The organism is Dyella japonica DSM 16301 (assembly GCF_001010355.1).
Classification (GTDB): Bacteria; Pseudomonadota; Gammaproteobacteria; order Xanthomonadales; family Rhodanobacteraceae; genus Dyella; species Dyella japonica.
The window spans coordinates 1-57030 of the sequence record NZ_JPLA01000030.1 but is presented as its reverse complement, the minus strand read 5'-3'; the positions used below and the strand labels follow the sequence as shown (position 1 = coordinate 57030).

Annotated in this window: 52 protein-coding genes (1 of these 52 only partly in view); 19 read left to right on the top strand and 33 right to left on the bottom strand. The window is 65.3% G+C overall.

The genetic code is table 11. The features are described 5' to 3' along the window. The 3 genes in view from Y882_RS12065 to Y882_RS12055 are tightly spaced (each overlapping or abutting the next) and all read left to right on the top strand, a layout consistent with a single transcriptional unit that may run on beyond the window. Positions 1 to 76, top strand: partial view of a YjbF family lipoprotein gene (locus tag Y882_RS12065; RefSeq protein WP_052949957.1) — the final stretch only. Its footprint begins 563 nt before the window's first position; the window shows 76 of its 639 coding nt (coding positions 564-639); its start codon lies beyond the left edge, outside the window; the stop codon is at positions 74 to 76. Continuing rightward, positions 76 to 852 carry a capsule biosynthesis GfcC family protein gene (locus Y882_RS12060; protein ID WP_052949954.1) on the top strand — a complete coding sequence of 259 codons (777 nt, stop codon included), beginning with the start codon at positions 76 to 78 and terminating at the stop codon, positions 850 to 852. The genes Y882_RS12065 and Y882_RS12060 overlap by 1 nt, the downstream gene beginning before the upstream one ends. After that, positions 852 to 3011 (top strand): YjbH domain-containing protein, encoded by a 2160-nt coding sequence (locus tag Y882_RS12055; protein ID WP_082121093.1) that lies wholly within the window; start codon positions 852 to 854, stop codon positions 3009 to 3011. Before Y882_RS12060 ends, Y882_RS12055 begins: the two co-directional genes overlap by 1 nt. Before the next feature lie 58 nt (positions 3012 to 3069). Here Y882_RS12055 and Y882_RS12050 read toward each other — a convergent pair whose 3' ends face one another. After that, a complete protein-coding gene (locus tag Y882_RS12050; RefSeq protein ID WP_046972172.1) occupies positions 3070 to 3414 on the bottom strand; it encodes a Rieske (2Fe-2S) protein in 345 nt (114 codons plus the stop codon). 78 nt (positions 3415 to 3492) lie between these two features. Here Y882_RS12050 and Y882_RS12045 point away from each other — a divergent pair, with 78 nt between their 5' ends. From Y882_RS12045 to Y882_RS12030, 4 genes are all read left to right on the top strand, one after another. Beyond that, complete coding sequence (locus tag Y882_RS12045; protein WP_046972171.1) at positions 3493 to 3765, top strand: hypothetical protein; 273 nt, start codon at positions 3493 to 3495, stop codon at positions 3763 to 3765. Between the two features lie 164 nt (positions 3766 to 3929). Then, on the top strand, positions 3930 to 4808 hold the full coding sequence (locus Y882_RS12040) for a methylated-DNA--[protein]-cysteine S-methyltransferase (protein WP_156171452.1): 879 nt from the start codon (positions 3930 to 3932) through the stop codon (positions 4806 to 4808). 126 nt (positions 4809 to 4934) lie between these two features. Then, positions 4935 to 5849, top strand: a complete 915-nt coding sequence (gene yedA, locus Y882_RS12035; protein ID WP_046972277.1) for a drug/metabolite exporter YedA — start codon at positions 4935 to 4937, stop codon at positions 5847 to 5849. A gap of 78 nt (positions 5850 to 5927) precedes the next feature. Then, a complete protein-coding gene (locus Y882_RS12030) occupies positions 5928 to 7340 on the top strand; it encodes a short-chain fatty acid transporter (RefSeq protein WP_211259171.1) in 1413 nt (470 codons plus the stop codon). A gap of 52 nt (positions 7341 to 7392) precedes the next feature. Here the strand turns inward: Y882_RS12030 and Y882_RS12025 are convergent, their stop codons facing one another. The 4 genes from Y882_RS12025 to Y882_RS12010 all read right to left on the bottom strand — a co-directional run bounded on the left by Y882_RS12025 (position 7393) and on the right by Y882_RS12010 (position 11906). Next, positions 7393 to 8712 (bottom strand): ABC transporter permease, encoded by a 1320-nt coding sequence (locus tag Y882_RS12025; protein WP_046972169.1) that lies wholly within the window; start codon positions 8710 to 8712, stop codon positions 7393 to 7395. Positions 8713 to 8722: 10 nt separating this feature from the next. Continuing rightward, complete coding sequence (locus Y882_RS12020) at positions 8723 to 9889, bottom strand: ABC transporter permease (RefSeq protein WP_046972168.1); 1167 nt, start codon at positions 9887 to 9889, stop codon at positions 8723 to 8725. A 10-nt stretch (positions 9890 to 9899) separates the two neighbouring features. Next, positions 9900 to 10586: an ABC transporter ATP-binding protein gene (locus Y882_RS12015; RefSeq protein WP_046972167.1), complete on the bottom strand. Its 687-nt coding sequence runs from the start codon at positions 10584 to 10586 to the stop codon at positions 9900 to 9902. A 72-nt stretch (positions 10587 to 10658) separates the two neighbouring features. After that, the gene (locus Y882_RS12010) at positions 10659 to 11906 is read right to left on the bottom strand and encodes an efflux RND transporter periplasmic adaptor subunit (protein ID WP_046972166.1); all 1248 of its coding nucleotides are present in this window, start codon (positions 11904 to 11906) and stop codon (positions 10659 to 10661) included. A gap of 226 nt (positions 11907 to 12132) precedes the next feature. Between Y882_RS12010 and Y882_RS12005 the strand changes: the two genes are divergently transcribed. The 3 genes from Y882_RS12005 to Y882_RS11995 all read left to right on the top strand — a co-directional run bounded on the left by Y882_RS12005 (position 12133) and on the right by Y882_RS11995 (position 14896). Then, on the top strand, positions 12133 to 12819 hold the full coding sequence (locus Y882_RS12005; protein ID WP_046972165.1) for a fumarylacetoacetate hydrolase family protein: 687 nt from the start codon (positions 12133 to 12135) through the stop codon (positions 12817 to 12819). A 79-nt stretch (positions 12820 to 12898) separates the two neighbouring features. Next, positions 12899 to 13315 carry a large-conductance mechanosensitive channel protein MscL gene (mscL, locus tag Y882_RS12000; RefSeq protein WP_046972164.1) on the top strand — a complete coding sequence of 139 codons (417 nt, stop codon included), beginning with the start codon at positions 12899 to 12901 and terminating at the stop codon, positions 13313 to 13315. 141 nt (positions 13316 to 13456) lie between these two features. Further along, the gene (locus Y882_RS11995; RefSeq protein WP_046972163.1) at positions 13457 to 14896 is read left to right on the top strand and encodes a M20/M25/M40 family metallo-hydrolase; all 1440 of its coding nucleotides are present in this window, start codon (positions 13457 to 13459) and stop codon (positions 14894 to 14896) included. A 162-nt stretch (positions 14897 to 15058) separates the two neighbouring features. Here Y882_RS11995 and Y882_RS11990 read toward each other — a convergent pair whose 3' ends face one another. From Y882_RS11990 to Y882_RS11980, 3 genes are all read right to left on the bottom strand, one after another. Beyond that, positions 15059 to 18160 (bottom strand): efflux RND transporter permease subunit, encoded by a 3102-nt coding sequence (locus Y882_RS11990; RefSeq protein WP_046972162.1) that lies wholly within the window; start codon positions 18158 to 18160, stop codon positions 15059 to 15061. Positions 18161 to 18168: 8 nt separating this feature from the next. Continuing rightward, positions 18169 to 19299, bottom strand: a complete 1131-nt coding sequence (locus Y882_RS11985; protein ID WP_046972161.1) for an efflux RND transporter periplasmic adaptor subunit — start codon at positions 19297 to 19299, stop codon at positions 18169 to 18171. Between the two features lie 310 nt (positions 19300 to 19609). Next, positions 19610 to 20074, bottom strand: a complete 465-nt coding sequence (locus Y882_RS11980) for a MarR family winged helix-turn-helix transcriptional regulator (protein ID WP_046972160.1) — start codon at positions 20072 to 20074, stop codon at positions 19610 to 19612. A gap of 74 nt (positions 20075 to 20148) precedes the next feature. Here Y882_RS11980 and Y882_RS11975 point away from each other — a divergent pair, with 74 nt between their 5' ends. Then, positions 20149 to 20670 carry an O-acetyl-ADP-ribose deacetylase gene (locus Y882_RS11975; RefSeq protein WP_046972159.1) on the top strand — a complete coding sequence of 174 codons (522 nt, stop codon included), beginning with the start codon at positions 20149 to 20151 and terminating at the stop codon, positions 20668 to 20670. Here the strand turns inward: Y882_RS11975 and Y882_RS11970 are convergent. From Y882_RS11970 to Y882_RS11920, 11 genes are all read right to left on the bottom strand, one after another. Continuing rightward, positions 20654 to 22351, bottom strand: a complete 1698-nt coding sequence (locus tag Y882_RS11970) for a BatD family protein (RefSeq protein ID WP_046972158.1) — start codon at positions 22349 to 22351, stop codon at positions 20654 to 20656. The genes Y882_RS11975 and Y882_RS11970 overlap by 17 nt on opposite strands. Continuing rightward, entirely contained in the window at positions 22348 to 24264 is a 1917-nt protein-coding gene (locus Y882_RS11965; protein ID WP_046972157.1) for a tetratricopeptide repeat protein, read from the bottom strand. The genes Y882_RS11970 and Y882_RS11965 overlap by 4 nt, the downstream gene beginning before the upstream one ends. Next, positions 24261 to 25241, bottom strand: a complete 981-nt coding sequence (locus tag Y882_RS11960; RefSeq protein ID WP_046972156.1) for a VWA domain-containing protein — start codon at positions 25239 to 25241, stop codon at positions 24261 to 24263. Before Y882_RS11960 ends, Y882_RS11965 begins: the two co-directional genes overlap by 4 nt. Continuing rightward, the gene (locus tag Y882_RS11955) at positions 25238 to 25771 is read right to left on the bottom strand and encodes a DUF4381 domain-containing protein (protein WP_046972155.1); all 534 of its coding nucleotides are present in this window, start codon (positions 25769 to 25771) and stop codon (positions 25238 to 25240) included. The genes Y882_RS11960 and Y882_RS11955 overlap by 4 nt, the downstream gene beginning before the upstream one ends. Further along, positions 25768 to 26700 carry a DUF58 domain-containing protein gene (locus Y882_RS11950; protein ID WP_046972154.1) on the bottom strand — a complete coding sequence of 311 codons (933 nt, stop codon included), beginning with the start codon at positions 26698 to 26700 and terminating at the stop codon, positions 25768 to 25770. The genes Y882_RS11955 and Y882_RS11950 overlap by 4 nt, the downstream gene beginning before the upstream one ends. Continuing rightward, positions 26697 to 27692 (bottom strand): AAA family ATPase, encoded by a 996-nt coding sequence (locus tag Y882_RS11945; RefSeq protein ID WP_046972153.1) that lies wholly within the window; start codon positions 27690 to 27692, stop codon positions 26697 to 26699. The genes Y882_RS11950 and Y882_RS11945 overlap by 4 nt, the downstream gene beginning before the upstream one ends. 154 nt (positions 27693 to 27846) lie before the next feature. After that, positions 27847 to 29970, bottom strand: a complete 2124-nt coding sequence (locus Y882_RS11940) for a type IV pilus secretin PilQ (protein ID WP_046972152.1) — start codon at positions 29968 to 29970, stop codon at positions 27847 to 27849. 54 nt (positions 29971 to 30024) lie between these two features. Continuing rightward, a complete protein-coding gene (locus tag Y882_RS11935; protein WP_046972151.1) occupies positions 30025 to 30561 on the bottom strand; it encodes a pilus assembly protein PilP in 537 nt (178 codons plus the stop codon). Continuing rightward, entirely contained in the window at positions 30558 to 31247 is a 690-nt protein-coding gene (locus Y882_RS11930; RefSeq protein WP_046972150.1) for a type IV pilus inner membrane component PilO, read from the bottom strand. Before Y882_RS11930 ends, Y882_RS11935 begins: the two co-directional genes overlap by 4 nt. Beyond that, a complete protein-coding gene (locus tag Y882_RS11925) occupies positions 31247 to 31969 on the bottom strand; it encodes a PilN domain-containing protein (protein ID WP_046972149.1) in 723 nt (240 codons plus the stop codon). The genes Y882_RS11930 and Y882_RS11925 overlap by 1 nt, the downstream gene beginning before the upstream one ends. Then, positions 31969 to 33027, bottom strand: a complete 1059-nt coding sequence (locus tag Y882_RS11920; RefSeq protein ID WP_046972148.1) for a pilus assembly protein PilM — start codon at positions 33025 to 33027, stop codon at positions 31969 to 31971. The genes Y882_RS11925 and Y882_RS11920 overlap by 1 nt, the downstream gene beginning before the upstream one ends. Before the next feature lie 249 nt (positions 33028 to 33276). On the opposite strand from Y882_RS11920, the gene Y882_RS11915 reads away from it, so the two are divergent. Both Y882_RS11915 and Y882_RS11910 read left to right on the top strand, forming a co-directional pair. Beyond that, positions 33277 to 35805 carry a penicillin-binding protein 1A gene (locus tag Y882_RS11915; protein ID WP_046972147.1) on the top strand — a complete coding sequence of 843 codons (2529 nt, stop codon included), beginning with the start codon at positions 33277 to 33279 and terminating at the stop codon, positions 35803 to 35805. Between the two features lie 85 nt (positions 35806 to 35890). After that, complete coding sequence (locus Y882_RS11910; RefSeq protein WP_046972146.1) at positions 35891 to 36565, top strand: hypothetical protein; 675 nt, start codon at positions 35891 to 35893, stop codon at positions 36563 to 36565. 145 nt (positions 36566 to 36710) lie between these two features. Here Y882_RS11910 and Y882_RS11905 read toward each other — a convergent pair whose 3' ends face one another. From Y882_RS11905 to rpoZ, 7 genes are all read right to left on the bottom strand, one after another. Beyond that, complete coding sequence (locus Y882_RS11905; protein ID WP_046972145.1) at positions 36711 to 38006, bottom strand: citrate synthase; 1296 nt, start codon at positions 38004 to 38006, stop codon at positions 36711 to 36713. Between the two features lie 255 nt (positions 38007 to 38261). After that, the gene (locus tag Y882_RS11900; RefSeq protein ID WP_046972144.1) at positions 38262 to 38507 is read right to left on the bottom strand and encodes a type B 50S ribosomal protein L31; all 246 of its coding nucleotides are present in this window, start codon (positions 38505 to 38507) and stop codon (positions 38262 to 38264) included. A gap of 106 nt (positions 38508 to 38613) precedes the next feature. After that, a complete protein-coding gene (locus Y882_RS11895; RefSeq protein WP_046972143.1) occupies positions 38614 to 39540 on the bottom strand; it encodes a nucleoside hydrolase in 927 nt (308 codons plus the stop codon). A 169-nt stretch (positions 39541 to 39709) separates the two neighbouring features. Then, positions 39710 to 41827, bottom strand: a complete 2118-nt coding sequence (recG, locus tag Y882_RS11890; protein WP_046972142.1) for an ATP-dependent DNA helicase RecG — start codon at positions 41825 to 41827, stop codon at positions 39710 to 39712. A gap of 80 nt (positions 41828 to 41907) precedes the next feature. Then, positions 41908 to 42291, bottom strand: coding sequence for a RidA family protein (locus Y882_RS11885; RefSeq protein WP_046972141.1), 384 nt, complete (start codon positions 42289 to 42291; stop codon positions 41908 to 41910). A 209-nt stretch (positions 42292 to 42500) separates the two neighbouring features. Next, positions 42501 to 44663: a RelA/SpoT family protein gene (locus Y882_RS11880; RefSeq protein ID WP_046972140.1), complete on the bottom strand. Its 2163-nt coding sequence runs from the start codon at positions 44661 to 44663 to the stop codon at positions 42501 to 42503. A 130-nt stretch (positions 44664 to 44793) separates the two neighbouring features. Continuing rightward, a complete protein-coding gene (gene rpoZ, locus Y882_RS11875) occupies positions 44794 to 45084 on the bottom strand; it encodes a DNA-directed RNA polymerase subunit omega (protein ID WP_046972139.1) in 291 nt (96 codons plus the stop codon). Between the two features lie 203 nt (positions 45085 to 45287). Between rpoZ and Y882_RS11870 the strand changes: the two genes are divergently transcribed. Next, positions 45288 to 46133 (top strand): MlaA family lipoprotein, encoded by an 846-nt coding sequence (locus tag Y882_RS11870; protein WP_046972138.1) that lies wholly within the window; start codon positions 45288 to 45290, stop codon positions 46131 to 46133. A 76-nt stretch (positions 46134 to 46209) separates the two neighbouring features. On the opposite strand, the gene Y882_RS11865 is transcribed toward Y882_RS11870, so the two are convergent. The 7 genes from Y882_RS11865 to Y882_RS11835 form a co-directional block, all read right to left on the bottom strand. Continuing rightward, positions 46210 to 46509 carry an STAS domain-containing protein gene (locus tag Y882_RS11865; RefSeq protein WP_046972137.1) on the bottom strand — a complete coding sequence of 100 codons (300 nt, stop codon included), beginning with the start codon at positions 46507 to 46509 and terminating at the stop codon, positions 46210 to 46212. Between the two features lie 2 nt (positions 46510 to 46511). Then, positions 46512 to 47198 (bottom strand): MlaC/ttg2D family ABC transporter substrate-binding protein, encoded by a 687-nt coding sequence (locus Y882_RS11860; RefSeq protein WP_046972136.1) that lies wholly within the window; start codon positions 47196 to 47198, stop codon positions 46512 to 46514. A 53-nt stretch (positions 47199 to 47251) separates the two neighbouring features. Next, positions 47252 to 48112, bottom strand: a complete 861-nt coding sequence (mlaD, locus tag Y882_RS11855) for an outer membrane lipid asymmetry maintenance protein MlaD (RefSeq protein ID WP_046972135.1) — start codon at positions 48110 to 48112, stop codon at positions 47252 to 47254. Between the two features lie 58 nt (positions 48113 to 48170). After that, the gene (gene mlaE / locus Y882_RS11850) at positions 48171 to 48941 is read right to left on the bottom strand and encodes a lipid asymmetry maintenance ABC transporter permease subunit MlaE (protein WP_046972134.1); all 771 of its coding nucleotides are present in this window, start codon (positions 48939 to 48941) and stop codon (positions 48171 to 48173) included. Beyond that, positions 48938 to 49774, bottom strand: a complete 837-nt coding sequence (locus Y882_RS11845; protein WP_046972133.1) for an ABC transporter ATP-binding protein — start codon at positions 49772 to 49774, stop codon at positions 48938 to 48940. Before Y882_RS11845 ends, mlaE begins: the two co-directional genes overlap by 4 nt. A 236-nt stretch (positions 49775 to 50010) precedes the next feature. Beyond that, positions 50011 to 50652, bottom strand: coding sequence for a guanylate kinase (gmk, locus tag Y882_RS11840; protein WP_046972132.1), 642 nt, complete (start codon positions 50650 to 50652; stop codon positions 50011 to 50013). Continuing rightward, positions 50649 to 51509 (bottom strand): YicC/YloC family endoribonuclease, encoded by an 861-nt coding sequence (locus Y882_RS11835; protein WP_046972131.1) that lies wholly within the window; start codon positions 51507 to 51509, stop codon positions 50649 to 50651. The genes gmk and Y882_RS11835 overlap by 4 nt, the downstream gene beginning before the upstream one ends. Before the next feature lie 77 nt (positions 51510 to 51586). Between Y882_RS11835 and rph the strand changes: the two genes are divergently transcribed. From rph to Y882_RS11810, 5 genes are all read left to right on the top strand, one after another. Further along, positions 51587 to 52318: a ribonuclease PH gene (gene rph, locus Y882_RS11830; RefSeq protein WP_046972275.1), complete on the top strand. Its 732-nt coding sequence runs from the start codon at positions 51587 to 51589 to the stop codon at positions 52316 to 52318. Between the two features lie 11 nt (positions 52319 to 52329). Beyond that, positions 52330 to 52929, top strand: a complete 600-nt coding sequence (rdgB, locus tag Y882_RS11825) for an RdgB/HAM1 family non-canonical purine NTP pyrophosphatase (RefSeq protein WP_046972130.1) — start codon at positions 52330 to 52332, stop codon at positions 52927 to 52929. A gap of 3 nt (positions 52930 to 52932) precedes the next feature. Beyond that, positions 52933 to 54099 carry a radical SAM family heme chaperone HemW gene (hemW, locus tag Y882_RS11820; protein WP_046972129.1) on the top strand — a complete coding sequence of 389 codons (1167 nt, stop codon included), beginning with the start codon at positions 52933 to 52935 and terminating at the stop codon, positions 54097 to 54099. An 81-nt stretch (positions 54100 to 54180) separates the two neighbouring features. Continuing rightward, positions 54181 to 56463, top strand: a complete 2283-nt coding sequence (locus Y882_RS11815; RefSeq protein ID WP_046972128.1) for a DUF1631 family protein — start codon at positions 54181 to 54183, stop codon at positions 56461 to 56463. Beyond that, entirely contained in the window at positions 56460 to 56819 is a 360-nt protein-coding gene (locus tag Y882_RS11810; protein ID WP_244466333.1) for a PilZ domain-containing protein, read from the top strand. Before Y882_RS11815 ends, Y882_RS11810 begins: the two co-directional genes overlap by 4 nt. The last annotated feature ends 211 nt before the right edge of the window (positions 56820 to 57030 follow it).

Below are 57030 nucleotides of genomic sequence, written 5' to 3'. Positions count from 1 at the left end.
GAGCGAACAGGAAGTCATGCCCGGCATGACCATCAAGCTGGTGCAGTTGCGCCCGTATCGCGGGAGCAAGTCGTGATGCGCCGCCACGCCATCCGCATGCTGCTTGCAGCGATGCTCTTTCCACTCGCCGCGCACGCGGTGAATATCCAGATCATCGGTGCGGTGACCGCACCGGGTTCGAAGCAGCTTAGCGGTCACGCCCGCCTGAGCGATGCCGCCCTCGCCAGCCCATTGAGCGCTGAGGCGTATCCGCTCGGTGCGTCGTGGCAGCGACCGTCGTTGCAGGTCGAGCAGGCACGCCTGAAAGCCGGGCTGCTGTTTGATCTCGATAGCGCGCGACAGCAAGCACTGCGCGATGACCGTACCGCCCTGGCCGACACGCTCGCCTCACTGCACGACTGGTTGCAGCCAATGCCCGTGACGGGGCGCCAAGTGGCCTTGCTCGACCCGCGCTCGGTGGAGGTGAATGCCGCCGAAAATCGACCGATTGGCGAAGGCGACACGCTTTTTTATCCTCGCCGCCCAACCACCATCCAGGTGGTCGGCGCAGTGAACCAGCCCTGCGTACTCCCGCTCGCGCCCTTGCAGAACGCACAGGACTATCTCGACCAATGCAAGCCATCGCCTCAGGCCGATGGCGACTGGATCTTCGTCATCCAGCCCGATGGCCGCGTGTCGAAGCAGGGCGCGGGGCTGTGGAATCGCGGCCCATCGATGTCGCTCGCGCCAGGTGCGGTGATTTATGTGCCGCTGCGTGAAACCGGCTTGCACAGCGTGCCGCCGGAGCTCAACCAGGAACTGGCCGCCTTTCTGGCGACCCAGCCGCTGCACGCGGCGGAAGGCGATCGATAATGCGCAAGCGGACAGGACGTCCCTCGGGGATCACCACCAGGACCCGAGGCCGCACCCAGTGGCGCCGCCGCTGTGGCTGCCTGCTGCCACTGCTCGGCGGTCTGCTGATGAGTACGGCCTATGCCGACAACGCTCCCACGCAAAGCGATTTTGGTGGTGTTGGTTTGTGGCAGACACCCACCGCGCGCATGGCCGACGACGGCGAGGTCGCGCTGACTGCAAGCCACGTACAGCCGTACGATCGCTACAACGTCTCGCTGCAGCCGCTGCCTTGGCTGGAGGGCATCTTCCGTTACACCGCGGTGAGCAATCGCCGGTACGGTCCGGAGTCGCTCAGCGGCAGCCAGAGCTACAAAGACAAGTCCATCGACGTGAAGGTGCGGCTGTGGAGTGAAAGCCATTACCTGCCCGACCTCAGCGTCGGCGCCCGCGATATCGGCGGCACCGGCCTGTTCGCCGGCGAATACGTGGTGATGAACAAACGCTTCGGACCGATCGATGCCAGCCTCGGCATGGGCTGGGGTTACGTCGGGGCACGCGGTGACATCAAGAATCCATTCTCGATCATCAGCGACAAGTTCGACGTGCGTCCCAGCGATAACGACGGCACCGGCAAGTTCTCCAGCAATCGTTATTTCCGCGGCCCGGCAGCGCTGTTTGGCGGCATCAGCTACCAGACGCCGTGGGACTGGCTGGTGTTGAAGGCCGAGTACGACGGCAACAACTATCAGCACGAACCGCAGCACAACAATCAGAAGCAGAGCTCGCCGGTCAACATAGGCGCTGTGTTCCGCCCCGGCCGCAATCTGGACTTGAGCGTGGCGTTTGAGCGCGGCAACACGGTGATGCTGGGCCTGACCCTGCACGCCAATATGGCCGAAGGCACCGGCCCGACCAAGTTGCTGGATCCCGCACCGCCGAAGCGGAACACCGCTGCCGCGACGCAAACACCCGAGCAGGTCGACTGGGCGAGCGTCGCGCGCACGCTGCGCGACAACGCGGGCATCCAGGTGTCGAGCATCACCCGCCGCGGCAGCGAAGTGGTGGTCAAGGGCGAGCAGGAAACCTATTTCTACAACGCCAAGAGCGTGGGCCGTGCGGCGCGCGTGCTCGACAACGAACTGGGCGCCGGCGTCGACTGGTTCACCATCGCCGCGCAGCAGGAAGGGCTCACCACGACCGAGACCAGCGTCAACCGCCAGCGTTTCGATGAGCTGCTGGATCATGACATCACGCTGGGCGAGTTCCGCCAAAGCGTGGAGCACAACGCGCCCACGCCACGCAACGATGACGTGCTGTATCGCGCCCCGCTCAAGCGTTTCGACCAGTCATTTGCGCTGGTCTACGCGCAGAGTCTTGGCGGTCCTGACGCCTTCCTGCTGTACCAGATCGCCGCCATCTACAACCTCGATTTCCACTTCACGCCCAACCTGTGGTGGAGCGGCGTGGCGTCGGTGGATCTGTTCGACAACTACGACAAGTTCAAATACGACGCGCCCAGCGACCTGCCGCGCGTGCGTACCGACGTGCGCAAGTACATCACCAGCTCGACCATCACCATGCCGGTCTTCCAGCTGACCGGTACGCGCCAGCTTGGCCAGGATCTCTACGGCATGGCGTACGCCGGCATGCTGGAAAGCATGTTCGGCGGTGTCGGCGGCGAAGTGCTCTATCGCCCGTTTGGCGAACGCTGGGCGATCGGTTCGGACATCAACTGGGTCAAGCAGCGCGGCTACGACCAGGACTTCTCGTTCCGCGGTTATCACGTGGTCACCGGCCACGTCACCGGCTATTTCGACCTGGGTTACAAGGATGTGCTTGTGGCGATCAGCGCCGGCCGTTATTTAGCCGGCGACTGGGGCGCGACGGTGGACGTATCGCGCGAGTTCCGCAACGGCGTACGCATGGGCGCGTATGCGACCAAGACCAATGTCTCGGCAGCGCAGTTTGGCGAAGGCAGCTTCGACAAGGGCATCTATGTGTCGATTCCGTTCGACCTGATGCTGCCCCGCTCCACGCTGTCGCGTGCGACGTTTGTCTGGGATCCGCTGATCCGCGACGGCGGCGCGAGCCTGGGCAGGCGCTACTCGCTCTACTCGCTCACCAGCGATCGCGACCTGGACAACTTCAACAGCAATCTCGACAAGATCGTCGAGTAAGGATGCAGGCCCGGATACACGCCGGACCGCATCGTCTGCAAGCAACTCGGCGCGCGTCTCAGCCGTCGAGCCACACCTCGCCATCGGTGACGCGCACACCCACGCTGCGCAAGTGTTCGCCGCGGCAGGGGCCGCCGATGCAAAGGCCGTCGACATTCCGAAACGATGCGCCATGCGCCGCGCAGATCAGCAGGTTGTCCTTGATCAGGAACTTGCCCGGCGCCCAGTCCAGCCGGCGTCCGGCGTGTGGGCAAATATTGAGATAGGCATACGCCGCGTCATCGCGACGCAGCACGATCACGCTCTCCTCGCCGTCGCGCAGTACGGCATCAACCGCGATGGCGCCGCCATCGGGAATATCGTCCAGCCGGCAAAGCGCCTGGTCGGGTGTTGCTGTATCCATCGGCACTTGCCTCTTTCGCCCTAAGGCCCCATCGTTACGCACGTAAGTCGTTGATTTTACCACACGGATTTTTAACACATGCGCTTTTCACTGCCCATGCCGCGTCGCTCCCGCCACCCTCTGGTCCGCGCTTTGTCGCTGCTGGTGGGCCTCGCCGTGGTGGGCATCTTGCTGGTGTTTGGTCTCGTGGTAGCGAGCGTGCTGCTCGTTGGCGGCGCGTTGGTCTTCGCGCTCCGCCAATGGTCGCGCAAGCGCAGCGCCGTGTCGCCTACGGTCGCGCGCAGCCACAAGCCCGAAGTCATCGAAGGCGAATTCGTGGTGCTGCAGCGTACGCACCACGCCGCGCATTGATGATCCGGCCTGCGGACCGCCCGGCAAAACGCGAGTCCTGATACGTCGGCACGGCCGACGCTGGTGCTGGGTTACGCGCCTGGGAAACCTGCCGCACAAGATCCGGATGGCTGGCCAGCCAGGGTCGCACTAGGCTGGATACATCGGTTCTTCGGATGTCCACCATGACGACGCGCCACACCAACGAAGCCACCCTCGAACAGGTCCGCCTGCTGCTGGAACGCGCCGATGAAGCGCCCACCCTACAGGATCTTGCCGAGGCCGCCAGCCTGAGCCCCAGCCACCTGCAGCGGGCTTTTCGTCGCCGTTATGGCATGAGTCCGGCGGAGTATCACCGCGCTCGCCGTTTCGGGCAGCTCAAGACGGCGCTGCGCAAGGGCGCGGCGGTCTCCGACGCGGTCTACGACGCCGGCTTCGGCTCCGGCAGCCGCGTCTACGAACACAGCGACCGGCTGCTCGGCATGACACCCGCCAGCTATCGTGCCGGCGGCGCGGGCGCCGCGATCCGTTACACCACCACCGCCACGTCCCTGGGCCGCCTGCTGGTCGCGACCACGTCCCGCGGCATCTGCTCGGTGACGCTGGGCGATACCGATGCGGAACTGGAACAGCGGCTCGCCGACGAATTCCCCCATGCAACACGCGAGCGCGTGGATGCGGGGCGCGAAGAATGGCTGGACGCGGTGATCGCACGCATTGCCGGCGAACTGGGCTGGAGCACGACGGATGCGCCGGATCTGCCGCCGCTCGACGTCGCGGCCACGGCGTTCCAATGGCGTGTGTGGAACGCGCTCACACGCATTCCCGCCGGCACCACCAAGAGCTATGGCGAACTGGCCGCGGAGCTGGGCATGCCCCGTGCCGCCCGCGCCATCGGCAATGCCTGCGGAAACAACCGGCTCGCCTTGATCGTGCCGTGCCATCGCATCGTCCGTGAAGACGGTACGCTGGGCGGCTGGCGCTGGGGCGTGGAGCGCAAGCGCGAGCTGCTTGCCAGCGAACAGCGTGGCGACCATCTGCAGGGCAAACGCTCGGCTGCCTGACTTGAGCGGCGCTCAACGCTGCCTTGCACAAGCCTCGCTTCTGCCGCTGCTGTGCCCGGACTATGTTGGGTCTGCCTGTAAACTATGAGCGGCATCCACCCCGCGATGCTCCCCGCGCAGCCTGCCATGACCGATACCACGACCACTTCCGTCGCCCCGGCGGCGACCGCGCCCTTTGCCGACACCCGCGTGCTGGTGCCGCTGGCGTTGTTCTCGCTGTACATCATCTGGGGGTCGACTTATCTGGGCATCCGCTACGCCCTGGAAAGCTATCCGCCCTTCCTGCTCGCGGGCATACGCTTCCTGGGCGCGGGTATCGCGCTGTTTGCCTTCCTTTGTCTGCGCGGCGTGGCGCTGCCCACGGCGCGCCAGTGGCGCAATGCGGCGATCACCGGCTTCTTGTTGCTCGGTGTCGGCAACGGCCTGGTGTGCTATGCCGAGCAGCGGGTGAGCTCGGGTATTGCAGCGGTCGCTGTCGCCAGCATGCCGCTGTTCGCGGCGCTGTTTTCGGGCCTCTATCGTGAATGGCCTTCGCGCCGTGAAGCCGTCGGGCTGGTGATCGGTTTCGTCGGCGTGATCGTGCTCAACCTTGGCGCCGGCCTTTCCGGATCGCGTCTTGGCGCGATCGCCCTGCTGGTGGCCGCGATGAGCTGGGCATTCGGCGCCACCTGGAGCCGTCGGCAGGACATGCCGGCCGGTCCCATGAATACTGCAGCGCAGATGCTGTGCGCGAGCGTGGCCATGTTGATCGTGGGTTTCGCCAGCGGCGAACAGCTGCCGGCCCATCCCACCGCACGCGCCACGGCTGCGCTGGTCTACCTTGCGGTGTTCGGCTCGATCATCGCGTTCAGCGCCTTCCTGTATGTGCTCAAGCACGCGCGCCCGGCGCTGGCGACCAGCTATGCCTACGTGAACCCGCCGGTGGCCGTGCTGTTCGGCGTCCTGCTCGCCGGCGAAAGCGTGGGGCCGTATGACTTGATCGGCATGGCCATCATCCTGCTGGGTGTGGGCGCCATCACGCTGGCGCGCCAGCGTCGCTGATCAGCTTCGTCGATCGCCGACTTGCCTCGCCGGCAGCGGGGCAGCCACCATGCGTCCATCCTCGATCGGGATGGGCCCATGAATGCGACAAACGAAGGTCTGCTGGCGCGGGCTGCCTTGCGCAGTGCTTCCTGGTCGGAAAAGTGGTTTCCCGATGCCTGGGTGTTCGCGGCCTTGGGCGTCATCATCGTCGCGTTGGCAGCGATGGCGTTCGGCGCGACGCCCATCACCACCGTTAATGCATTCGGCGACGGCTTCTGGAGCCTGGTGCCCTTCACCATGCAGATGACCTTCGTGGTGATTGGCGGCTACGTGGTGGCCACCGCGCCGGTCGTCGCGCGCCTCATTGAATGGCTGGCACGCGTGCCGAAAACGGGGCGTGGCGCGATCTGCTACGTGGGTCTGGTCAGCATGCTGGCGTCGCTGCTTTCGTGGGGTTTCTCGCTGGTCTTCGGCGGCCTGCTGGTGCGCGCGCTGGCGCGTCGCGGCGATCTGCGCATGGACTATCGCGCAGCCGCGGCCGCAGCCTATCTTGGCCTGGGCGCCGTATGGGCGATGGGCCTTTCCTCCTCGGCCGCCCAGTTGCAGGCAAATCCCAAAAGCATGCCGCCGGGGCTGATCAACATCACCGGCGTGCTGCCCTTCAGCGAAACAATCTTTCTATGGCAGTCGATCGCCTTGACCGCCGCGCTTGTCGTCGTGTCGTTGCTGGTCTGCTGGTTCACCGCACCGTCGGACCGCAACGCGCGCACTGCCGATGATTTCGGCGTCGGCGAAACGTCGACGCCTGCGCTGCCGCCACGCCAGCGACCGGGCGAATGGCTGGAATACAGCCCTTTGCTGTCGATCCTGCTCGGGTTGCTCGGACTGGGCTGGCTGGGCTACGAATTCGCCAGCAAGCCGGCAGTGACGGCGATTGCCAATCTCAACACCTATAACTTTCTCTTCCTCACCGTGGGCTTGTTGCTGCACTGGCGTCCGCGCAGTTTCCTCAACGCGGTGACGCGCGCGGTGCCCAGCACGGCAGGTGTGTTGATCCAGTTTCCGCTGTATGGCGGCATCGCGGCCTTGCTCACTCATGCCACCGGCGCGGGTGACCTGACGCTCTCGCATCGACTCTCCGGACTGTTCGTGCAGATCGCCACCACCGATAGCTTTCCGCTGGTGATGGGCGTCTATTCGTCCGTGCTCGGCTTCTTCGTGCCCTCGGGCGGCGGCAAATGGCTGGTGGAGGCGCCGTATGTGATGCAGGCCGCCAACGACCTGCATGTGCATCTGGGCTGGGCGGTGCAGGTCTACAACGCCGCCGAAGCGCTGCCCAATTTGATCAACCCGTTCTGGATGCTTCCCTTGCTCGGCGTGCTTGGCCTGAAGGCACGCGACGTGGTTGGCTTCACCTTCGTGCAACTGGTGGTGCATGTGCCGCTGGTGCTGGGCTTGTTGTGGGCACTGGGCTTGACCCTGACTTATGTGCCGCCAGTGATGCCATAGCTTCAACCAAAAAAGGCGCGGTGTTACCCGCGCCCTCTCTGCTTTCGATCGATTAAAGCTCGCGCAGCGCCGTGGTCACCGGCAAACGCGCCGCGCGGATGGCCGGGAAGATGCCGCCGATGAAACCGATGGCCAGCGCCCACTTGAGGCCGGTCCACAGCAAGGCCGGCGACACGCGCAACTCGAAGCTCAATTTGCCTACGGTGCCCGCGGCGAGCGTCGAGGCGCTATAGCCATTGAAGATCAGCCAGGCGAGCAAGCCACCGAGCAAGCCGCCGATCAATGCCAGCAACATGGTTTCCAGCATCACCGCGACGACCACCGGCAGGCCGCGAAAACCGATCGCACGCAAAGTGGCGATTTCGCGGGCGCGGGCGGCAACGGCGGCGAACATAGTGTTGAGCGCGCCGAACATCGCACCGATCGCCATGATCAGGCCCACCGCGATGCCGACCACCTTGATCACCTTGGTCATGCCTTCGGACTGCTTGCTGAAATAGTCGATGGTGGTGTTGACGTCGACCTTCAGCTGCGGATTGCCCTCCAGCTCGGCTTTGAACTTGTTGTACGACGTCGGATCAGCCAGCCGCACCGTCACCGAGGCACGACTGCTGCCGCGACGGTAGGTGTCGGCCACCACGTTGGCATCGCCCCACACTTCCGAATCCATCGCATCGCCGGAGGAGAACACGCCGACCACGGTCCACTGCTGGTTGCCGAGCTTTACGGTGTGGCCAGGGACCAAGCCATCGAACTGCTTGGCCGCACCTTTGCCCACGATCAACTCGCGCATGCCGGGCTGAAAGTTGCGTCCCTCGATGACTTTGACGTTGGGCCGCACGGCCCAGGCCTGGTCGCCGACGCCACGCAATTGCACGCTGCCTTCGTCGTCCGGGTTGCTGCCCTTCAGCGGTAAATTGGCAGCGACGACGAGCTCCGGCGAGGCGATGGGCTGGCCCTTGCTGTCCTTGGCGATGCCGGCCGCCTGCGGGATCAGCGTCACGCTGTCGTGATCAAGCACCGACATCACTTCGGCCGCCGATGAACCACGCATCACGATGGCGGTGTCGGCACTGCCGGTCTTGCGCAGCGTCTCCGCGTAGCCTTCGCCCATCGCCAGCAAGGCGACCAGCACGCCGACCACGCCGGCGATGCCGATCACGATGACCGCGGACGAACCGATGCGCTGCCGCAGCGTGCTGATGCCGACGCTGGCCACCGACGCCGCACGGCGTCCGCTGCGGGTCAGTGCCATCCACAAGGCGAACACCACGGCCAGTCCGATCACGCCTTGCCAAGGCAGCATCACCCAGGCCCACAGCACGATCGCGATCAGGATGAGCAGACCCAGATTGAACAGGAAATTCTTCATGTCGCTCTCCTTAGCGGCCGGCCAGCGCGTCGACGATGTTCAGCCGCATCGCCCGCATCGCCGGCAACACACCGACCAGCAGGCCGATGGCAATCATCAGCACCAGACCCAGGATCCAGCTACCCGCGCCCACGCTGGGCAGATTGAGCATGCCGCCGCTGCCGGCGCTCACGATGGGAATGATCAGTGAGGCCAGGCCAAGACCGATCACGCCACCAAGCAGGAGCAACAGCACCGACTCGGCCAGCACGATGGCCAGCACCGCATGGTTGGAGAAACCGATCGTCTTGAGCACCGCCAGCTCGCTGGTGCGCTCACGTACGGCCTGCATCATGGTGTTGCCCGACAGCAGCAGCAGGGTGAAGAACACCGCGCCCATGATGGAACCCACGATCAGGCCGATGTCGGCGAGCTGCTTCATCCAGTTGGCGGTGGCCGCCTGTTCGGTCTGCGTGCGCGTTTCGTGATCGGAGTTGGCCGAGATCGCGTCGATCGCCTTGGCCACGCGATCAGCTTGGTTCACATCGCTGACGCGAGTGACATACCAGCCCACCGTGCCACGATTGAACGGCGTGGTTTCGTCGAAATACTTCCAGTGCAGCAACAGCATCTGGTCGAAGAAGCCACCGCTCTTCTTGTCTTTCGAATGCAGGATGCCGACGATGTCGAAGGTCCAGTTCTTGCTGCCCTGGCGATCCGGGAAGATGGTCGACTGCAGCGGAATCTTGTCGCCCACTTTCCAATTGAATCGCTTGGCCAGCTTTTCGCCGACCAGGATGCCGGTGCGCGTGTCGTCAAACGCCTTGCGCTCAGCCGCACTCACCTCGATCTCCGGATACAGATCGATGTAGTTCGGCTCCACCGCGAAGCTGAAGACCTGGTTGTGCGGGTCCTGATAGGCGCCGCCGAACCAGTTCGCGTAGGTCACCATCTTCACGCCGGGCACCTGCGCGATCTGAGACTCCAGCGACTGCGGCAGGGTCTGGATGAAGGACAGTTTCGATCCGGTCTGCAGGCGTTGCGCGCCGTTGGCGCTCTGCCCTGCCTGATTGAACGACGTGCGCACCGCGTCGAGCATGCCGAACAACAGGAACGCGGCGATGATCGAGACGAGCGTCAGCAAGGTGCGGGTCTTGCGCCGGAACAGCGCCGCCCAGATGAGATGGAGATATTTCATCGTCGCATCCTCACGCCAGTGCCTGTTCGACCAGCGTACCCTTGTCCAGATGCAGCGTGTGGTTCGCGTATTCGGCCGCCTTGGGATCGTGCGTGACCATCACGATGGTCTTGCCGTGCTCGCGATTAAGCACACGCAGGAGGCCGAGTACTTCCTCGGCCGACTGGCGATCGAGGTCGCCCGTGGGTTCGTCGCACACCAGCAGCGTGGGATCGGAAACGATGGCGCGGGCAATCGCCACACGCTGTTGCTGACCGCCCGATAGCTCGCTGGGCTTGTGCGACGCACGCTCGTCCAGTCCCACCAGCTGCAGCGCGATCGACGCGTTCTTGCGTCGCTGCGCAGCGGACAGCTTGGTGAGCAGCAAGGGCAGCTCCACGTTGCGCTGCGCCGACAGCATCGGCATCAGGTTGTAGAACTGGAACACGAAGCCCACGTGCGAAGCACGCCACTTGGCGAGTTGGCCGCCGCCGAGCTGATCCAGCCGCTGGCCGGCCACCGTGATGCTGCCGCCGCTGGGCGTATCCAGGCCACCGATCAGGTTGAGCAAGGTGGTCTTGCCGGAACCGGACGGCCCCATGAGCGCCAGGAAATCACCTTCGGCGATGTCGAGGTTGATGTGGTGCAGCACTTCCACTTTCTGCTTGCCGCGCTCGTACACCTTGGATAGGTCGCGGGTTTCGATCAACGTGCTCATGCGTTAGCTCCTGATGCGAATTGTTTGGCACCACACTTGGCGATGCTCCCGATCACGCGTTGACGATGCGGATCACTGCGCGGCTTTCGCCGCTACCTTGACCCGGTCGCCGTCCTTCAATGGCTCCGGCGGCGACACCACCACGGTGTCGCCCACTTGCACACCTGTCGGCAGCAGGCTCTGGTCGCCGATTTTCGAGGCCGCCGCGGATACCGTGCGTTGCTGCACCGTATCGCTGCTGACGACGAACACCACGCCATGGCCGTCGCGCTGCGCGATCGCCGTGGTCGGCACCAGCGCGCCCTGCGGCGCCTGTGCCTGCGGCTGATCCTGCTTCTGTTCCAGGAAGGACACGCGCACGCCCATGTCAGGCACGATGCGTCCGTCTTTTTTCTCCAGCGCCACGCGCACTTTCACCGTGGCCTTGCCGCGATCGGCGGCCGGCACGATGGCGATGACGTGGGCGGGAATCTTCCAGTCCGGATAGGCATCGAGCACGGCCTCGGCCGGCATATGCGGTTCCACGCGGCCGATATAGGCCTCGTTGACGTCCACATCCACTTCCAGCGAATCCATGTCCACCACGGTGCCGATGCCGGTGCGGGTGAAGCCGCCGCCCGCCGAGAACGGCGAGACGATTTCGCCGACCTGCGCATCCTTGGTGGTGATCACGCCGTCGAACGGTGCGCGGATCACGCAATAGTCGAAGTTGACCCGCGCCTCGACCACCTGCGCATCGGCCGAAGCCGCACTGCGCTGCTGCGACATCAGCTGGGCGCGCGTGCTGTCCACCAGGGTGCGCGACTGCTCGGCGGCCTGCTTGGCCACCAGGCCCTTCACGGCCAGCCCTTCGTTGCGCACGGCATCGCGTTCGTTCTGCGCCAGCTGCACCTGGAACTGCGATACCAGTGCATGCGAGGCGGCGGCCGCGGTACGGGCTGCCTCCAGGGCGGCCTTGTACTGCGAGTCATCGAGGCGTGCCACCACCTGGCCCTGCTTCACGTGATCGCCCTCTTCAATCAGCACGTCGGTCAGCGTGCCGGTGATCTGCGCCGACACCGTCGCCTGCCGCCGCGCGGTGACATAACCGGTGGCCTGCAGCACAGCACCGGCCGCCGCATTGGCGACCGGCGACTGCGCCTGGGCGGTCTGCACTTCGATCGCCTGCCGGCCCAGCAGCAACCACGCCACCCCAGCCGCCGCCAGCACGACGAGCAGCACGCCGCCGACGATCCACGGCCAGCGACCGGGTCCCTGGCCATGCTCCTCGCGCAGGTGCTTCTCGATGCGCAGTTCCTTCAATAGATCCGCATTCGCCACACGCTCTCCCTGCCGGTCCGAGCCGGTTCCATGATGCGATACACAATGCTGGAGCGGCCTCGCCGCCTCCAGAGACCCTCATCAGCCAAAGGCGGTGACAGCTGTCACCCTCGCTGACACAGATCTAGGGCCAGAACCGGCCCGGTTGTACTCGCATGCCCGAGTCGAAAAAAGCTGACGTGACAGGGACTGGCAGACCTGGCCCGCGGTGCTACCCTTCCGCCCCATGTCATACGCCATCTCGCCCCCGCCTGTTACCAGCCTGCCGATCATCGGCAGCGACCAACGATTCCCGCTGCGCCGCATCTTCTGCATCGGCCGCAACTACGCCGAGCACGCCCGCGAAATGGGCGCAGCGGTGGACAAGGACACCCCGCTGTTCTTCACCAAGCCGGCCGACGCCGTGGTCACCGACGGTGCCGACGTCATCTACCCGCAAGCGACCAACGACCTCCATCACGAAGTGGAAATGGTGGTGGCATTGGGCGCAGGGGGGCGTGACCTGACCGCACAGCAGGCCGGCGAGCTGATCTGGGGCTACGGCGTGGGCCTGGACCTGACCCGCCGCGACCTGCAGGCCGTGGCCAAGGCCAAGAGCCATCCGTGGGATGTGGCCAAGGGCTTCGACCATTCCGCCCCGGTCTCGGCGCTGCGCCCGGCGAGCCAGGTGAGGCTGGATGCCGATACGGCGCTCACCCTGACGGTGAACGGCCAGGAGCGCCAGCACGGCCGCCTCGGCGACATGGTGCACAGCGTGAACGAGATCATCGCCCTGCTGTCGGCCTTATTCGAACTGAAGGCAGGCGACCTGATCTTCACCGGCACGCCTGCCGGTGTTTCGGCGATGCAACGCGGCGACCGGTTTCATGCGGAACTGGCCGGCGTGGCCACGCTCGAGGGCAAGGTCGTTTGAACTTGCGGACGCGGCTACATGCCGCGTCCACATGGCGCTGCGCTAGAGTGGCGCTGCCATCCAGCCCAGGGAGAGAAGCATGAGCATGTTCAAAGAGTTCAAAGAATTCGCCATGCGCGGCAACGTGATCGACCTCGCGGTCGGTGTGGTCATCGGTGCCGCGTTCGGCAAGATCGTCACCGCGCTGGTGGACCAGATCATCATGCCGCCGATCGGCCTGCTCACCGGCGGCGTCGACTTTTCGCAGATGAAGTGGGTGCTCAAACCCGCCGACAATACCGATCCGGCGCACAAGATTGCCGAAGTGGCTATTGGCTATGGCAACTTCATCAATACCCTGATCCAGTTCCTCATCATTGCGTTCGCGATCTTCCTGGTGGTCAAGGCGATCAACAAGCTGACCCGCCGCGAGGAAGCCGCGCCGGCGCCCCCGGCAGCGGACGTGGTGTTGCTCACTGAGATCCGCGACCTGCTGAAGGCGCAGAACCCGAAGTAAGCGACGAGGAACGTTGCGCGGAAAAGGCGCCCAGGGCGCCTTTTTTGTTTGCTGTTTAAACCCCCGCACCATGACTTCTGGCCTAAGCAGCCACAGGCACGCGGGCCATAATCGAAGTTTCCGCCCAAGGACCGTCCCCACATGCGTCAACTGCCGCTCACCCTGCTCGCTGCCAGCCTGATGTTCGCCATCGGCTCGGCCCATGCCGCCACCCAGACCACGGTTCCCGCCGCAGCCGTAAAGACGGCCGAACAGCTGCGCGACAAGGCGATGAACGACAACACGGCCTACCAGATTGTCGAGTCGCTGACCACAGAAGTGGGCCCGCGTATTGCCGGCAGCCCGGCCGATGAGCGCGGTCGCGAGTGGGCCATCGCCAAGTTCAAGGCGCTGGGCTTCGACAAGGTCTATACCGAGCAGGTCACCTATCCGCTGTGGGAGCGCCGCAGCGAACATGCCGCCATCGTGGCACCGTTCCCGCAGGCGCTGGACCTGATCGCGCTGGGTTATTCGGCCGGTACGCCCAAGGGTGGCCTGACCGCCGAAGTGGTGCGCTTTGACAGCCTCGATGCGCTGAAGAAGGCCGATCCGGCCAGCGTGAAGGGCAAGATCGTCTATGTCGACGCGCACATGCAGCGTCACAAGGATGGCGCGGATTACGCCATCGGCTCGGGCGTGCGCGTCGGCGGTCCGGTGATAGCTGCAAAGATGGGCGCCGCCGGCTTCCTGCTGCGTTCGGCCGGCACCGATGCCAACAGCCGTACGCCGCATACCGGCGTGACGGGCTTTACCGATCCGAAGGAAGCCATCCCCGCCGCAGCGCTCTCCAATCCCGATGCCGACCAGCTCACGCGCATTCTCGGCTACGGCAAGCCGGTGAGCGTGAAGCTAGATCTGGATGTGGGCTTCAACGGCAGCTATACCGGCGCCAACGTGATCGGCGAAGTGACCGGCAAGAAGCATCCTGACCAGGTCATCGCGATCGGCGGCCATCTCGATTCGTGGGATCCGGGCACCGGTGCGATCGACGACGGCGCCGGCGTGGCGATTGCCATGGCGGCCGGCAAGCTGATCCACGATATGCCGCAGCGTCCTGACCGCACCATCCGCGTCATCGCCTTCGCCAACGAAGAGATGGGCCTGTGGGGCGGCCGCGCGTATGCCGACAAGCATGCCAAGGAAGTGTCCAAGTTCCAGCTCGGCACCGAGTCGGATTTCGGCGCGCGCAAAGTCTGGCTGATGACCGCCAGCGTGAAGCCCGAAGCGCGCGGCGCGATCGAGCAGATCGCCAAGGTGCTGGCGCCGATCGGCGTGGACTACGACGCCAAGAAGCCGGGTGGCGGCGGTTCGGACCTGTCGCAGATGCACGGCAAGGGCATGGCCGCGCTGTCGCTGGTGCAGGACGGTACCGACTACTTCGACTACCACCACACGGCCAACGACACGCTCGACAAGATCGATCCGAAGGAGCTGGCGCAGAACGTGGCGGTGTATGCCGCGTTCTCGTACATGGCGGCGCAGGCGGATGGGGATTTTGGTTCGGCGCCCGGTGCGTTTGCGGGTGATGGGGCGGAAGAGTGATCGCTGTTCAGATGTAATCAAAAAGGGCGGCCCATGGCCGCCCTTTTTTGTCCCGCCATCCACTGTGGGAGCGCACCCTGTGCGCGACAACCCTACAAGGCGGAGACGATGACACGCCGCAGTCGCGCACAGGGTGCGCTCCCACAGAGGGTGAGGTGACGCTCAGTGTGCCGTCTCGGCCTCACCCACTCGCCGCTTGCGCGACAGCCGCGCATTCAAGCGATCGAGATACAGATAGATCACCGGCGTCAGGTACAAGGTGAGCACCTGCGACACCAGCAAGCCACCGACCACGGCCAGGCCAAGCGGGCGACGCGTATCCGCACCGGCGCCAAGTCCCAGCGCAATCGGCAAGGTACCGGCGAACGCAGCCATCGTCGTCATCATGATCGGACGGAAACGCACCTGGCAGGCTTCGACAATCGCCAACGCCGGCGCGGTGCCTTCGCTGCGCTGCTTCTCCAGCGCGAAGTCGATCATCATGATGGCGTTCTTCTTCACGATGCCGATCAACATCACGATGCCGACGAAGGAGAACAGGTCCAGCGGCGCGCGGAAAATCATCAACGTCAGCAGCGCGCCCACACCGGCCGACGGCAGGCCGGAGAGAATGGTCAACGGATGGATGAAGCTCTCGTACAGGATGCCGAGCACCAGATAGATCACGAACAGCGCCATCACCAGCAGCAGGCCCATGCCCTGCATCGAATCCTGGAACGCCTGCGCCGTGCCCTGCACACTGCCGGTGATGGTCGGCGGCAGATTCATCTGCTTCATTGCGCCATCGATACTCGCCACGGCTTCGCTCAGGCTCACACCTGGCGCGAGGTTGAACGACACCGTGACCGCCGGAATCTGGCCCTGGTGATTCACCGTCAGCGCCTGCGGCTTGCGCTCGAAGTTCGCCACCGCATTGAGCGGCACCAGCGTGCCGCTGCTGGAGGTGACGTAGATTTGCGACAGCACGTCCGGATCGTTCTGCAGCGCGTAATAGACCTGCAGGATCACCCAATACTGCGATGACGCGCCGTAGATGGTGGAAATCTGATTGGCGCCGAACGCCGAACCCAGCGCCGTCTGCACCTGGTCCATGCTCAGACCCAGGGTGGCCAGCTTGTCGCGATCCACGTTCACCACGACGGACGGACCGTTGAGATCCAGATCGCTGGTGACGTCCTGGAAACCGGGCAGCTTGCTGAAGGCGGTGATCACCTTGCCCGACCAGTCGTACAGCGCCGGCGTATCGATCGACTGCAAGGTGTACTGGTACTGCGCCTTCGACTGACGGCCGCCCACCTGGATCGGCGGCGGGTTCTGGATATAGGCGCGGATGCCCGGCACCTTGGCGAACTTGGCCCGCAGCTCCTGGATGATTTCATTGATGCCCTGCTCACGCTCGCTGGCAGGCTTGAGGGTGAGCGACAAGGAGCCGTTGTTGGTGGTGGTGCGCGCGCCGCCGCTGCCCACCGAGGACATATAGCTCTGGATATTCGGATCGTCGCCCACGATCTTGGCCAGCTGCTGCTGGCGCTGCGCCATGCTGGAAACCGAAGTGTCATCCGGACCTTCGACGTTGACGTTGAGCTGCCCCGAATCGCCGGCCGGAATGAAATCCTTGTCGACCACCACGAACAGCAGCGCGGTGGCCAACAGACTGGCGACGAACAAGCCCATGATGCTGCGCGGATGATGCACGGCCCAGGTCAGCGAACTCACATAGCCGCGACGCACGCGCTCGAACCCCGCATCGAACCACAGCACCACCGTGGCCTTCTTCTCATGCTCGGCATGCTTCAGGAAACGACTGCACAGCATCGGCGTCAGGGTGATCGAGACGAAACCGGAGATCAGGATCGCCACGCTCAGCGTCACTGCGAACTCATGGAACAGCCGGCCGACGATGCCGCCCATGAACATCACCGGCAGGAACACCGCCACCAGCGACAAGGTCATCGAGAAAATAGTGAAGCCGATTTCGCTGGCGCCCTTCAGCGACGCCTCGTACGGATCCATGCCCTCTTCCACGTGGCGCACGATGTTCTCGAGCATCACGATGGCATCGTCCACCACGAAACCCACCACCAGGGTGAGCGCGAGCAGCGAGAGATTGTCCAGGCTGTAGCCCAGCGCAAACATCGCGCCGAACGTGCCTACGATGGACACCGGCAGCGCCAGCGCGGGGATCAGCGTGGCGGATGCATTGCCCAGGAACAGGTAGATCACCAGCACCACCAGCGCGCCGGCCAGCAGCAGGGTGTACTGCACGTCGCTCACCGATTCGCGGATGGACACCGAGCGGTCGTACAGCACGGCCAGCTTGATCGACGGCGGCAGGGTCGCCTCGAAGGTGGGCAGCACCGCGCGAATGCGGTCGATGGTAGCCACGGTGTTGGAACCCGGCTGGCGCTGGATGGCGAGCACGATGGCGCGCTCGCCGTTGTACCAGCTGGCTACCTGGTCGTTCTGCACACTGTCTTCGGCCTTGCCCAGGTCGGACAGGCGCACCGGCGCGCCATTGCGGTAGGCCACGATGATGTTGTTGTACGCATTGGCCCGCTGCAATTGGCCGTCCGAACGGATCTGCAGCAGCTGGCGATTGCCGTTCAAGGAGCCCGTGGCCAGGTTCACGTTGGCGGCGGCAATGGCGTTCTGCACCGTATCGATGCCGATGCCGCTGGCCGCCAGCTTCTGCGGGTCGACGCTCACACGCACCGCGTATTTCTGCGCACCGTACACGCTCACCTGCGCCACGCCGTCGATCATCGACAGGCGCTGCGCCAGCTGGGTCTCCGCGTAATCATCGACGACCGATAGCGGCTGCGTGCGCGAACGCAGCGTGAGGTACAGGATCGGTGCGTCCGCCGGATTCACCTTGCGAAACGTCGGCGGCGTGGGCATGTTGGTGGGCAGCTGGCGCTGCGCGGCGGAAATGGCCGCCTGCACGTCCTGCGCCGCGCCATCGATATTGCGATCGAGTTCGAAGGTGAGCGTGATCGAGGTGGCGCCCAAGGCACTGGTCGAGGTCATCGACTGGATGCCGGCGATCGTCGACAGCTGGTTTTCCAGCGGCGTCGCCACCGCCGTCGCCATCGTTTCCGGCGCGGCGCCCGGAAGACTGGCGCTCACCGTGATGGTGGGAAAGTCGACATTGGGCAGTTCGTTGACCGGCAACTTCGGATACGCGACCACGCCAAATACCAGCAAGGCCACCATCAGCAGGGTGGTCATCACCGGGCGTCGTATGCACAGGGCAGGCAGGTTCATGTGCCGCCTCAGCCCTTGTCAGTCACGACGTGCACGTGGGCACCGTCGACCAGCAGCAGCTGGCCGTCCGTCACCACCGTCTCGCTGCCGTTCAAGCCCTTCTCGATGACGATCTGTCCACCCGTGGTGGGACCGGCCGTGACCATGCGCTGCTGCACCGTGCCATCCGCATTGGCCACAAACACGAAGCTGCCCAATGGCGAGTTCTGCAAGGCCACCACGGGCACGGTCACCACGTTGGTCAGGCGCGTGGTCGGCAGCACCACTTCCACGAACTGACCCGGCGTGAGGCGGTCATCTTCGTTGGTGTAGCGCGCCTTCAGCTGGATGGTGCTGGTGGCGGCGTCCACCGAGTTGTTGATGAAATCCAGCTCCGCATCCATCGGTGCCGACTTGGTGCCGGGGATGTTCACGGCGACCGGCACCTTGCCGCGCGCCATGGTCGCCTTGATGCCATCCAGGCCGGTCTCGGGCACGGAGAAGGTCACGTGGATCGGGCGAATCTGGTTGAGCACGACGATCGAGGTGTCATTGGCAGTGAGCTGCGCGCCGGGATACACCAGCGGCGCGCCGGCAATGCTGTCGAACGGCGCCTGGATCTGGGTGTAGCCCAGCTGCGTGCGCGCCAGTTCCACCGCCGCCTGATCGGCCTTCACCGCGGCGGTATAGATGCTCTGGTTGGCCGTGTAGGTGTCGTAGTCCATCTGCGAGACATAGCCCTTGCCGAGCAGGGGCTGGTAACGCTTGATCACGGTCTTGGCGTTGTCCAGCTGCGCCTGGTCCTTGGCCAGATTGCCCAGCGCCTGATCGAGCTGCGCCTGCAGCAGGCTGGGATCGATGCGGATGATGGTGTCGCCTTGCTTGACCTGTCCGCCGGGCTTGAACAGCAAGGCCTGCAATTGGCCGCTGACGCGCGCCTGCACGTTCACCGTCGAAAAGGCTTCCGCGCGGCCAATCACTTTCAGGGTGAGATCCAGATCGCCGCGATGCGCGCTGGCCACTTTCACCGGCACCGAGGATGGCGTGGCAGGCGTCTTGGCCGCGGCACGCTCGCCGCCGCGGAACATCTGCGCGGCCACGATCGCGGCGACGATGATCGCTGCCAGCACTACGAGTTTCTTGCGGGACGAACCTTGCATGATGTCTCCGACCACCCACCGCTACCAGCGCGCCCGTCATGCGCCGGGACGCCGCCGCATAGGCTGCGCTGCCTGTCCAAAAGGGGATTGCCGCACCGAAGCATGCCCTTGCTTACTTGGGGCATCCCTCACCTCGCCGGTGCGTCGCACCAGGCATTGTGATGCAGCCAGCGTCCGTGACCCGCACGACCGACAGCACTTGGCAAACCGTCCGCCGTCAGGCAGACGACATGTTCATCGCAACATAGTGTGACGGCAGCATGACGCACACCTGCCAAAAGGCCTGGGATGGGATCCTTGGAGCGGCGGATCAGGCCTCGCCGTCGTCGGGACTGATGCCGTTGTCCAGCGCCTGCAGGTTTTCCTTCATGCGGTTGAGCACGCCCAGGGCCTGTTCCAGCTCAGGCACGCTGATACCCTGGGTGGCGTCCTTGCGCACGCCTTTGGCGATCAGCTCCATGTCGGCAATCACGCCGCGCGCCTGGTCGGTGACGTACAGCCGCCAGGCGCGGCGATCCTTTGGATCGGGGCGACGCTCGACGAAGCCGGCGGCCTGCAGGCGATCGATCACCCGGCCCACCGCGATGGGCTCCATCTCCAGCGATTCGGCCAACTCGGTCTGGCGCAGGCCCTCGCGGTGGTAGAGCATCTTGGTGGCCCGCCACTGGGCGCGGGTCAACCCGAATTTCACGGCGCGCCTGTCGAAGTGCTTGCGGAACAGCAAGGTGACATCGTTGAGCAAATAGCCAAACGAAATGTCTTCTGCCTTAGTCATGGCGATGGGTGATTCCCTGCGGGACAGTGTCGTAGCCCAAGCATACGTCGCAACTATTTACGAAGCCAATGCCCATGAACATAGACATCATTGTCGGCGACATTACCGCACTGGACGTGGATGCCATCGTCAACGCCGCCAACAGCACCCTGCTGGGCGGCGGCGGCGTGGATGGCGCCATCCACCGGGCGGCGGGTCCGAGGCTGATGGAGGCCTGCCTGGCCATACCCGAGCTCAGTCCCGGCGTGCGCTGCCCTACTGGCGAAGCCCGCATCACCGCCGGTTTCGACCTCAAGGCTCGTTACATCATTCATACCGTCGGCCCGATCTGGCTGGGTGGCCAGAGCGGTGAACCTGAACAACTGGCCAGTTGCTATCGGCAAAGCCTGGCCCTGGCGACCGAATACGACCTGGCTTCGATCGCCTTTCCCGCGATCAGCTGCGGCGTCTACGGCTATCCGCCGCATCGGGCCGCCCGGGTGGCCGTGCGCACCCTGCTGGATGCGCCGGAGGGAGGTCCGTCGGTCGTACGGGTCTGCTGCTTCAGCGAGGACATGGCCGCCACCTGGCGCGAGGCGCTCAGCGGCGCACGTTGAATGGATAGAGCGGCGGCAGCGGCGAGACGTTCGACGCCTGCTCCAGGGGCTGCCATGCAAATCCAGGTTTGAACGCAGCGGCGAGACGTTCGCCCAGCCCGCTTTCGTCCGCGCCAGCGTAGCGCTTGCGCTGCAAGGCATCGATGGTTTCGCGCTGAGGGCCCGCCGACAAAGCCTGGCCGAGTTCACCGAGGTTGCGTAGCGTCGGCCTCTCCGCCTGGGCCCAGGCCAGCAAGGCGCCGGCCTGCTCCGCCGCATCCTTGCCGCGTGCGGCGGTGAGGAAGGCTGCGCGCAGCTGTGATGCCGTGCCCTTCGCCTCCACTGGCGACGCCGCTTGCGCAGGCTTGCCGCGCCGGGCGCGCCAGATCAGCCACGCCAGCACCGTCAGCAGCCACAGGCCGAGGCTGGCGAGCGCGACGTTGCGCCACCATGCGTGCTGGACGACGACAGGAGCCTGCGTGGGCGCGGCGTCGACAGGCGCCGCGTTGACCTGCGGTGCTGGTGCTGCCGGCGTCGCCGGCGCGCCGGCGGCAGCCAGCACGTTGAAGGTCTGCGCCGGGATGCGCGCCGTTTCGGCGTGGTTCTCGACCACGTTCCACCAGGTCAGCGTGGTTTCCGGAATGCTGAGCGTGCCCGCGCGATTGGGCACCACGGCGAAGCTCTGCTGACGACGCCCCACCAGCCACTGGCCTTCCACGCGCGTGCCATTCACCGGCTTGTCCGGATACACGGTGGCGCCATCGAGCGCCGGCAGGCTCAGCGCCGGCAGTGCTTCGTACGGCAGCCCGACGGCTTGCACGTTCATCACCAGGTTCAGCGGTTCGCCCACGTGCAGATCGCCATGCGACGGGCCACCGTCCAGGGTGAGATTGAGCGAACGCGCCGGCAGCCATGCCGACTGCGCCGCCTGCGTGGGCGCAGGTCGTACATCGATATCCACCGCTGGCGACGCGGCGGTGATCGGCGTGCCGTTGCCGAAGAAGGCATCCGGGTTGGCCATGTTGACCGACTCGCCCTGGAACGCCACCGCCGGAATCTGCAGATGCCCTTCGCGCTGCGGCGTGGCCGCATAGCGGCGCTCGATCACGTTGTAGCGGCGACCGCCCCGCTCCGCCTGGTAATTGATTTCATCACCGAGACGACGGAAGTCGATGCCCGCCACCTGCGGGTCTTCCAATGCGCCACTGGTCAGGTCGGTGGCGAAGAACAGTCGCACCGTATAGACCATCTGCTGGCCGACATAGGCACTGGCGGGATCGACGGTCGCCTCGACAAAGACATCCTTGCGACCGGCCGCCGCCGCGCTGGTATCGGGCTGCACCACTTCCAGTTCCACCGGTGCGGTGGTTCCGCCAGCGAACGACAGCGACGGGATGCGCAGGGTGCCCACATGCAGCGGGCGCAACGCGACGCCAACCGTGACCTGCGCGGTGCGCTGGCCGTTGATGATGCTGAGGCTGGTGTTGCTCGACGAGCCGAGCACGGCGAAGTCCTGCGACAACACGCTGAGGTCCGGCGTGGCCGCCATGGCGCCGCCACTGGCACGCAGGTTCAGCGTGACCGTCTCGCCCAGTTCCACGCGATGACGGTCCAGCGTTGCCTGCACGTCGGCGGCGAACGAGGCCAGCGGCCACAGGCACGCGAGGCAACACAGCAGGATGTGGAGATAGCGGGCCTTCACGGCGAGTCACCTTCTGACGGCGCCGCGCCCCCATGGCGCTGCCGGTATTCAAGTTCGAACTTGCGCCGCAGCAGCGCACCGGGATCATCGGGCACGCGTTGCAGCGCCTGTCGCACATCGGCGGGCAGCCTGGCTTGGGCGTCGTCCTTCTCGACGGCACCGAGTTCGTGCGCGCCATCGCGCGCCTTCTCGTTGGCCTGCTGCTTGCCCAGCGCCTGGTCCATCTGCTTTTGCAGCGCCTGTTGCGCCTGCGCCTGACGGGCGCGCTCCTGGGCTTGCTGCTCGGGGGTCTGTGGCGGGCTCGCGCCGTCCTGGTCGGGCGACTTGTCCATCGTCTGGTTGCGTCCCTGCGCGCTCTGATCGTGGCTCTGTCCCTCCGAACCACCATGCGCATCCGGCGATGACTTGCCCTGCCCCTGGTCCTGCTTACTCTCGTCGCGCTGCTGACCGGACTGGCCCTGTGCATTGTCGGGCGGCGTGGTCGAGGGACCCGAGCCTGCCTTGCCCTTGTTGTCCTTTGCGCCGTTGTCGTTCTGCGGATTTTTCGGCTGACGTCGCATCCAGTCTTCCACCGCCTTGCGATTGGCCAGCGCGTCGGCGTTGTTCGGATCCGCCTTGAGCGCACGGTCGTAGGCATCCAGCGCGCCCTGATAATCACCCTGTTTGGCCAGCGCATTGCCCAGGTTGTACTGCGCGTCGGTGCCCGGCAGCGGGCGCAGCTCATGGGCCGCTGCGGCGTAATCCGCGGCGCGATAGGCCGCTGCGCCGCGCAAGGCCGGATCGCGCGCCAACTGCTCGGCACGTCTGGCATCGCCCTGCTGCAGAGCGGTGGCGGCCTGCTGATCGGGGCGGCGCCACAAATCGCTCCAGGTGCTCGCCTGCGCAGCGCCCGGCACAGCGGGCAACAAGGCGAGCGCGAGCAGCATCAGCCAACCACGGCGAAATGACGTGGCCGCCAGCGGCAGCAACAACAGCAGCAACCAGGGTCCGCGATCCTGCCATTCGTCGCCATGCAGATCCGCGGCGAGCGTTGCCGGTCCGCCCGCACGCAGCTCGCTGTCCAGTGCGCGTATATCGCGATCGTCATCGGTCATCGGCACGTATTGCCCGCCGCCGCTGGCGGCGAGTGCGCGCAAGGCATCGTCGTTGCGACGCGCGAGCATCACCCCGCCTTGCGCGTCGCGCTGGAAGCTGTTGTCCGACAGCGGCACCGGGCCACCTTGCCAGGTACCGATGCCGAGCACGGACACGCGCACGCCATCGGCCAGCGCCTTGCGCGCTGCCGCCTGCGCGGCGGCATCGGCATCGTCGGTCACCAGCACCAGCGAACCGCCACCGGCCTTGGCATCGTGCATCAAGCCGACGCCACGCTCGATGGCCTGGGCCGCATCATCACCATCGACGGGCATGGTATCGGGCGAGAGTGCCGCCAGCAGATCGTTGAGCGCCGAACCATCGGAGGTCAGCGGCGCCACCACGAAGGCCTCGCCGGCGTACGCGATCAGCGCATTGAGTCCATCGTGATTGCTGGCCAGTAGGTCGCGCACCTTGTAGCGCGCGCGATCGAGCCGGCTCGGCGCCACGTCGCGCGCCAGCATGCGCGGCGACATCGATACGGCCACGACCTGGGCGGCGCGTTTCGCATACAAGGGTTGCGCCACGCGGCTCCAGGTGGGCCCCGCCATGGCCAAGGTGACGAGCGTCCAGCCGCAGGCCAGCAGCCACGGCGTGGCACGCCGGCGCACCGGATTTCCCTTCAACAGGAACGGCAGCAACTCGGCATCGACCAGTCGCGACAATTGTTCGCGGGCACCATGTCGCCCTGCCGCGAACGCGATCAACAGAGGCAGCGCGCACAAGGCGAGCAGCCACCACGGCCGCAGGAAATGAAACTGCTGCAACGCCTCGCTCATGCAAACGCCTCCCGGCGGCGCACATGCGGTGCGAAGGCGAGCAGCCAGGCGAGCACGGCGACGCCGAGCGGCCAGCGGAACAACTCGTGGCGCGGACGCAGCGATGGACCTTGTTGCGGCATCGGCTCCAGGGCGTCGATGGCGCGATAGGCATCGGCCAGCTGGCTGGCGTCGGTGGCGCGGAAATAACGGCCACCGGTTTGCGTCGCCATGGTGCGCAGCATGCCTTCGTCCAGGTCCGCCGACGGATTGACCGTATGCGTGCCGAACAGATCCGGGATGCTCATTTGGGTCGCGCCGATGCCAATGGTGTAGATGCGCACGCCCGCCGCCTTGGCGGCATGCGCGGCATCGAGCGGCGCGATATTGCCGGCGTTGTTGACGCCGTCGGTCAGCAGCACCACCACGCGCGCCTGTTCGGGTAGGCCCGCCAGCCGTTTGACCGCCACGCCGATGGCGTCGCCAATGGCCGTCTCCGTACCCGCCAGGCCGACGGCTGCGCCTTGCAGCTGGGCGCGCACGGCCTGCAGGTCATAGGTCAGCGGCGTCACCAAAAACGCGCGGCTGCCGAACAGGATCAGACCCATTTCGTCACCGCTGCGACGCGCAATGAAATCACCGGCAATCGCCTCCACCGCGCCAAAGCGGCTGACTGGCTGGCCGCTCAGTTGCATGTCGTCGGTGCGCATGCTTCCGGACAGATCGACCGCCAGCATCAGGGCACGTCCGCTGCGTTGCTGCGCCTGCGGCGGACCGACCCATTGCGGGCGTGCCGCCGCGGCCAGCAAGGCCAGCCACGCGAGCACCAGCAGCCAGGTACGCCAGCCACCGCGTCCCTGTCGCTCGGGCGTATCCAGGTGCACACCCGGATGCGGGATATGCAAAGCCTGCCCCGGCGAGGCTGGACGCAACCACCAGCGCAACAACCACGGCAACGGCGCCAGCACGATCACCCACGGCCAGACGAACTCGCTCATGACAGCAGCCTGCCCGCCTTGCGGCCACTTGCACCCTGCGCAGACGACGGGACGCGCTGGCGCCACGCCAGCTGCAACCAGCGGCGCGTGGCGATGGCGGCGGCGTCAGGATCCAGCGACGTGGTCGGGCGATACATGGCTGTTTCCAATCCGTGCAGGTGCTCGAGCGCCACGGCATCGACAGGCATCCTGGCCAGGGTCTGCCGCCAGGCTTCGCCACGCTGCAGCGTGGCGGTCGGATCGATGCGCAGCGCGCCGCGCCGCAGCAGCTGGTGCAATCCCGTGGCGAGCGCCTGCGGCTGTTCGCGCCACAGCGACAGCACCCGGTCGACCTCGGCCAGGACGCGGCGTTCGTCGGCAGCACGGCGACGCTGCCGACGCCACCACCAGATCGTCACTCCCACGGCCAGCAGGACCAACACCATCAGGCCCCACCATCCTGGCGCCAACGGCCACCACGAGGGCGCCGGCGGCAGATGGATATCGCGCAGCAGGGGGCCGTTGGCTTGTGCGGCAGCCGGCACGCTCATCGACGTACTCCGGGCGCCAGCAGCGACATCACCGCGTCCAACGGATCGGCCGCGGTATCGATGGTGCTATGCGGCAGGCCGAGCGACTGCGCCATGCCGTTCAACCGGCTCTGCCCCGCACCGAGCGCCTGCTGGAACTCGCGGCGCTGCCGCTCGCCAAACAAGGCCACGTCGCGGCGGATGCCATCGTGTTCCATGGGATAGCGCCCTGCGGGCGGCAAGCCCAACTCCAAGGCGTCCGCCACCACCAGCACGCGTATGCCTGCCTTGTGCGAGAGCTTGAGCAGGTGGCCATGCGCGCCTTCGTCGCAGCTCAGGCCGTCGCTGATCAACAACACGCGGTTGGCGCCATGCATCAGCCGCCCCGCACGCAGCAGCACATCGGACAGCGGCTCCCCCGGTATCGGCGCATAGCTGGCATCCCAGTCCGCCAGCGCTCCGCAGACCGCGAGCGCGCCACGCGTGCCCGACTGTGGCCGCAGCATGCGATGACCATTGCCGAACGACATCAACCCTACCCGCTCACCCGCGCGCACCGCGTACCAGGCCGCCAGCGCGGCAGCACGCGCCGCCTGCACGGACTTCAGGCGCACGCGCGTACCAAAGCGCATGCTCTCGTGGGCGTCGAGCAGGATGAGCAGGCGACCCTCGCGCTCCTCCTGGAACAACTTGGTGTGCAGGCGACCACTGCGTGCAGTCAGCCGCCAATCCATGCGTCGCACATCGTCGCCCGGCTGGTAGACGCGCGATTCGGCATAGTCCATGCCGCGGCCGTATAGACGGCTGGACTGCTGGCCCGAACGCATGGCGCGACTTTCCAGCCGCGGCAGCGCGGCCTTGGCCACTCGGGCGCGCAGAGCCACCAGTTCGGCAAGGCGGACGCGCGTACGGCCATCGCCGTCCGCGGTGATGGGAGCTACGGCACTCACGGCAGCGGCACAAGATCCAGCACGCGGCGTATCACCTGATCGCTGCGTATGCCTTCGGCTTCCGCTTCGTAGCTGAGCAGGACGCGATGGCGCAGCACTTCGTGGACGATGGCGTGCACGTCTTCAGGCAGCACGTAATCGCGGCCCGCCAGCCACGCGTGGGCGCGGGCGCAGCGATCCAGCGCAATCGTCCCTCGCGGGCTGGCGCCCCAGGCGATCCAGCGCTTGAGCTCGGCGCCGTAGGCGCCCGGTTCGCGCGTGGCCAATACCAGTTGCGTGATGTATTCCTCCAGCGCCGGCGCCATATGCACGTCGAGCACGGCATCGCGGGCATTGAAGACATCGGTCTGGGTCAAGCTGGGCGGCGCCACCGGCGCCGGGTGCAGGCTCCGGCGCGCCTGCTCGCGGGCGAGCTGCAGGATGGCCAGCTCGGCGGCCGCGTCGGGATAGCCGATGGTCACGTGCATCACGAAGCGGTCGAGCTGTGCCTCGGGCAGTGCAAAGGTGCCTTCCTGCTCGATCGGGTTCTGCGTCGCCATCACCATGAACAGCTCGGGCAGGCGCCACGTGCTGCGACCCACGGTGATCTGGCGCTCCGCCATCGCTTCGAGCAGGGCCGACTGCACCTTGGCCGGTGCGCGATTGATTTCGTCGGCCAACACGATGTTGTGGAACAGCGGGCCGCGCTCGAATTCGAAACTGCCCGCTTGCGGGCGAAACACGTCGGTGCCGGTGAGATCGGCCGGCAGCAGGTCGGGGGTGAACTGCACGCGATGGAAATCGGCCTCGATGCAGCCCGCCAGCGCCTTGACCACGGTGGTCTTGGCCAGGCCTGGCGCGCCTTCGACCAGCAGGTGCCCATCGGCGAGCAAGGCCACCAGCAGGCAATCGATCAGGTGCGGCTGGCCAATGACGCTGCGTTGCAGCTCATCGCGTACGCGCAGAAAGGCCTGTTGCAGGCTGGATGAGGTGGGGGCCTCGGGCATGTCCATCGGGGAATCCATCAAGGTTGAACGTAACCACAGACCTTAACTGGCGCCGGAAGTTTACTCCCCATGACTTCCGACCCCCATTGACCAGAGCGGGAGCGCCAAAAACAAAGGGCGGCCGAGGCCGCCCTTTGTCGACTTTCCAATGAAACCGCGCTTATTGCAGGCTTTCGCTCAGGATGCGCGGGGTCACGAAGATCAGCAGCTCCGCCTTGTCGCTTTCGCGCGAGGTATTGCGGAACAGCACGCCCAGACCCGGGATGTCGCCCAGACCAGGCACCTTGGTGGCGTTGTTCTGCTTGGTGATCTCGTAGATGCCACCCAGCACCACCGTCTGACCATTGTCGACCAGCACCGAGGTGTTGATCTCACGCGTGTCGATCTGCGGCACCTGGCCACTGCCCGGCACGGTGATGAAGTCCGCCAGCGCGTCCTTCTTCACGTTGATCATCAGGTAGACGCGGTTATCGGAGGTGATGGTCGGCGTGACCTTCAGTTCGAGCACGGCGTCCTTGAACTGGACCGTCGCCGTGCCGCTACCCGCTGCGCCAGTGGCGCTGTTCTGGTAGGTCACGTAACCGATTTCCTGACCCTGGCGGATCACCGCTTCCTGCTGGTTGGCGGTGATGACGCGCGGGCTGGAGATCACTTCGCCGCGGCCTTCCGTCTGCGCCGCCGAGAGCTCCAGATCCAGGGCGTAGTTCTTCCCGAGGATGCCCAGGGCGAAGCTGCCGGCCTGCGTGCTGGTCGGGAGGTTGACGTTGATGCCACCGGCCGTACCGTCACCATTGGACTGACCACCGGTCGACAACGTCTGGCCGCTCGGGTTCACCTTCTTGCCCTGGATGCCGAACTTGGCGCCGAGTTCGCGGGTGAAGTTGTCGGTGGCGATGACGATGCGCGACTCGATCAACACCTGCTGCACCGGCTTATCCAGTACGGCGATCAGGGCACGCAGCTCGCGAATCTTCTGCGGGTTGTCGTTGATCAGCAGGGTGTTCGTACGATCGTCGAACGAGACGCTGCCGCGAGCGGACAAGAACCCGTGCGTGGTATTGGCGGAGTTGCCGCCACCACCTTGGCTCTGCTGGCTGCCCGTGGTCAGCAGCTTGGCAATGTCCTTGGCCTTGCCATAGCTGATCGGCACATAGTCGGTGATCAGCTCGGCGTTGTCCTCGGCCTTCATGCGGGCATCGGCAATGCTCTGCTCGTACTTGGCCAGCTCATCCTGCGGCGCGATCCAGATCACGTTGCCGTTGCGGCGCTTGTCCAGGCTCTTGGCGCGCAGCACCACATCCAGTGCCTGGTCCCACGGCACATTGACCAGGCGCAGCGTGACGCTGCCACCCACCGTGTCCGAAGCCACCAGGTTGAGGCCGGAGATATCAGCCAGCAGCTGCAGCGCCGAGCGCACCGGAATGTCCTGGAAGTTGAAGGTCACGCGGTTGCCCGTGTAGACCGGCTCCTGGCCCTTGGCCAGTGCGGCGTCGGCCTTGGGATCCTTCTTCTTGGGCGCCACTTCGACCACGTACTGGTTGCCGCTCTGGTAGGCCGAGGTATCGACCACACCCTTCGTGCTGATCTCCATGTGCGCACCGCCACCACTGGACTTGGTGACGATCGACTGCACCGGCGTGGCGAAATCGAGAACGTCCAGGCGCTGGGCCAAGTTGGGCGGCAGGTTGGCGTGGCTGATGTCCACGATCACCTTGTCGCCCTGGTGCTTCATGTCGGCACTGGCGCCGGCGGCGCTGAAGTCGATCAGGATGCGGCCTTCGCCATTGGGACCGCGGCGGAAGTCGATGTTGGACACCGCCGGACCGCTGGCCATCGACGGCAGCGCCTTGGACGGATCGATAGTCGATGCCGTGGTGGTGGTCTGCGAGTCGGTGCCGTTGTTCACCGTGAGCACGAGGCTGTTGCCCTCGACGCGGGAACGATAGGTGGAGTCGCGCACGAGCTCGACCACCACGCGGGTGCGGCCACCGGCGGAAACCGCCGAGACGCCGGTGGTCGAACCCTTGCCGATATCGAGATGGCGTGCCGCCGCGTTATCGGTGTCAGGGAAATCGACCGCGATGCGCGGTGGATTGCCGGTGGTGAAGATCTTCGGTTCCGGCACCGGACCCTGGGCGAAGTTCAGATGCAGCTCGACACGGCCGCCTGGCAGCGTGTCGTAGCTGATGTCCTTCAGGGTGCTGGTGGCTGCAGCCGCTGCGTTCGACCAGGCAGTGCCCAGCGTCAGCAGGCCCACAACCACATAACGGCTAGCCTGGCGCATGACACGGCCCCGAACGGTTTTGATTTGGTTGGTCATTGCATCAGCCCCTGTTTCTTATTTCTCGCTGAGCGCGATGCTGGCGGAACGTTCCATCCAGCCACCGTTGCCATTGGATACCAGTTCCACCAGGTCGATATGGTCATCGGCTACCGCGGTGACCCGACCATAGTTCTGGCCCATGTATTCGTTGCGATGGACACGGTGGATCACGCCACCGGGGTCCTTCACGAGCACTTCCGTTGCAGCACCACTGCCCACGGTGCCGACCATCTTCAAGCTGTCCAGCGCGAACATTTCCAGCGGTTCCTTGGCGCGGTTTTCGTCCGGCCGTGGTCCCGTGTTGACGCTGCTCTGGAGTTCGGCCGTGCTCGGGCTGAACGGATCACGCTTGTCCTGGTCGTTGTACTGGAAGGTCTCGAACGTCTTGATGACGGGCAGCGGCGGGATCGGCGCGCCCTTCTTCTGCTTTTCCTGGGCAACCCACTGGTGGAGGTCGTCCTGCCCGCTACAACCGGCGAGGGTCAGGACGGCGCACATCACCAGCACGGCTTTGCCCATGGAGGCAGGCTTGATGGCAGCGAACTTGCTCATTTCTGCCCCCCTGTCTTCGCGGCCGGCTTGCCGTGCGTGGACTTGGCGTTGGCCGCCTTGGCCGACGCGCTCTCGTCTTCGTCCAGATAGCGATAAGTCTTCACGGTGCCCTGCAATACCAGCAATCCGTTGGCGGCAGCGCCACCCTTGGGATCCTTGTTCTTAGGCGTGAGCGACACGTCGTGCATGGTCAGGATCACCACGCGAGGCAGTGAAGCCACGCCGCTGATGAAGGTACCGAACTGGTGGTAGGTGCCCACCATGCGCAACTGGATCGGCTTCTCCGCGTAGAAGTCTTTCGGCGACTCCGGACCGGGCTGGAACAGCTCGGTTTCCAGGCCTGCCGACAGCGCCGTCTGCGACACGTCGATCAGCAATTCGGGCATCTCGGTCTTGCTGGGCAGCTGGCGCAGCAACTGGCGCAGCATGTCCTGCATCTCGTCCAGCTGCTGCTGGAGAGCCTCGAGGTTGACCGCCTTGGCCTGCTTGTCGGAGAACTCTTTCTTGAGCTGGTCTTCCTTGAGAACGGCAGACTGCAGCTGATCCTGCTGGTCGCTGACGAAGAAGTACCAACCGCCGAGCACGATCAGGGCAAGCAGCAGACCGGTGAAGAACACCTTGATCGACTTGGGCCAGCCACCGATGTTGTTGCGGTCCAGGCTCTGCAGATCATTGAGGAACTTCATTACTTGGCTCCTCCATTGGCTGCAGGCGTGGCGGCTGCGGGGGCGGCGGCCGGCGTGGCCGGTGCTGCCACCGTCGCGGCCTTGGCAGGCTGCACGTCATGGGCTGCGGCCGGCTGAGCGGTGGAACTGGCTGAGGCCGGTGCGTGGCCGTCGCTGGCACCATCGCCGTTGTCGTCGCTCTTGGGCCGGCTCAATGCCACATCCAATCCAAATGCGTAGGGCAGACGGCTGTCGCCATGCGTGTTCTCGGTCTTGCGCAGATCGGCATGGCCCATCCACTGCGAGGACTCAATGTTGCGCATGTACTCGGCCACGCTGGCGTTCGACTGCGCCACACCGTCCAGCGTCATCGAATCGCCGGTCTGCTTGAGGCCGTTGAGGCGGGCGCTGGCCGGGATGGTCTTCACCAGTTCGTCGAACAGATGGACCATCTGCGAACGGTTGGCCTGCAGCTGCTCGATGATCTGCTTGCGGGCGAGCAGGCTCTCGCGGACTTTTTCAAGGTCCTTGATCTTGGTGATGCGCTCGTCGAGCTGCTTGATCTCGCCCTGCAGATAGGTATTGCGGTCGTTCTGGCTGCTGATGCGACCGTCCATCCAGCCGTACCACACCAGCACGGCGAGCACGCCTGCCACGGCAGCCGCGCCCAGCTGCATGAAGAACTCGCGCTCGCGCTGCTTGCGGCGCTCGGTGCGCCACGGAAGTAGGTTGATGTGTGCCATCAGTCAAAGCTCCTCAGCGCGAGGCCGACCGCGATCATCAAAGCGGGGGCGTCCTGTGCCAGCGACTGGGCCTGCACGCGAGGCGACAGCGACATGCGCGCCAGCGGGTTGGCCACCACGCAAGGCACGCCCAGCTGATCTTCGAGCATCGGACCGATGCCTTCGATGGATGCGCAACCGCCAGCCAGCACGACCTGATCGACCTTGCTGTATTCGCTGCCGGCGAAGAAGAACTGCAGCAGGCGGCTGATCTGCTGCACCAGCGATTCCTTGAACGGCTCCAGCGCCTCGCTCTCGTAGGAGTCGGGCAGACCGCCCTTGCGCTTGGCGCGACCGGCTTCCTCATAGGAGAGGCCGTAGCGGCGCATGATTTCGTCGGTAAGCTGCTTGCCGCCGAACACCTGCTCACGCGAGTAGATGGTGCGCTGGTTGCGCAGCACCGACAGCGTGGTCATGGTGGCGCCGATGTCGACCACGGCGACCAGCGCGTCGCGACCGACGTTCAACTGGTCGGCCACCATCGCAAACGCGTTTTCCATGGCGAACGCTTCGACGTCGATCACCTTGGCGGACAAGCCGCCCAGATCGAGCGCGGCCACGCGCATGTCCACGTTCTCGGTACGCGACGCGGCCAGCAGGATGTTGTTCATCTCGGGGTTGTCGCGCACCGGACCGAGGATCTCGTAGTCCAGGCTGACTTCCTCGATCGGATACGGGATGTACTGGTTGGCCTCGACCTGGATCTGGCCTTCCAAGTCATCCTCGGACAATTCGCTCGGCATCGGGATCACGCGCGTGATGACGGCCGAACCTGCCACCGCCGCGGACGCATGCTTGAGCTTGGAACCCGAGCGCGCCAGCGCGCGCCGAATCGCCTCGCCCACCGCCTCGACCTCGACAATATTCTTTTCAACTACAGCATTGGGGGGCAGTGGCTCGACCGCGTAATGTTCCACGCGATAGCGACCGCCGGCCTGGCTGAGTTGCAGCAACTTGACGGCCGTCGAACTGATGTCGACGCCGACAAGTGGCGGCTTCTTGGGTGTAAAGAGCCCCACGATGTTCCCCCTTGCCCCTGTGCGTCCAGACTCAGATTGGTCTGATGCGCATCGGCATTTAATCCAAAAATTAACGTATTGGCAACGGCCTACGAGCTTTTTCTCGACTGATTCGCGTGACGGCATCCACAGGTTGGGCGACTGGGGCCCTGGCCTGCTTCTTGCTGTGACGGGCTCGGTTCATGCCGTGGATACTGCTACATCTATACTCTGACTTGTTTTGACTCACGTCTCGCAAACACCCAAATCATGCAAATTCTTAAGCGGTTGCTGCGCTGGATCCTCGTCCTGGCTTTTACAGGTTTGCTGCTGGGTGTCGCGGCGGTCGGCGTGGCCTACTGGCTTATTTCCCCCCGGCTCCCCTCCGTGGCGGTCCTTAAGGACTACCACATGCAGGTGCCGCTTAGGGTGCTTTCGGCAGATGGCAAGCTGATTGCGAGCTTCGGCGAGACCCGCCGCATCCCCGTGGCGATCGACCAGGTCCCCGACCGGCTCAAGCACGCCGTACTGGCCGCCGAGGACGCCAGCTTCTACCAGCACCCGGGCGTGGACTGGCACGGCATCGCCCGCGCCAGCTGGCATGTGGTGGCCTCGGGCGGCGACAAGGGCTCGGGCGGCTCCACCATCACCCAGCAGGTGGCGCGCAACTTCTTCCTGAGCCCGGAAAAGCTCTATTCGCGCAAGCTGACCGAGATCTTCATCGCCCTGCGCATGGAGAGCGAGCTGACCAAGGACCAGATCCTGGAGCTCTATCTCAACAAGATGTTCCTGGGCCACCGCTCCTACGGCGTGGCCGCGGCAGCCTCCTATTACTACGGCAAGACCCTGGACCAGCTCACCGTGGCCGAATGCGCCACCCTGGCCTCGACTTTCCAGCTGCCCTCGCTGGTGAACCCGCTCAACAGCCCCAAGCGCATGATGGCGCGCCGCAACTGGGTGCTGGGCCAGATGCTGGAGAACCGCTTCATCTCCAAGGCCGAGTACGAGCAGTCCATCGCCGAGCCGATCAACGCCTCGCCGCATGAGCCGGCGATCGAGGTGGATGCGCCGTACCTGGCCGAAATGGTGCGCCTGCAGGTGCTCGACCGCCTGGGCAACGACGCCCTCACCGAAGGCTATGTGGTCAAGACCACGGTCGACAGCAAGCGCCAGCAGGCCGCGGTGGACGCGATGCGCTCGGGCCTGGTCGAGTACGACCACCGCCACGGCTGGCGCGGCCCCGAGGCCCACCAGGAGCTGGCGGCCGACGCCGGCACGGACGAACTGGAGCGCGCCCTGGCCGGCTATACCGACATTTCCGGCATGCAGCCGGGCATCGTCACCCAGGTATCGGCCACCGAGGCCAGCGTCTATCTGGTCAGCCGCGACGAGGTGAAACTGAACCTGGAGGCGATGAGCTGGGCCCGTCCGCGCATTGACGACACCCGCGTGGGCGCCACGCCCAAGAGCGTCGCCACCGTGCTCAAGCGCGGCGACATCATCCGCGTCTCGCGCGACGACAAGGGCCAGTGGCTGTTGACCCAGATCCCGGCCGCCCAGGGTGCGCTGGTCTCCCTCAATCCCGAGGACGGCTCGCTGCAGGCCCTGGTGGGCGGCTTCAACTTCCTGCGCAGCAAGTTCAACCGCGCGGTGATGGCCGCGCGTCAGCCGGGTTCGAGCTTCAAGCCCTTCATCTACTCGGCGGCGTTCGAGCGCGGCTTTACGCCCGCCTCCATCGTCAACGATGCGCCGCTCGCCCTGCCCGACCCGTCACGCCCCGGCGGCCTGTGGACGCCGTCCAACGACGATGACAAGTTCGATGGCCCGATCCGCCTGCGCGAGGCCCTGGTGCAGTCCAAGAACCTGGTGTCGGTGCGACTGCTCGACGCCATCGGCGTGCGCTTTGCCCGGGATTACGCCACCCGCTTCGGCTTCGCCCTCGATTCGCTGCCCAGCAACCTGTCGATGGCGCTGGGCACCGCCTCGGTGTCGCCGATGAGCATGGCCCGCGGCTATGCCGTGTTTGCCAATGGCGGCTACCTGGTCACCCCGTACTTCATCAGCCAGATCGATGACCGCGACGGCAAGCCGGTCTACCAGGCCAATCCCGCCCGCGCCTGCCGTACTTGCGCCGAGCGCCTGCTGGATACCCGCCCGCCCGGTCCGCCGCCGGCCAATACGGGCGCCGCGCCTGGGAATTCGGTGGCGGCTGCCGCCACCGTCCCGACGACCTCCGGCAGCGTGGCCGGCGTCGGCGATGCCGTGCTCCCGGCCGATGCCCATGGCGACGGCACCCATCCGCCGGTGCTGGCGCCGCAGGTGATCGAGGTGCGCAACGACTACTTGGTCACCTCGCTGATGCAGGATGTGGTCAAGCGCGGCACCGGCGCCGCCGCCGCCGCGCTCGGCCGCACCGACCTGGCCGGCAAGACCGGCTCGACCAACGACCATCGCGATGCCTGGTTTGTCGGCTTCAACGGCGACCTGGTCACGTCGGTGTGGGTCGGTTTTGACGACTTCGGCTCGCTCGGCAAGGGCGAGTTCGGCGCCAAGGCCGCCCTGCCGATCTGGATGAGCTATACCGGCGCGGTGCTGAAGGACCAGCCGCCCTCCATCTTGCCGTTGCCGCCGGGTATCACTACGGTACAGATAGACCGCCAGAGCGGCCTGCCCGCCGGCGCGGACGACCCGAACATCATGTCGGAGATCTTCAAGGTCGAAGACGTTGATCGACTGCGTAACCAGGCCAACCAGCAGCAGGAGGACCAGGATCAGCAGCACGCCTACGACATCTTCTAATCGTCGGCAGCGCCGGTTCCGTCACCTAACCGTGCTGCCGCTGTCGCCCGCAACGACGGGCGCCAGATTGCCGGGGGAATGAGGCATGGCACGAGGTCAGCATCACCGCATCCACGCGCAGGATCGCCTGCAGCGCAATCGTCTTCGCGTCGCCCAGGAGGCGGCGCGACTGATGAGCGAGCACGGCATCCGCGACTTCCATCACGCCAAGGTCAAGGCCGCCGAGCGGCTGGGCATCCTCGACGCGCAGGCCTTGCCGCGCAACAACGAGATCGAAGACGCACTGCGGGAACACCAGCGCATCTTCCACGCCGAATCCCAGCCCCAGCTGCTGCAGGAGCGGCGCGAGGCCGCCGTTGAAGCCATGCGCTTCCTGGACCGCTTCGATCCACGACTGGTCGGCGCCGTACTCGAAGGCACCGCGGATGCCCACTCGGCCGTCTGCCTGCATGTCTTCAGCGACACCGCCGAAAGCGTTGTGCTCTTCATGCAGGAACGCGGCGTCCCGCTCACCCAGCAGACGCGCCGCCTGCGCACGACCCGCGACGAGCAGGAGGAATATCCCGTGCTGCTGTTTGCCGCGGACGGACTGCCCTTCGACATCACCGTATTGCCACGCGACGCGCTGAAGCAGGCACCGCTGGATCGCATCGATGAGAAGCCGATGCGGCGTGCGTCGATCACGGCCGTCGAGGAGTTGCTGGCTACGGCGGATAACGACGACGAGTTTGAACGGATGTTGTCGTCAGCGCTTCGTTGACAGGTCTGTCGCGCACAGGGTGCGCTCCCACAGATGTGCCGCGACCATTGTGGGAGCGCACCCTGTGCGCGACACAACCTTGCCGACACCCACAAAAAAAGCCCCGGAAAACCGGGGCTTTTTTTCTAGTCAATGAACCAGCGTATCAACGCTTGTCGCTGGCCACATAGTTGCGCACGTCAGCACCCGTATAGATCTGGCGCGGACGGCCGATACGCGATCCCGGCGTTTCATGCTGCTCGATCCAGTGCGAGATCCAGCCCGAGGTACGCGCGATGGCGAACATCACCGTGAACATTTCGGTCGGGATACCCAGGGCCTTGTAGATGATGCCCGAGTAGAAGTCGACGTTCGGGTAGAGCTTGCGCTCGACGAAGTAGTCGTCCTTCAGCGCGGCCTCTTCCAGCTTCATGGCCACGTCGAGCAGCGGGTCATTGACGCCCAGCTCGTTGAGCACCTTGTGGCACATCTCGCGGATGATCTTCGCGCGCGGATCGAAGTTCTTGTACACGCGGTGGCCGAAGCCCATCAGGCGGAAGTTGTCGTTCTTGTCCTTGGCGCGCTTGACGGCCGTCTCGACCTTGTCGGCGGTGCCGATCTCTTCGAGCATCTTGAGCACGGCTTCGTTCGCGCCACCATGGGCCGGACCCCACAGCGCGGTGATGCCGGCTGCGATGGAGGCGTACGGGTTGGCACCGGTCGAACCGACCAGGCGCACCGTCGAGGTGGAGGCGTTCTGCTCGTGGTCGGCGTGCAGGATGAACAACAGGTCCAGCGCCTTGGCGGCGACCGGGCTCATCTCCAGCGGCTCGCTCGGCACTTCGAACATCATGTGCAGGAAGCGGTCGACGTACTCGAGGTTGTTGCGCGGATAGCGGAACGGCCAGCCGATCGAATAGCGGTAGCAGGCGGCGGCAATCGTCGGCATCTTGGCGATCAGGCGGATCGCGGCCAGCTTGCGGTCGTCGGCGTTATCGACGTCGATATCGTCGTGGTAGAAGGCCGACAGCGACGCCACCGAAGCGGCCAGCATGGCCATCGGATGCGCGTCGTGGTGGAAGCCCTTGAAGAAGTCCTTCAGCGACTCATGCATCATCGTGTGATGCGTGATGTCGTGCTCGAACTTGGAGAACTGGTCCTTGGTCGGCAGCTCGCCATTGAGCAGCAGGTAGGAGGTCTCGAGGAAATTCGACTTCTCGGCCAGCTGCTCGATGGGGTAGCCGCGATACAGCAGCACGCCTTCGTCGCCGTCGATATAGGTGATGGCGCTCTTGGTGCTGGCGGTGCTGCCGTAACCCGGGTCGTAGGTGAAATGTCCCGTGTCCTTGTACAGCGTTCCGATGTCGATGCATGCGGGACCTAGCGTGCCGCTGAGCAGGGGCAGTTCACTGCTGCGGTTGGTCGACTCATCCACCAACTTGACGATCTTGGAATCGGACACGGAAAACCTCCTTCACGAAATGTCGTCGCCGACGTGTCGCGCGAGGCGATGGCCGGCGAGGTAGGGTTGATGTCGCATTGGGGGGAAGGCTGCGACACCTCGCCGCCGATTATCGCATATCGACCCGCCAACATGCCCTAGCGGATGGTCGGATGGCAGACGCAAAAACACACGGGGCGAGCATCAGCTCGCCCCGTGCACTTTTTCATGCGTACGCTGCGTGGCCGCAGCGTGACAGCAGATGGCTTCGCGCGATTACTTCTGCGCGTAGCGACGACGGAACTTGTCGACGCGGCCGCCGGTGTCCAGCGACTTCTGCTTGCCGGTGTAGAACGGATGGGAATGGCTCGAGATATCCACCTTGACCAGCGGGTACTCGTTGCCGTCTTCCCACTTGACGGTGTCCTTGGAAGAAATCGTCGAGCGCGTCAGGAACGCGAAGTCGGACGACAGGTCCTGGAACACCACCTGGCGATAGTTGGGATGGATATCGGGCTTCATGACTGACTCAAAGCGGTGGGTGAAAAGAGCGGCATTTTAACCATGGGCCGCCCCCATTGGCAAGTCGCTCAGTGACTTGGACCGGTACAGCCCTGATTATAGCCGTTCAGGCGCCCAGCGCCCGCCGCACCATGGCGCCGAAACGGGCCTGATCGACCTCCATCACGATGCGCGCATTGGCCGGTCGGCCCAGCCTGGCGGTCCAGTCCACCACGGTGGCGCCGCGGGTCAGGCGGCCATCCATTTCCACCGCGACGTGGCGTTCTTCCGCGCGCGTCACCATGGCCGGATCGATCGCCACCGCCATCGCCAGTGCATCCGCCGCGATCACGCCCCGACGGCCGCGCTTGGCATTGAACGCGCGTGCCGTACCGAACACCTGCTCAAAGAAGCTGGCGCGCTGATCGCCGGCGGCGATCCAGCGATTGAATTCCTCGTCATCGAAGGCGTGGCGCAGCACCACTTCCCAGTCGACCAGATCGAACATCGGGAAGGCCTCGAACACGACGTGCGCCGCCTCGGGATCGAAACCGATATTGAATTCGGCGGGAATCTTGCCTGTATTGCCCAGGCCGGTAACCGCACCGCCCATGATCACCAGGCGCCTCACCCGCTGCGGCAGCGTGAGATCGAGCCGTACGGCCAGGGCGAGATTGGTCAGCGGCCCCAGGGCCACCAGGGTCAGCCCAGGATGCTCGCGGGTGAGGCGGATCAGTGCGTGCACGGCGTGCTCATCGGCGGCCACGGTGCGCGGTTCGGGAAAACCGACATCACCCAGGCCGTCGCTGCCATGCACATGCACGGCATCCTCTTCGGGCATGCGCACCAGCGGCGTCGGGCAACCCGGGAAAACCGGCGTGGACGTGCCCACCAGATCGACCAGCGTGCGCGCATTGCGCACCGTATGGGCGAGACCGACATTGCCGGCCGCAATCGTCAGGCCGAGCACGTCGGCATGCGCGTGCGCCATCAGGATGGCGAGCGCATCGTCTACGCCCGGGTCGGTGTCGATCAACAGTTGCAGCTGGGTCATGGGGAACTCGCGTTGGGGAGCGAACCGATTAGCTTAGGCGTTCTGCGGGCTGGTGCAAGCCTGAACCGGATCGCAAATCATTGTGGGAGCGCACCCTGTGCGCGACGCGCCCTGCGAGGTGGCCGCGAAAGGCTGTCGCGCACAGGGTGCGCTCCCACAGGGTTCCTGGCTAGGCGTGGGCGTAGCGTGCAGCGGCGCCGATCCAGCGCGCGATCAGCCCTTCGGCCTGCTGCGGATGATGGGCCAACAACACTGCGCCAACTTCCTGCACGGCGGGCAGCAGATGCGCGTCCCTTGCGAGATCGGCGATGCGGAAACTCAGCTGACCGGTCTGCCGCGTGCCAAGCACTTCGCCGGGGCCGCGCAGTTCGAGGTCCTTCTCGGCGATACGAAAACCGTCGTTGGTGTCGCGCATCACCTGCAAGCGTTCGCGCGCCAGCTGGCCGAGCGGCGGCTGATACAGCAGCACGCAATTGGAAGCGATCGCACCTCGCCCGACGCGCCCGCGCAACTGATGCAGCTGGGACAGACCGAGCCGTTCGCTGTTTTCGATCACCATCAGGCTGGCGTTGGGCACGTCCACGCCCACTTCGATGACGGTGGTGGAGACCAGCACTGAAAGCTCGCCTGCCTTGAAGGCATCCATCACGGCCTGCTTTTCCTTGGGCTTCATGCGCCCGTGGATAAGGCCGATGCGGCAATCGGACAGCGCCGAGGACAACTCCGCGTGCGCCACTTCGGCAGCCTGCGCGCGCAGCTGCTCGGATTCTTCGATCAGCGTGCATACCCAGTAAGCCTGGCGCCCTTCCAGGCAGGCGGCGTGGATGCGTTCGATCACATCGAAGCGGCGCGCATTGGAAATCGCGATGGTCTGCACGGGCGTGCGACCGGGCGGCAATTCGTCGATCGCTGATACATCGAGATCCGCATATGCGCTCATGGCCAGCGTGCGCGGTATCGGCGTGGCGGTCAGCACCAGCTGATGAGGCACCAGGCCGCTCTCGTGATCCGCACCCTTGTCACGCAAGGACAGGCGCTGCTGCACGCCGAAGCGATGCTGCTCGTCCACGATGACCAGACCGAGCTGCGCAAAGGACACGCCCTCCTGCATCAGGGCATGTGTGCCGATCACCACATGGGCGCCTGATGCCACGCGCTGCAGAGCCTGCTGGCGCGCCTTGCCGGTCACCTTGCCGGCGAGCCAGGCCACTTCGATGCCCAGCGGCGTGAGCCAATGGCGGAAGTGCTGCAGATGCTGCTCGGCCAGCAATTCCGTAGGCGCCATCAGGGCGACCTGCTGGCCCGACTCCACCGCCGCCAGCGCAGCGAGCGCCGCCACGATGGTCTTGCCGCTGCCGACGTCGCCCTGCACCAGCCGCAACATCGGGCTGGCCTGGGCGATGTCCTTGGCAATCTCCCCGCTCACCCGCTGCTGCGCGCCGGTGAGCCCGAACGGCAGGCTGGCCAGCAGTCGCTGGCGCAGCTCGCCGGTGCCCTGCAGTCGCGGCGCATGACGCCGGCGTACCGCCGCGCGCATGCGTTTGAGGCTGAGGTGTTGGGTGAGCAACTCTTCGAACGCCAGCCGTTGCTGCGCAGGATGGCGGCCGGTGGTGAGCTGGCCGAGATGGGCATCCGGCGGCGGGCGATGCACATACAGAAGCGCTTCGCGCAGCGACGTCAGGCCGTGCGCGACGCAGAGCTCGGTGGGTATCAACTCCAGCTGCGCGTCCTGCGGGAGCAGAGCCAGCGCCTTGGCGATCACGCCGGCGAGTCGTTTCTGCCCCAGCCCCTCGGTGGTCGGATAGACCGGCGTCAGCAATTCATCGACGACCGCAGGCTCGTCGCCGCTCAGTCGCTGGTACTGCGGGTGCACCATCTCCAGGCCCAGCGCCGCCTGCCGTACTTCGCCGTAACAGAGCAGGCGCGTGCCGGGCTTAAGCTGTTCGGACTGGCTGCGATTGAAATGGAAAAAGCGCAGCACCAGGGTCTGCTGCGAACCGTCGGTGATCGCCACCTTCAACTGCGGCCGATAGCGAAAACCGCGCTCGACCGCCTCGACCACGCCCTCCACCTGTGCGCGTTCGCCGGGACGCAGATCGGCAATGGAGGTGAGGTGGGTGCGGTCTTCGTAACGCAGCGGCAGGTGGAACCACAGGTCCTGCACGCGCTCCAGGCCCAGCCGCGCCAGCGTTTCCGCCAGCGCCGGCCCGACCCCGGGCAACGCCGAAACCGGCGTGGCGCCGGGATCGGAAAGGATGGTGGCGGCATGGACGCGACTGGGCGGCATCGACGAAGCCTAACCGAGCCTACCCTCGCGCTGCAGCCGGCCACACGCGGCCACCTGTCAGCGCGGAGCGTGCGGTTCGATCAGTCCAGCACCATGATGGCGTCGACCTCGATGTCCGCCAGCTTCGGCAATGCAGACACTTCGATGGTCGAGCGCGCCGGGAACGGCGCCTGGAAATACTCGGACATGATCTCGTTGACGGTGGCGAAGTGACCCAGGTTGGTCACGTAGATGCCGACGCGCACGATCTTTTCCAGCGAACCACCGGCAGCCTCGGCCACCGCCTTGAGGTTGACGAACACCTGGCGCGCCTGCAGCGCGATATCGCCTTCCACCATCAGGCCGGTGGCCGGATCGAGCGGAATCTGGCCCGAGAAATACACCGTGTTGCCGGTGCGCACGGCCTGCGAGTACGGACCAATGGCGGCGGGCGCCTTGTCGGTGGTGATGATGCTGCGGGACATGGGGAGGCCTCGTGGTTGCTGAGGGCTCAGAGTTTAAAGGCAGGAGGGAGGGAAGAGGAGTGAGAAGTGAGAGAGAGCGCTCAAGCCTTCTCTCACTTCTCACTCCTCTCCACTCACTCCTGCTCTACAAGAGAGGGAAGATGAGTGAGAGAAGAGCGCAGGGCCGCCAGCCCTCTCTCACTTCTCACTCCTCTCCACTCACTTCTGCTCTACAAGGGGTAGCGGTAAGCGCCACTCACCACGCCGGTGCGGCGCACGCGGCGGATCACTTCGGCCAGATGCTTGCGGTTCTTCACTTCCAGCGCGAACAACAGCGTGGCCGCGGCGGCATCGCGCTCGACGTATTCCACGTTCTCGATGTTCGAGTTCGCCGCTGCAATGGCTGCCGCCACGGTGGCGAGCACGCCCGGGCGGTTGATGACTTCGATGCGCAGTTCGGCGCGGTAATCGCCCTGCACGTCGCGGTCCCATTCGATCGCCACGCAGCGCTCCGGCGACTTGCGCAGCTCGACCACGTTCGGGCATTCCACGCGATGGACCACGATGCCCTTGCCCGAGGACAGATAGCCGATGATCTCGTCGCCCGGCAGCGGATGGCAGCAATTGCTGAAGCTCAGCACGCCGCGTTCGGCGCCGGTGATGCGGATCTTCTCCATCACATGCGGCGATTGCTGCACGTCGGAGGATTTCTTGCCGCGCGCCGCCACCAGCTGACTGGCCACCAGATGCGGAATGCGATTGCCCAGCGCGATATCCGAGAGCAACTCCTCCAGGCGCTTGAGCTTGGAAGTTTCCAGGAAACGATCCAGCACGGCGGGCGGAATCGCATCGAGGCTGGTGCCCAGCGCATCGAGGGCGCGATCGAGCATGCGGTGGCCGAAGTCCACGGCATCTTCGTGCTGCAGGTGTTTGAGGTATTGGCGGATGGCCGTCCGCGCCTTGCCGGTCACCACCGATTCCAGCCACGCCGGATTGGGCAGTGCGGATGGCGCCGTGATGATTTCCACCAGCTGGCCCGATTCCAGGCGCGTGCGCAGCGGCACCAGTTTTTTGTCCACGCGCGCGGCCACCGCGTGATCACCCACGTCGGTGTGCACGGCATAAGCAAAATCGAGCGCCGTGGCATTGCGCGGCAACGCGAGAATATCGCCGCGCGGCGTGAACAGATAGACCTCGTCCGGGAACAGGTCGATCTTGACGTTCTCGATGAACTCGGACGACGACACCGTATTGGCCTGGCTGTCCGCCAGCGACGACAGCCATTCACGGGCGCGCGCCTGCGCACTGTTGGCCGGACCCGAATCGGTCTTGTACGCCCAGTGGGCCGCCACGCCGCGCTCGGCCACCGAGTCCATCTCCGCCGTGCGGATCTGCACCTCGATCGGCGCGCCGAACGGCCCGAGCAGCACGGTGTGCAGCGACTGGTAGCCGTTCGCCTTGGGAATGGCGATGAAATCCTTGAACCGTCGATCCACCGGCTTGTACAGCCCGTGCACGGCGCCCAGTGCCATGTAGCAACTCATGGCCGAATCGACCACCACGCGGAAGCCGTAGACGTCCATCAGCTGCGCAAAGCTCTTGTGCTCGTTGCGCATCTTCGAATAGATGCTCCACGGCGACTTGATGCGACCCACAACCTTGGCGGTGATGTGGTCGGCGCCCAGGCGCGTGGACAGCGCCGCTTCGATCTTGCCCATCGCTTCGCGGCGATTGCCCAGCGCCGCGCGGATGCGCTCGCTGATCACGCGGTAGCGGTCGGGATAAAGCGCGCGGAAGCCCAGGTCCTGCAGCTCCGCCTTGAACTTGTTCATGCCCAGGCGCTGCGCGATGGGCGCGTAGATTTCCAGGGTTTCGCGGGCGATGCGGCGACGCGACGGGGCGTCTTTGGCGCCCAGCGTGCGCATGTTGTGCAGACGATCGGACAGCTTGATCAGGATCACGCGCAGGTCGCGCGCCATCGCCAACAGCATCTTGCGGAAACTTTCCGCGTCCGCTTCCTGGCGGCTGGAAAAGCTCATCTTGTCCAGCTTGGTGACACCATCGACCAGCTCGGCGACGGTCTCGCCAAACTCACCGGCGAGCTCGGTGCGGCTCAGCGAGGTGTCTTCCAGGGTGTCGTGCAGGATCGCCGCGATGATGGTCTCGGCGTCCATCCCCAGCTCGGCCAGGATGCCGGCCACGGCGACGGGATGGGTGATGTAAGGCTCACCGCTCTTGCGGGCCTGACCTTCGTGCGCCACCGCGCCCACTTCGTAGGCGCGCACCACGCGGGCCACCTGCGACTCGGGCAGGTAGGCCACGCGCTCTTTCAGAGCCAGCACGTACGGCGGCAGCGTCGACGTATCCGAGGTGGAGTCCGTGACGGCCGGCATGGTTGTTCGGTCCCCGCTCAGGCGACCGCCTCGCTTCGTTCAAGGGAAGCGAGGCTGGCGACATGAAGCCCGCAGCGCAAAGCGCCGGACGAGCCGGCGCCGGGGCGTTGCTGGCTACAGCCGCCCTCCATCAGTCATCTCCACCCTTGGAGAGATCGTCGTCCACTTCGGCGGCAGCCCACTCGAGCGCTTCACGCTCGGCGCGCTCGCGCTCGGACTTGTCGATCTCGTCGATCGTGGCCTGGTCGATGCGACGGTCGGCAATTTCGCGCAGGGCGAGCACCGTCGGCTTATCGTGGTCGGGATGCACTGCCGGTTCGGCACCCTTGGAGAGCTGGCGGGCGCGCTTGGTCGCCATCAGCACCAGTTCGAAGCGGTTGTCGACTACCTGCAGGCAGTCTTCGACGGTAATGCGGGCCATCTGAAATCCTCAGAAAATAAAACGACTTATCACCTGTCAGTGTAGCCAGCGGCGGCTTTGCTGGCAATGCAGCAAGGCTCTATGATGCGGGGTTCGCACCGCCTGCAGCCTGGCGCCCTGACACTAAAGGGGGCCTATACATAATAAAAAACCCAACAGTACAATATTGTACTCCCTCCGGCCCCTCCAGGACTGTCGCCTCCATGCCGTCCGCCTTCCGTTCTCTCGCCATGCGCAGCCTGCCCCTGGTCGCCGTGGCCCTGCTTGCTGGTTGCAGCATCGCCAAGCCTCGTACCGATGATCCGTACGAGCATATGAACCGCAAGGTCTATGCGTTCAACAACGACCTGGACAAGGCGATCATCCGCCCGGTCGCCGTGGGTTACCGCAAGGTCACCAACCCGACCATCCGTCGCTGCATGGCCGATTTCTTCACCAATATCCGCATGCCGATCACGGTGGCCAACGACCTGCTGCAGGCGCGGCCGAAGCAGGCGCTGCAGGGCAGCAGCCGCTTCCTGGTCAATCTGACCCTGGGTATCGGCGGCTTCTTCGATCCGGCCAGCCAGCTCGGCATTCCGCTGGACGACACCGATTTTGGCGTGACGCTGGCCCGCTGGGGCGTACCGGACGGCCCGTACCTGATGCTGCCGTTCTTCGGGCCGACCACGGCGCGCGACTTCTGGCAGGTGCCGGTCGACGGTTATTTCTTCGACCCGATCAGCTATTTCTCGCGCAACAACCACTACGAGTACGGCCAGCAGTACCTGCCTGAGCTGATGTACCTGGTGACCATCCGCTCCAGCGCCATCGATGCGGAGAGCTTCCTCAACTCGGCCTACGATCCGTATGCCTTCATCCGCGACGCCTATCGCCAGCAGCGCATCTACAAGATCTACGACGGCAACCCGCCGGAAGACGTGATCGAGCAGCTGCAGGGCCTGCACGACAAGAGCTTCGATCCGGACGAACTGCTCGACGAGCAGCAGAAGTGGGAAAACAAACAGCCGCAGGCGTCGAAAGACCAGCCGGCGCCGAAGAAGGACTGAAGCGTCCTTCTTCGCCAGAAACAAAAAGGGGCCGCAAGGCCCCTTTTTTCTGTCCAGCCGGCGCGTTGAACGAGGCTCAGACCATCAGGCCTTCGACCTCGCACACACTGGCCAGCAGGTGCATCCCCTCGGGCATGTTGCTCACCTTCAGCTTGCGCCCACGCTCGGCCGACTGCGCCAGCACCGCCAGCACACAGGCCAGGCCGGCGCTGTCACTGCGGGTGACGCCGGACAGGTCCAGCTCGGAGCGGCCATCACGCGCGACCGCCGTATCCATCGCCTTGAGCGCCGCTGCCGCATTGCCGAAGGTCAGCTCGCCGGACACGCGTACGCTGCCCGGCGAGCCTTCATCGATGCGCACGGCTACTTCGGCCATGCTCAAGACTTGGCGCCCGGCTGCTGCGCCTTGTCCGCCTGCTCCATTTCCTTGAGCGCCTGATCGCCCTGGGTTTCCAGGTTGCTGATCAGCTTGTCGATGCCGACCTTGCGGATTTCGGCGTCGACCTGGTTGCGATAGTTGGTGATATACGAAATGCCTTCGATGATCACGTCGTAGGCCTTCCAGTTGCCGTTCTTGTCCTTGCGGAAGGCGTAGTCCACGGCGACGGTCTTGCCGTCATCGAGCACCACCTGGCTGCGCACGATGGTGCGCTTGTCGCTCATGTCGCCGGTGAACGGCAGCACCTTGACGCGGCCGCGGGTGTAATCGAGCAGGCCTTCGGCATAACGGTGGGTGATGGAGTTGTAGAACGCCTTGGCGAAGCGCGAGCGCTGGTCCGGCGTGGCTTCGCGGGCGTGCTGGCCGAGCACCAGGATCGAGGCGTAATCGATGTCGAAGTGCGGCAGGAACGCATCGTCGATCACGCTGATCAGCTTCTCGCGATTGGTCTTGAGCTCCTTCTGGTGGCCGTCAATCGCCTTGGCCAGATCGTCGGACACCGCCTGCACCACCTGCACCGGCGTCTGCTGGGCAGCGGCGCCCTGCGTCGCATCCTGGGCAAAGACAGGCGCGGCGATCACGGTGCCGAAGGCGAGAGCGGTGGCAATGGCCAGACTGCGCAACATGGGGAAACTCCTGAAAGGTATTACGTTGGAATATCGGTGCGCGAGGCGCCGATTCAATGTTTGTCGCCGTCGGACTTGCCGCCATCGGCCGGCTTGCCCGAGGACGAGCCACTGACCAGGAACTTGCCGATCAGGTCTTCGATCTGCATGGCCGACTGGGTCAGCACCATCTCATCGCCGTTTTTGAGCGCGTCCGGCGAACCGCCGGGCTGGATCGCAACGTACTGGGTGCCGATCAAACCACTGGTGAACACCGCGGCGGCCGAATCGTCCGGAATCTGGTTGTAGCGCTTGTCGATGGCCAGGGTGACCAGGGCGTCGAGCTTGACCGGGTCGGCATTGATCGACTGCACGCTGCCGATGGCCACGCCGGCCATCTTCACCGGCGCGCCCACGGAAAGCGCACCCACGTTGGTGAAGCGGGCCTTGACCACGTAGCTGCCGCCCAGGTTGTCCGCCACGCCGCCGGCGCCGAAGAACTTGCCGAGCATTTCCTCCAGCTGCTGCGCCGGGCGGGTGAGCGCGAGCTCGCCGCCGTCGGCCAGGGTCTTCTTGGAAGTGCCATAGCGCAGGCCGACGTACTGGTCGCCCAGCAGGCCGCTGGTGAAGATGGTGGCGACCGAATCGTCCGGAATCTGGTTGTAGCGCTGGTCGATCGCCAGCTTCACATCGGCCGTCTCCTTGCCCGGATCGAGCACGATCGACTGCACCTGGCCCACGCGTACGCCGGCCACCTTCACCGGCGCGCGCTCCTTGAGCTGGCCGATGTTGGCGAAGTGCGCCTCCACGGTGTAACTGGGCCCGCGGCTGGAGTTGGCCACCGAGGTGGTCTGCGTGGCGAGATAACCGAGCGCGGTAAAACCGAGCACGATGAACAGGCCGGTGCCGACGGCATACGATTGTCTCTGGCTCACGGCACGATCCTCATGGAATAGGGGTTGGATACGGTCAGGTCGGCGCTCATCGGATCACTCACATCAGGAACGCGGTGAGCACGAAGTCGAGCGCCAGGATGGCGATGGACGAAGCGACCACGGTACGGGTGGTGGCATAGGCCACGCCCTCGCTGGTCGGCGGCGTGGTGTAGCCCTGGAACACGGCGATCAGCGACACCACGATGCCGAACACGATGCTTTTCCACAGCACGCCGTTGATCACGTCCTTCACCACCTCGACGGTGGCGGTCATGTTCGACCAGAAGGTGCCGTTATCGATGCCCAGCCAGCTCACGCCCACCAGGTGCCCGCCGAAGATGCCCAGCGCGCAGAACACGCAGGCCAGCAGCGGCATGGCGATCACGCCGGCGAGGAAGCGCGGCACGGCCACATAGGCGATCGGATCGACCGCCATCATTTCCATCGCGGCGATCTGGTCGGTGGCGCGCATCAGGCCGATCTCGGCGGTCACCGAGGTGCCGGCGCGGCCGGCAAACAGCAGCGCCGTCACCACCGGACCCAGCTCGCGATAAATGGCAATCGCCACCACGGTGCCGGTGGCGGAGGTGCCGCCGAAGATCGACAGCACGTCGTACAACTGCAAGCCCAGCACCATGCCCACGAACAGGCCGCAGACCATGATGATGATCAGGCTCATCGCGCCGACGAACCACAGCTGGCGGATCGTCTCGCGGTAGTGGCGCATGCTGCGCGGGATCGCCGCAATCATGCGCAACAGGAACAATCCGCAGTCGCCGATCTGCGACAGCGAACGCACCACGATGTTTTCGGAGCTTGCGACGCTCATGCGTTCTTCCCTGGAAAACCGAGCGATACGCCCAAGTCGCCGGCCGGATACTGGAATGGCACCGGACCGTCCGCGTCGCCGCCGAAGAACTGGCGCGTCCACGGCGAACCGTCGTTGGCGATGGTCTTGGGATCGCCCTGCGCGACCACCTTGCCGTTGGCGATCAGGTAGATGTGATCGGCCACCTGCTTGATTGCTTCCAGCTCATGCGCCACCAGCACGCTGGTGATGCCCAGCGTCTGGTTGAGCGTGCGGATCAGCTTGAGCACCTGGTTCAGGGCGATCGGGTCGAGACCGACAAAGGGCTCGTCGTACAGGATCAGCATCGGATCGAACACGATCGCGCGCGCCAGCGCCACGCGCCGCGCCATGCCGCCGGACAGCTCGGTCGGCATCAGCCCCGCCGCGCCGCGCAGGCCCACCGCCTGCAGCTTGGTCAGCACGATGTTGCGGATCAGCACTTCCGGCAATTCGGTATGCTGGCGCAGCGGAAACGCCACGTTTTCGAACACGTCGAAATCGGTGAGCAGGGCGGAGTTCTGGAACAGGTAGCCGATGCGCTCGCGCAGCTCGAACAGCTTGTCGCGCGACAGCGTCGCCACGTTCTGGCCATCCACCAGCACCTCGCCCGCATCGCCGCGCATCTGCCCGGTGATGTGCTTGAGCAGGGTGGTCTTGCCGGTGCCGCTGGGACCCATGATGGCGGTGATCTTGCCGCGCGGTATATCGATATCCAGCGCATCGAACACCTTCTTGCCATTGAGCACCGTGGTCAGGCCACGGACGCGCACCAGGGTGCTGTCCTCGGGCTTGGCGCTAATGGAGTCGGTCATGGGCGATAAGGGGCCTGGGTAAAGGCAACAAGTTAGCTGAATAGGGCCGTGAAGGCCATGTACGAATCGTCGTAGCGGTCAGTAATGGCTAACGGAACAAAAGCTTAGAGGCAACTGTAGGAGCGCACTTGTGCGCGACCGCGCCACAGGGTGGCGCTCATTTGACCAGGACAACTGAGGAGCACCGGCTCGCTGCGGTCGCGCACAAGTGCGCTCCTACACACAGGACATCGAGGTCAGGCCAGCAGTTCCTCGATCAACGTCTCATGCCGCTTCAGCTGCAACGCCGAACGCAGACGCGTGGCCCGCACGATGCCTTGCAGGTCATCCAGCGCCGTCTCGAAATTGTCGTTGACGATGATGTAATCGAACTCATGCGCGTGGGCGATTTCCTCACGCGAATTGTGCAGACGGCGGGCGATCACTTCGGCGCTGTCCGACCCGCGGCCGCGCAGTCGGCGCTCCAGCTCGGGTCGCGAGGGCGGCAGGATGAATACGCTCACGCAATCGGGCTTGCTCTGGCGGATCTGCCGCGCACCCTGCCAGTCGATCTCCAGCAGCACGTCGCAGCCCTGCCCCAGCAGCGTATCCACCGTGGTGCGCGAGGTGCCATAGAGATTGCCGTGCACTTCGGCGTGCTCGAGGAAGATGCCGTCGGCCACCTCCTGCTCGAACACCTCGCGTTCCACGAAGTAATAGTGGCGGCCGTACTGCTCGCCGGGACGCGGCGGGCGCGTGGTGTGCGAAACGGACAGCGAAATCGACGGCTCACGCTCCAGCAGCGCGTTGACCAGGGTGGACTTGCCCGCACCCGAAGGCGCAGCGACCACGAACAGGGTGCACTGGGTGTCTTGCGCGTGAGGCGTGGCGGTGTTCATTCGATGTTCTGCACCTGTTCGCGCATCTGCTCGATCAGCACTTTCAGATCCACCGCGGCATTGGTGCTGCGCACGTCCACCGCCTTGGAGCCCAGGGTGTTCGCTTCACGGTTGAATTCCTGCATAAGGAAATCCAGGCGGCGACCGACCGGTTCCTTGGTGCTCAGCACGCGGCGGGTTTCGACGATGTGGGTGGTCAGGCGATCGAGTTCTTCATCGACGTCGCTGCGGGTGATCTGCAGCACCAGCTCCTGCTCCAGGCGACCCGGATCGGCGGGCTGCTTGAGATCGGCCAGGCGCGATTCCAGGCGGGCTCGCAGGCCTTCGCGGATTTGCGGCATGAAGCTGCGCACGTCGGCCACGATGCGCTCGATGGCGTCCAGGCGCTCGGTCAAGAGCTCGGCCAGCTTGGCGCCTTCGCGCTCGCGGGTGGCGGTGAGCGCTTCGAGCGCCCGATCCAGCACGTCGAGCAGCGAGGCCTGCAGGACCTCCGGGTCCACTTCGGACTGCTGCAGCACGCCGGGGAAGCGCAGAAGTTCGGTGAATTCGATGTTCATGCGCGGGAAACGCGCTTCCAGGTCCTGCGCCAGCTCGGACAGGCGTGCCAGCGCGGTGGCGTTGACCTGCATGGATTCGGCGCGGGATTCGCCGCGCAGGCGCACGGTGACGTCCACCTTGCCGCGCGACAGCTTGGCGGCGATGCGCTCGCGCAGGGCCGACTCGAACACCCGCAATTCGTCGGGCAGGCGCGGGCTCAGCTCCAGGTAGCGGTGGTTGACCGTACGCAACTCGCAGCTGAGCGTGCCAGCGGGGCCGGTCGTCTCAGCGGAGGCATAAGCCGTCATGCTGCGGGTCATTTGAGCGCCTGCGAATATCAGTAAAGGGCGCAATGGTAAACTTTCCCGCCCTGCCTTGCCCAATGGCCCCCAATCTCATGAGCTCTCCCAGCCGCCCCAGTGGCCGCGCCAGCGACCAGCTGCGCACCGTGACCATCGAACGCCACTACACCCGCCACGCCGAAGGCTCGGTGCTGGTGAGCTTCGGCGACACCCGCGTGCTGTGCACCGCCAGCATCGAAGACCGCGTGCCACCGTGGCTGCGCGGCAAGGGCGAGGGCTGGATCACCGCCGAATACGGCATGCTGCCGCGCGCCACCAATACCCGCATGCAGCGCGAAGCCGCGCGCGGCGGCCAGGGCGGCCGCACCATGGAGATCCAGCGCCTGATCGGCCGCAGCCTGCGCGCCTGCGTGGATCGCCAGGCGCTGGGCGAGCGCGTGATCACGCTCGATTGCGACGTGATCCAGGCCGATGGCGGCACCCGCACCGCCGCCATCACCGGCGCCTATGTGGCGCTGGTGGATGCAGTGAACCTGCTGATGAAGCGCGAGAACCTGCGCCGCAACCCGGTCGTGGGCGCCATCGCCGCAGTCTCCGTGGGCATCTATCAGGGCGTGCCGGTGCTCGATCTGGACTACGCCGAAGATTCCAACTGCGATACCGACATGAATGTGGTGATGAACGACGGCGGTGGCTTCATCGAGGTGCAGGGCACGGCCGAGGGCCACGCGTTCCGCCGCGACGAGATGGACGCCCTGCTCGGCCTTGCCGAAAAAGGCATCGCCGAACTGGTCGCCGCGCAGCGCGCCGCGCTCGAACTGGCGTAAGAGATTCGCGCATGACTCGTATCGTCCTGGCCAGCAGCAATCCCGGCAAACTGGCGGAGTTCAACGACCTGCTGGCCGACAGCGGCCTGCAGGTCGAGCCGCAATCGGCGTTCAACGTACCCGACGCCGAGGAAACCGGCCTGACCTTCGTGGAAAACGCGCTGCTCAAGGCGCGTCATGCCTCGCGCATCAGCGGGCTGCCCGCGCTGGCCGACGACTCGGGGCTGTGCGTGCATCATCTGCGCGGCGCGCCGGGACTCTACTCGGCGCGCTACAGCGGCCAGCACGGCGACAACGCAGCCAACAACGCGCGCCTGCTGCGTGAACTGGACGGCGTGCCGACCGAACAGCGCGGTGCGTTCTTCATCTGCGTGCTGGTGCTGCTGCAACACGCCGATGATCCGGCGCCGCTGATCGCCGAAGGCCGCTGGCATGGCCATGTGCTCACCGAACAGCGTGGCGTGCATGGCTTTGGCTACGACCCGTTGTTCCTGCCCGAAGACGAGACCGTCAGCGCCGCCGAGTTGCCGCCGGGCCTGAAGAATCGCATCAGCCATCGCGACCGTGCCTTGGCGCTGCTGCGTAGCCAGCTCGCCGAGGCGCATGGTTAAGCCATGTCGCTGATCGCGCCGCCGCTGTCGCTGTACGTCCACATGCCGTGGTGCGTGAAGAAGTGCCCGTATTGCGACTTCAATTCCCACGGCGTACGCGGTGAGACACCGCCGTATGAAAGCTATGTGGACGCCCTGTTGGCCGACCTCGATGCCGACCTGCTCGATTTCGGCGGCGCGGTGCACGGCCGCATGGTGCAGACGATCTTTTTCGGCGGCGGCACGCCCAGCCTGTTCGCGCCGGAGCTGATCGACCGCTTTCTCGACGGCGTGCGCGCCCGCCTGCCGTTGGCGAGCGATGCGGAGATCACCCTGGAAACCAACCCCGGCACGGTCGAGCATGGACGTTTCGACGGCTATCTGGCCGCCGGGGTGAATCGCCTGTCGTTCGGCATCCAGAGCTTCGACGACGCCAAGCTGCGCCGGCTCGGCCGCATCCACTCGGCCAGCGAGGCCGAAGCGGCGGTGAAGTCCGCCCAGGATGCGGGCTACGTCAATCTCAATCTCGACCTGATGTATGCGCTGCCCGAGCAGACCCAGGAAGGCGCGCTGGCCGATGTCGCACGCGCCGTCGCGCTGCAGCCCACGCATATTTCGCACTACCAGCTCACCCTGGAGCCGAACACGGCCTTCGCCGCCAACCCGCCGCCGCTGCCGGACGACGATCACGCCTGGGCCATGCAGGAGGCCTGCGAACAACAGCTCGGCGCCGCCGGCTATAGGCAATACGAGGTATCCGCCTATGCCCGGAGCGACCGTCGCTGCGCGCACAACCTCAACTACTGGCGCTTTGGCGACTACCTCGGGATCGGCGCCGGCGCCCACGGCAAAGTCACCGATGTGGCCAGCGGGCAGATCATCCGCCGCTGGAAGACCCGGCTGCCCAAGGCCTATCTGGCAACGCCCGCCGGCAACGGGCGCATCGGCGGCAGCGCGCCGGTAACCCTGGACGAACTGCCGTTCGAGTACATGCTCAACGCCTTGCGCCTGATCGATGGCGTGCCGATGGCCGACTTCGTCGAGCGCACCGGCCTGCCGCTCGAGCGCATCGCCGGCGCCCTCGCCCATGCCCGCCAGCGGGGCTGGCTGGTGGACGATCCGGGCCGCCTGCACACCACGGCGCTGGGCCAGCGCTTCCTCAACGACGTCATTTCCGGATTCCTTGACTGAATCCACCGTCCGGCCGATGGCGTGTACGTCATACCCGCTTTAGACTCTGTGCCATCCGGGGGGAATCAGCCAAGGTCTGTCATGGAAGTCGAACAGCAGGGTCGACGGCCGCCGCATGCATCTGATCGGGACGCGCGTCCCGACAATGCAGCCTGGTCGCCGCGTGCCCGTCGCCTGATCGAAGAAACGCACTCCCTGTGCACCAGCTGGCTGGAGGCGCCGCTGCGCCAGTGCTTCCTCGAGGCCGAGCAGCGCCTGTACGCGCAGGCCGAGCGCTCGCGCAATCCCGCCGAACAGCAGCAATGCCTGTATTCCCGCCAGCTGATCCAGCAGCAGCGCGCACCCGTGGAGCGTCGCTTCATCGAGGGCGTGCGCAAGCATTTCGGCAGCGTGGGCACGGTGCACGAAGCGGAAGTGGTGCACCTCGATGCACCACGCCGCCCGCTGGAGCTGCTCGACCCCACCGAACACGAACAAACCGTGGCGCTCGACAAGCTGGTCGCCCGCGGCGAAGCGCGTCATGGCACGGCGCTGTTCGAACTGGGCTATCGGTTCGCCGTGCTGGCCAGCCTGCCGCCGCTGGAAGGCGAAAGCCTGCCCTTGGGCCCGCAGGCGCTGGCCAATGCCTTCCGCGATGGCATGACCACGCTGGAATTGCCGGTCGAACATCGCCTGCTGCTGTTGCAGTGCTTCGACCTGGCAGTGGTGCAAGGACTGTCGACGCTGTACGACACCGTCAACGAACATCTGCGTGCCGACGGCATCCTGCCGCAGCTGCGCGCCTTTCCGACCACGCGTGCCCCCATTGAACGCCAGTCGCGCCCGGGCGCGAATGACAATCCGCCGGTGCCGTTGCCCCGCCAGGCAGCCGCGCCTACGCCGCCCGCTGCGTCGGCCGCGCCGCGCAGCGACAGCATCGCCGTGCTCGACAATCTGCGCGAAATGCTCGCCCAGCATCGTGCGGGCCAAGGTGCACTGAGCTATCAGGATGGTGGACGCGCGGCGACACCCGGCGAACTCCAGCTCGCGCTCGACGCGCTGCAATTGCATGTAAGCGATGTTGCCGAGCAGGCGCGCCGCGAACTGCTCAGCGCGCAGGCGCTGCGCGAGGAGTTGATCACCCAGCTCAATGCCGGCCGACCGGCAGGCTCGGCGCAGATGCATCTGACCGAGGAGCAAGGCGACACGGTGGAACTGGTCGCCATGCTGTTCGAGCAGCTGGACCGGCAGGTGCACGACAAGAGCAACGCGCACTCGCTGCTGGGCGATCTCCAGTTGCCGCTGTTGCGCATGGCGGTGGCCGACCAGGGCTTCTTCAACCAGCGCGAACATCCCGCGCGCAAGCTGCTGGGTCTGGTCGCCGAAGCGGCGAATGACTGGCTGGACGGACCCGAAGGCGATGTCGATCGCTCGCTGGAAGCGAAGATCAACCAGTTGGTCGACCGTGCACGCCGCGAACCGCCCAGCACCGGTCTCTACACCAGCCTGCTGGCCGATATCGAACATCACCTGGGCCTGCTCAACCGCAAGGCGCAGATCGCCGAACGCCGCCAGGTGGAAGCCATGCAGGGCCGCGAACGGCTCGAGCAGGCGCGCCATCGCGCCGCTGAGTTGATGACGGAGCGCTTCGACAAGTGCAATCCGCGCGGCTTGTTGCGCACGCTGCTGGAGCGCGCCTGGTCCGACGTACTCGCACTCACCCTGTTGCGCCATGGCGAAGACAGCGAAGCCTTTACGCTGCGCCTGCGCATCACCGATCAGCTGCTCGGCCAGCAACCCGTGCTCGATCGCAACCTGCTGCAGGCCGAAGTGGAGTCGGGCCTGCAACAGATCGGCATGCACGCCGAGGAATCCGTGCAGGTCGCGCAGCGCCTGCTGGGCATTCCGGCCAACAGCCCGACCACCAGCGAAGCGGCGACGACCACCGAACTGGCGCTCAAGCTCAAACAGCATCAGCGCCTGGGCGAGCATGGCGCGTCCGAAACGCCGGCACCCGCTCCGGCTGCACCGCCGGCACCGACGCCGCCGCCCGAATCGCCGGAGCGCCGCATCCGCCAGCGCCTGCGCCAACTGCCCTTCGGCAGCTGGTTCGAATTCATCGATCCGTCCAATGGGCGCATCACCGAACGCAAGCTGGCCTGGTATTCGCCGGTCTCGGGCAACAGCCTGTTCGTCACCCGCCGTGGCCTGCGCGGCCAGGAAATGACGCTGGAACAGCTCGCCCACGAAATGGCCTGTGGCCGTGTGCGCGAAATGCCGCCGGTGCGCGAGAACCTGCTCGATCGCGCCTGGCATGCACTCACCAGCCACCTGCGCCAGATCACCACCGGCCAGCCAGCCGCGCGTAGTGGAGCTTCGACGTGAGCGAGAACATTGCTTCCATCGACCAGCGCCGTGCCCTGCGCAAACGCGCCAATTTCACCGCCGTGGTCACCGACGTGATCACCGGCCAGCCGATCGGCCACCTGGGCAACCTCTCCGCCAACGGCATGCTGCTGATCAGCACGCACCCGCCGCGCAGCGAAGCGATCTATCAGGTCAGCCTGTCCCTGCCCGGCCTGGGCAGCGCCCCGCAGAGTATCGAGGTCGGCATCCAGGAACAGTGGCACGAAGCCGCCGCCAGCCCCGGCCAGGTATGGTCGGGCTATCGCATTGTGGCGATCGATGATGCGGACGCGGCAATGCTGGATGCATGGCTGGAGCAGCCGGAAAGAAGTTAGGCGGCACAACGCAAGCCTTGATCCGAGCTGCCTCTACGCCTCCCCCATTTGTAGGAGCGCACCTTGTGCGCGACCGCAGCGCCTGGATGCATCGCTCCGTAGGCCTGTCGCGCACAGGGTGCGCTCCCACAAATAGCGGCTCTGCCCAAGCGGCAAGGACACGCCGGCTGCTGGCTCTTGATGTGGCTCTACCCCCGGGGTCCCCGTATGA

Excerpts from the sequence above, each read along its gene's own strand:
- rpoZ (WP_046972139.1), bottom strand. The coding sequence starts at position 45,084 with ATGGCCCGCATTACCGTCGAAGACTGCCTGCAGGTAGTCGACAACCGC.
- mlaE (WP_046972134.1), bottom strand. The coding sequence starts at position 48,941 with ATGAGCGTCGCAAGCTCCGAAAACATCGTGGTGCGTTCGCTGTCGCAG.
- Y882_RS11990 (WP_046972162.1), bottom strand. The coding sequence starts at position 18,160 with ATGAACCTGCCTGCCCTGTGCATACGACGCCCGGTGATGACCACCCTG.
- Y882_RS12040 (WP_156171452.1), top strand. The coding sequence starts at position 3,930 with ATGACGACGCGCCACACCAACGAAGCCACCCTCGAACAGGTCCGCCTG.
- Y882_RS11925 (WP_046972149.1), bottom strand. The coding sequence starts at position 31,969 with ATGGCACACATCAACCTACTTCCGTGGCGCACCGAGCGCCGCAAGCAG.
- Y882_RS11985 (WP_046972161.1), bottom strand. The coding sequence starts at position 19,299 with ATGCAAGGTTCGTCCCGCAAGAAACTCGTAGTGCTGGCAGCGATCATC.
- Y882_RS12020 (WP_046972168.1), bottom strand. The coding sequence starts at position 9,889 with ATGAAATATCTCCATCTCATCTGGGCGGCGCTGTTCCGGCGCAAGACC.
- Y882_RS11960 (WP_046972156.1), bottom strand. The coding sequence starts at position 25,241 with ATGAGCGAGTTCGTCTGGCCGTGGGTGATCGTGCTGGCGCCGTTGCCG.
- Y882_RS12055 (WP_082121093.1), top strand. The coding sequence starts at position 852 with ATGCGCAAGCGGACAGGACGTCCCTCGGGGATCACCACCAGGACCCGA.
- Y882_RS11980 (WP_046972160.1), bottom strand. The coding sequence starts at position 20,074 with ATGACTAAGGCAGAAGACATTTCGTTTGGCTATTTGCTCAACGATGTC.
- recG (WP_046972142.1), bottom strand. The coding sequence starts at position 41,827 with ATGCCGCCCAGTCGCGTCCATGCCGCCACCATCCTTTCCGATCCCGGC.
- Y882_RS11940 (WP_046972152.1), bottom strand. The coding sequence starts at position 29,970 with ATGCGCCAGGCTAGCCGTTATGTGGTTGTGGGCCTGCTGACGCTGGGC.
- Y882_RS11945 (WP_046972153.1), bottom strand. The coding sequence starts at position 27,692 with ATGGACATGCCCGAGGCCCCCACCTCATCCAGCCTGCAACAGGCCTTT.
- Y882_RS11870 (WP_046972138.1), top strand. The coding sequence starts at position 45,288 with ATGCCGTCCGCCTTCCGTTCTCTCGCCATGCGCAGCCTGCCCCTGGTC.
- Y882_RS11865 (WP_046972137.1), bottom strand. The coding sequence starts at position 46,509 with ATGGCCGAAGTAGCCGTGCGCATCGATGAAGGCTCGCCGGGCAGCGTA.
- Y882_RS11935 (WP_046972151.1), bottom strand. The coding sequence starts at position 30,561 with ATGAGCAAGTTCGCTGCCATCAAGCCTGCCTCCATGGGCAAAGCCGTG.
- Y882_RS11880 (WP_046972140.1), bottom strand. The coding sequence starts at position 44,663 with ATGCCGGCCGTCACGGACTCCACCTCGGATACGTCGACGCTGCCGCCG.
- Y882_RS12025 (WP_046972169.1), bottom strand. The coding sequence starts at position 8,712 with ATGAAGAATTTCCTGTTCAATCTGGGTCTGCTCATCCTGATCGCGATC.
- Y882_RS11975 (WP_046972159.1), top strand. The coding sequence starts at position 20,149 with ATGAACATAGACATCATTGTCGGCGACATTACCGCACTGGACGTGGAT.
- Y882_RS11900 (WP_046972144.1), bottom strand. The coding sequence starts at position 38,507 with ATGAAGCCCGATATCCATCCCAACTATCGCCAGGTGGTGTTCCAGGAC.
- Y882_RS12005 (WP_046972165.1), top strand. The coding sequence starts at position 12,133 with ATGTCATACGCCATCTCGCCCCCGCCTGTTACCAGCCTGCCGATCATC.
- gmk (WP_046972132.1), bottom strand. The coding sequence starts at position 50,652 with ATGAACACCGCCACGCCTCACGCGCAAGACACCCAGTGCACCCTGTTC.
- mscL (WP_046972164.1), top strand. The coding sequence starts at position 12,899 with ATGAGCATGTTCAAAGAGTTCAAAGAATTCGCCATGCGCGGCAACGTG.
- Y882_RS12060 (WP_052949954.1), top strand. The coding sequence starts at position 76 with ATGCGCCGCCACGCCATCCGCATGCTGCTTGCAGCGATGCTCTTTCCA.
- Y882_RS12050 (WP_046972172.1), bottom strand. The coding sequence starts at position 3,414 with ATGGATACAGCAACACCCGACCAGGCGCTTTGCCGGCTGGACGATATT.
- Y882_RS11915 (WP_046972147.1), top strand. The coding sequence starts at position 33,277 with ATGCAAATTCTTAAGCGGTTGCTGCGCTGGATCCTCGTCCTGGCTTTT.
- rph (WP_046972275.1), top strand. The coding sequence starts at position 51,587 with ATGAGCTCTCCCAGCCGCCCCAGTGGCCGCGCCAGCGACCAGCTGCGC.
- Y882_RS12015 (WP_046972167.1), bottom strand. The coding sequence starts at position 10,586 with ATGAGCACGTTGATCGAAACCCGCGACCTATCCAAGGTGTACGAGCGC.
- Y882_RS11965 (WP_046972157.1), bottom strand. The coding sequence starts at position 24,264 with ATGAGCGAGGCGTTGCAGCAGTTTCATTTCCTGCGGCCGTGGTGGCTG.
- Y882_RS12030 (WP_211259171.1), top strand. The coding sequence starts at position 5,928 with ATGAATGCGACAAACGAAGGTCTGCTGGCGCGGGCTGCCTTGCGCAGT.
- Y882_RS11815 (WP_046972128.1), top strand. The coding sequence starts at position 54,181 with ATGGAAGTCGAACAGCAGGGTCGACGGCCGCCGCATGCATCTGATCGG.
- Y882_RS11930 (WP_046972150.1), bottom strand. The coding sequence starts at position 31,247 with ATGAAGTTCCTCAATGATCTGCAGAGCCTGGACCGCAACAACATCGGT.
- Y882_RS11835 (WP_046972131.1), bottom strand. The coding sequence starts at position 51,509 with ATGACCCGCAGCATGACGGCTTATGCCTCCGCTGAGACGACCGGCCCC.
- Y882_RS11955 (WP_046972155.1), bottom strand. The coding sequence starts at position 25,771 with ATGAGCGTGCCGGCTGCCGCACAAGCCAACGGCCCCCTGCTGCGCGAT.
- Y882_RS11895 (WP_046972143.1), bottom strand. The coding sequence starts at position 39,540 with ATGACCCAGCTGCAACTGTTGATCGACACCGACCCGGGCGTAGACGAT.
- Y882_RS11995 (WP_046972163.1), top strand. The coding sequence starts at position 13,457 with ATGCGTCAACTGCCGCTCACCCTGCTCGCTGCCAGCCTGATGTTCGCC.
- yedA (WP_046972277.1), top strand. The coding sequence starts at position 4,935 with ATGACCGATACCACGACCACTTCCGTCGCCCCGGCGGCGACCGCGCCC.
- Y882_RS11910 (WP_046972146.1), top strand. The coding sequence starts at position 35,891 with ATGGCACGAGGTCAGCATCACCGCATCCACGCGCAGGATCGCCTGCAG.
- Y882_RS11845 (WP_046972133.1), bottom strand. The coding sequence starts at position 49,774 with ATGACCGACTCCATTAGCGCCAAGCCCGAGGACAGCACCCTGGTGCGC.
- Y882_RS11885 (WP_046972141.1), bottom strand. The coding sequence starts at position 42,291 with ATGTCCCGCAGCATCATCACCACCGACAAGGCGCCCGCCGCCATTGGT.
- Y882_RS12045 (WP_046972171.1), top strand. The coding sequence starts at position 3,493 with ATGCGCTTTTCACTGCCCATGCCGCGTCGCTCCCGCCACCCTCTGGTC.
- hemW (WP_046972129.1), top strand. The coding sequence starts at position 52,933 with ATGTCGCTGATCGCGCCGCCGCTGTCGCTGTACGTCCACATGCCGTGG.
- Y882_RS11860 (WP_046972136.1), bottom strand. The coding sequence starts at position 47,198 with ATGTTGCGCAGTCTGGCCATTGCCACCGCTCTCGCCTTCGGCACCGTG.
- rdgB (WP_046972130.1), top strand. The coding sequence starts at position 52,330 with ATGACTCGTATCGTCCTGGCCAGCAGCAATCCCGGCAAACTGGCGGAG.